The sequence below is a fragment of the Bacteroidales bacterium genome (assembly GCA_023228145.1).
Taxonomy (GTDB): Bacteria; Bacteroidota; Bacteroidia; order Bacteroidales; family CAIWKO01; genus CAIWKO01.
Window position 1 is genome coordinate 1 of sequence record JALOBU010000001.1, and the last position, 57,671, is coordinate 57,671.

Annotated in this window: 47 protein-coding genes (1 of these 47 running past the window's edge); 20 read left to right on the top strand and 27 right to left on the bottom strand. The window is 38.4% G+C overall.

Annotation, left to right across the window (positions count from 1 at the left end):
• The first annotated feature begins 256 nt into the window (after nucleotides 1-256).
• From M0R16_00005 to M0R16_00020, 4 genes are all read left to right on the top strand, one after another.
• Nucleotides 257-2,860 carry a gliding motility-associated C-terminal domain-containing protein gene (locus M0R16_00005; protein MCK9611267.1) on the top strand — a complete coding sequence of 868 codons (2,604 nt, stop codon included), beginning with the start codon at nucleotides 257-259 and terminating at the stop codon, nucleotides 2,858-2,860.
• 101 nt (nucleotides 2,861-2,961) lie between these two features.
• Nucleotides 2,962-5,034, top strand: coding sequence for an oligopeptide transporter, OPT family (locus M0R16_00010; GenBank protein ID MCK9611268.1), 2,073 nt, complete (start codon nucleotides 2,962-2,964; stop codon nucleotides 5,032-5,034).
• A 57-nt stretch (nucleotides 5,035-5,091) separates the two neighbouring features.
• The gene (locus M0R16_00015; GenBank protein ID MCK9611269.1) at nucleotides 5,092-5,994 is read left to right on the top strand and encodes a patatin-like phospholipase family protein; all 903 of its coding nucleotides are present in this window, start codon (nucleotides 5,092-5,094) and stop codon (nucleotides 5,992-5,994) included.
• Nucleotides 5,995-6,006: 12 nt separating this feature from the next.
• Nucleotides 6,007-6,378: a PqqD family protein gene (locus M0R16_00020; protein ID MCK9611270.1), complete on the top strand. Its 372-nt coding sequence runs from the start codon at nucleotides 6,007-6,009 to the stop codon at nucleotides 6,376-6,378.
• Between the two features lie 10 nt (nucleotides 6,379-6,388).
• Here the strand turns inward: M0R16_00020 and M0R16_00025 are convergent, their stop codons facing one another.
• Nucleotides 6,389-7,366, bottom strand: a complete 978-nt coding sequence (locus M0R16_00025; protein ID MCK9611271.1) for a gliding motility-associated C-terminal domain-containing protein — start codon at nucleotides 7,364-7,366, stop codon at nucleotides 6,389-6,391.
• Nucleotides 7,367-7,379: 13 nt separating this feature from the next.
• Nucleotides 7,380-7,916 carry an RNA polymerase sigma factor gene (locus M0R16_00030; protein ID MCK9611272.1) on the bottom strand — a complete coding sequence of 179 codons (537 nt, stop codon included), beginning with the start codon at nucleotides 7,914-7,916 and terminating at the stop codon, nucleotides 7,380-7,382.
• A gap of 785 nt (nucleotides 7,917-8,701) precedes the next feature.
• Here M0R16_00030 and M0R16_00035 point away from each other — a divergent pair.
• Complete coding sequence (locus M0R16_00035; GenBank protein MCK9611273.1) at nucleotides 8,702-10,171, top strand: aminoacyl-histidine dipeptidase; 1,470 nt, start codon at nucleotides 8,702-8,704, stop codon at nucleotides 10,169-10,171.
• Between the two features lie 106 nt (nucleotides 10,172-10,277).
• On the opposite strand, the gene M0R16_00040 is transcribed toward M0R16_00035, so the two are convergent.
• Together M0R16_00040 and M0R16_00045 are read right to left on the bottom strand one after the other, a co-directional pair.
• Complete coding sequence (locus M0R16_00040; GenBank protein ID MCK9611274.1) at nucleotides 10,278-11,285, bottom strand: OmpA family protein; 1,008 nt, start codon at nucleotides 11,283-11,285, stop codon at nucleotides 10,278-10,280.
• A 114-nt stretch (nucleotides 11,286-11,399) separates the two neighbouring features.
• Nucleotides 11,400-12,167 carry an exodeoxyribonuclease III gene (locus tag M0R16_00045; protein ID MCK9611275.1) on the bottom strand — a complete coding sequence of 256 codons (768 nt, stop codon included), beginning with the start codon at nucleotides 12,165-12,167 and terminating at the stop codon, nucleotides 11,400-11,402.
• An 86-nt stretch (nucleotides 12,168-12,253) separates the two neighbouring features.
• On the opposite strand from M0R16_00045, the gene M0R16_00050 reads away from it, so the two are divergent.
• From M0R16_00050 to M0R16_00070, 5 genes are all read left to right on the top strand, one after another.
• The gene (locus M0R16_00050; GenBank protein ID MCK9611276.1) at nucleotides 12,254-12,847 is read left to right on the top strand and encodes a sigma-70 family RNA polymerase sigma factor; all 594 of its coding nucleotides are present in this window, start codon (nucleotides 12,254-12,256) and stop codon (nucleotides 12,845-12,847) included.
• Nucleotides 12,844-14,067 (top strand): tetratricopeptide repeat protein, encoded by a 1,224-nt coding sequence (locus M0R16_00055; protein ID MCK9611277.1) that lies wholly within the window; start codon nucleotides 12,844-12,846, stop codon nucleotides 14,065-14,067. The genes M0R16_00050 and M0R16_00055 overlap by 4 nt, the downstream gene beginning before the upstream one ends.
• Nucleotides 14,045-15,355: a Y-family DNA polymerase gene (locus M0R16_00060; protein ID MCK9611278.1), complete on the top strand. Its 1,311-nt coding sequence runs from the start codon at nucleotides 14,045-14,047 to the stop codon at nucleotides 15,353-15,355. The genes M0R16_00055 and M0R16_00060 overlap by 23 nt, the downstream gene beginning before the upstream one ends.
• A 159-nt stretch (nucleotides 15,356-15,514) precedes the next feature.
• Nucleotides 15,515-17,956: a gliding motility-associated C-terminal domain-containing protein gene (locus M0R16_00065; GenBank protein ID MCK9611279.1), complete on the top strand. Its 2,442-nt coding sequence runs from the start codon at nucleotides 15,515-15,517 to the stop codon at nucleotides 17,954-17,956.
• Between the two features lie 24 nt (nucleotides 17,957-17,980).
• Nucleotides 17,981-18,646: an SOS response-associated peptidase gene (locus M0R16_00070; GenBank protein ID MCK9611280.1), complete on the top strand. Its 666-nt coding sequence runs from the start codon at nucleotides 17,981-17,983 to the stop codon at nucleotides 18,644-18,646.
• Between the two features lie 62 nt (nucleotides 18,647-18,708).
• Here M0R16_00070 and M0R16_00075 read toward each other — a convergent pair whose 3' ends face one another.
• A complete protein-coding gene (locus M0R16_00075) occupies nucleotides 18,709-18,933 on the bottom strand; it encodes a hypothetical protein (GenBank protein ID MCK9611281.1) in 225 nt (74 codons plus the stop codon).
• Nucleotides 18,934-18,996: 63 nt separating this feature from the next.
• Nucleotides 18,997-19,983, bottom strand: coding sequence for an acyltransferase (locus M0R16_00080; protein ID MCK9611282.1), 987 nt, complete (start codon nucleotides 19,981-19,983; stop codon nucleotides 18,997-18,999).
• 45 nt (nucleotides 19,984-20,028) lie between these two features.
• Between M0R16_00080 and M0R16_00085 the strand changes: the two genes are divergently transcribed.
• Nucleotides 20,029-20,541, top strand: a complete 513-nt coding sequence (locus M0R16_00085) for a hypothetical protein (protein ID MCK9611283.1) — start codon at nucleotides 20,029-20,031, stop codon at nucleotides 20,539-20,541.
• A gap of 2 nt (nucleotides 20,542-20,543) precedes the next feature.
• Here the strand turns inward: M0R16_00085 and umuD are convergent, their stop codons facing one another.
• The 7 genes from umuD to M0R16_00120 all read right to left on the bottom strand — a co-directional run bounded on the left by umuD (nucleotide 20,544) and on the right by M0R16_00120 (nucleotide 27,143).
• A complete protein-coding gene (gene umuD / locus M0R16_00090; protein ID MCK9611284.1) occupies nucleotides 20,544-20,987 on the bottom strand; it encodes a translesion error-prone DNA polymerase V autoproteolytic subunit in 444 nt (147 codons plus the stop codon).
• A gap of 4 nt (nucleotides 20,988-20,991) precedes the next feature.
• Entirely contained in the window at nucleotides 20,992-22,770 is a 1,779-nt protein-coding gene (locus tag M0R16_00095) for a chloride channel protein (GenBank protein MCK9611285.1), read from the bottom strand.
• A gap of 34 nt (nucleotides 22,771-22,804) precedes the next feature.
• Nucleotides 22,805-23,461, bottom strand: a complete 657-nt coding sequence (gene rnc / locus M0R16_00100; GenBank protein ID MCK9611286.1) for a ribonuclease III — start codon at nucleotides 23,459-23,461, stop codon at nucleotides 22,805-22,807.
• Nucleotides 23,462-23,536: 75 nt separating this feature from the next.
• Nucleotides 23,537-24,790 (bottom strand): beta-ketoacyl-ACP synthase II, encoded by a 1,254-nt coding sequence (gene fabF / locus M0R16_00105; protein ID MCK9611287.1) that lies wholly within the window; start codon nucleotides 24,788-24,790, stop codon nucleotides 23,537-23,539.
• Nucleotides 24,791-24,800: 10 nt separating this feature from the next.
• Entirely contained in the window at nucleotides 24,801-25,037 is a 237-nt protein-coding gene (locus tag M0R16_00110; protein MCK9611288.1) for an acyl carrier protein, read from the bottom strand.
• Nucleotides 25,038-25,233: 196 nt separating this feature from the next.
• Entirely contained in the window at nucleotides 25,234-25,668 is a 435-nt protein-coding gene (dut, locus tag M0R16_00115) for a dUTP diphosphatase (protein ID MCK9611289.1), read from the bottom strand.
• Complete coding sequence (locus M0R16_00120; GenBank protein ID MCK9611290.1) at nucleotides 25,665-27,143, bottom strand: oligosaccharide flippase family protein; 1,479 nt, start codon at nucleotides 27,141-27,143, stop codon at nucleotides 25,665-25,667. The genes dut and M0R16_00120 overlap by 4 nt, the downstream gene beginning before the upstream one ends.
• A gap of 79 nt (nucleotides 27,144-27,222) precedes the next feature.
• On the opposite strand from M0R16_00120, the gene M0R16_00125 reads away from it, so the two are divergent.
• On the top strand, nucleotides 27,223-27,705 hold the full coding sequence (locus M0R16_00125; GenBank protein ID MCK9611291.1) for a hypothetical protein: 483 nt from the start codon (nucleotides 27,223-27,225) through the stop codon (nucleotides 27,703-27,705).
• Here the strand turns inward: M0R16_00125 and M0R16_00130 are convergent.
• The 11 genes from M0R16_00130 to M0R16_00180 form a co-directional block, all read right to left on the bottom strand.
• Nucleotides 27,702-28,586, bottom strand: coding sequence for a hypothetical protein (locus M0R16_00130; GenBank protein MCK9611292.1), 885 nt, complete (start codon nucleotides 28,584-28,586; stop codon nucleotides 27,702-27,704). The two genes, M0R16_00125 and M0R16_00130, sit on opposite strands and share 4 nt — an antisense overlap.
• Nucleotides 28,587-28,697: 111 nt before the next feature.
• Nucleotides 28,698-29,978 carry a phosphoribosylamine--glycine ligase gene (gene purD / locus M0R16_00135; protein MCK9611293.1) on the bottom strand — a complete coding sequence of 427 codons (1,281 nt, stop codon included), beginning with the start codon at nucleotides 29,976-29,978 and terminating at the stop codon, nucleotides 28,698-28,700.
• Nucleotides 29,979-30,051: 73 nt separating this feature from the next.
• Entirely contained in the window at nucleotides 30,052-30,642 is a 591-nt protein-coding gene (locus M0R16_00140) for a non-canonical purine NTP diphosphatase (GenBank protein ID MCK9611294.1), read from the bottom strand.
• 19 nt (nucleotides 30,643-30,661) lie between these two features.
• Complete coding sequence (locus tag M0R16_00145; protein ID MCK9611295.1) at nucleotides 30,662-31,399, bottom strand: hypothetical protein; 738 nt, start codon at nucleotides 31,397-31,399, stop codon at nucleotides 30,662-30,664.
• 93 nt (nucleotides 31,400-31,492) lie between these two features.
• On the bottom strand, nucleotides 31,493-32,491 hold the full coding sequence (locus M0R16_00150) for a ketoacyl-ACP synthase III (protein MCK9611296.1): 999 nt from the start codon (nucleotides 32,489-32,491) through the stop codon (nucleotides 31,493-31,495).
• A 33-nt stretch (nucleotides 32,492-32,524) separates the two neighbouring features.
• Nucleotides 32,525-32,716 carry a 50S ribosomal protein L32 gene (rpmF, locus tag M0R16_00155; GenBank protein MCK9611297.1) on the bottom strand — a complete coding sequence of 64 codons (192 nt, stop codon included), beginning with the start codon at nucleotides 32,714-32,716 and terminating at the stop codon, nucleotides 32,525-32,527.
• Nucleotides 32,717-32,721: 5 nt separating this feature from the next.
• A complete protein-coding gene (locus tag M0R16_00160) occupies nucleotides 32,722-33,240 on the bottom strand; it encodes a DUF177 domain-containing protein (GenBank protein ID MCK9611298.1) in 519 nt (172 codons plus the stop codon).
• Between the two features lie 328 nt (nucleotides 33,241-33,568).
• Nucleotides 33,569-35,941 carry a gliding motility-associated C-terminal domain-containing protein gene (locus M0R16_00165; protein MCK9611299.1) on the bottom strand — a complete coding sequence of 791 codons (2,373 nt, stop codon included), beginning with the start codon at nucleotides 35,939-35,941 and terminating at the stop codon, nucleotides 33,569-33,571.
• The gene (locus M0R16_00170; GenBank protein MCK9611300.1) at nucleotides 35,941-36,321 is read right to left on the bottom strand and encodes a hypothetical protein; all 381 of its coding nucleotides are present in this window, start codon (nucleotides 36,319-36,321) and stop codon (nucleotides 35,941-35,943) included. Before M0R16_00170 ends, M0R16_00165 begins: the two co-directional genes overlap by 1 nt.
• Nucleotides 36,322-36,415: 94 nt before the next feature.
• Entirely contained in the window at nucleotides 36,416-39,253 is a 2,838-nt protein-coding gene (locus M0R16_00175; protein MCK9611301.1) for a S8 family serine peptidase, read from the bottom strand.
• A 43-nt stretch (nucleotides 39,254-39,296) separates the two neighbouring features.
• A complete protein-coding gene (locus tag M0R16_00180; protein MCK9611302.1) occupies nucleotides 39,297-39,749 on the bottom strand; it encodes a type I restriction enzyme HsdR N-terminal domain-containing protein in 453 nt (150 codons plus the stop codon).
• Nucleotides 39,750-39,799: 50 nt separating this feature from the next.
• On the opposite strand from M0R16_00180, the gene M0R16_00185 reads away from it, so the two are divergent.
• Both M0R16_00185 and holA read left to right on the top strand, forming a co-directional pair.
• Complete coding sequence (locus M0R16_00185; GenBank protein MCK9611303.1) at nucleotides 39,800-40,579, top strand: AMP nucleosidase; 780 nt, start codon at nucleotides 39,800-39,802, stop codon at nucleotides 40,577-40,579.
• A gap of 6 nt (nucleotides 40,580-40,585) precedes the next feature.
• The gene (holA, locus tag M0R16_00190) at nucleotides 40,586-41,587 is read left to right on the top strand and encodes a DNA polymerase III subunit delta (GenBank protein MCK9611304.1); all 1,002 of its coding nucleotides are present in this window, start codon (nucleotides 40,586-40,588) and stop codon (nucleotides 41,585-41,587) included.
• Between the two features lie 21 nt (nucleotides 41,588-41,608).
• On the opposite strand, the gene M0R16_00195 is transcribed toward holA, so the two are convergent.
• A complete protein-coding gene (locus M0R16_00195; protein MCK9611305.1) occupies nucleotides 41,609-42,184 on the bottom strand; it encodes a hypothetical protein in 576 nt (191 codons plus the stop codon).
• 108 nt (nucleotides 42,185-42,292) lie between these two features.
• Here M0R16_00195 and M0R16_00200 point away from each other — a divergent pair, with 108 nt between their 5' ends.
• The 3 genes from M0R16_00200 (at nucleotide 42,293) to M0R16_00210 (ending at nucleotide 47,705) form a co-directional block, all read left to right on the top strand.
• The gene (locus tag M0R16_00200; GenBank protein MCK9611306.1) at nucleotides 42,293-44,647 is read left to right on the top strand and encodes a TonB-dependent receptor; all 2,355 of its coding nucleotides are present in this window, start codon (nucleotides 42,293-42,295) and stop codon (nucleotides 44,645-44,647) included.
• Nucleotides 44,648-44,686: 39 nt separating this feature from the next.
• Nucleotides 44,687-45,811: a radical SAM family heme chaperone HemW gene (hemW, locus tag M0R16_00205; GenBank protein ID MCK9611307.1), complete on the top strand. Its 1,125-nt coding sequence runs from the start codon at nucleotides 44,687-44,689 to the stop codon at nucleotides 45,809-45,811.
• A gap of 133 nt (nucleotides 45,812-45,944) precedes the next feature.
• The gene (locus M0R16_00210) at nucleotides 45,945-47,705 is read left to right on the top strand and encodes an ABC transporter ATP-binding protein/permease (protein MCK9611308.1); all 1,761 of its coding nucleotides are present in this window, start codon (nucleotides 45,945-45,947) and stop codon (nucleotides 47,703-47,705) included.
• A 186-nt stretch (nucleotides 47,706-47,891) separates the two neighbouring features.
• On the opposite strand, the gene M0R16_00215 is transcribed toward M0R16_00210, so the two are convergent.
• Entirely contained in the window at nucleotides 47,892-49,058 is a 1,167-nt protein-coding gene (locus M0R16_00215) for an endonuclease/exonuclease/phosphatase family protein (GenBank protein MCK9611309.1), read from the bottom strand.
• 132 nt (nucleotides 49,059-49,190) lie between these two features.
• Between M0R16_00215 and M0R16_00220 the strand changes: the two genes are divergently transcribed.
• Nucleotides 49,191-54,791: an MG2 domain-containing protein gene (locus M0R16_00220; GenBank protein MCK9611310.1), complete on the top strand. Its 5,601-nt coding sequence runs from the start codon at nucleotides 49,191-49,193 to the stop codon at nucleotides 54,789-54,791.
• Between the two features lie 85 nt (nucleotides 54,792-54,876).
• Here the strand turns inward: M0R16_00220 and M0R16_00225 are convergent, their stop codons facing one another.
• Nucleotides 54,877-56,037 carry a hypothetical protein gene (locus M0R16_00225; GenBank protein ID MCK9611311.1) on the bottom strand — a complete coding sequence of 387 codons (1,161 nt, stop codon included), beginning with the start codon at nucleotides 56,035-56,037 and terminating at the stop codon, nucleotides 54,877-54,879.
• 146 nt (nucleotides 56,038-56,183) lie between these two features.
• Between M0R16_00225 and rfbA the strand changes: the two genes are divergently transcribed.
• Entirely contained in the window at nucleotides 56,184-57,041 is an 858-nt protein-coding gene (rfbA, locus tag M0R16_00230; GenBank protein ID MCK9611312.1) for a glucose-1-phosphate thymidylyltransferase RfbA, read from the top strand.
• A gap of 7 nt (nucleotides 57,042-57,048) precedes the next feature.
• Nucleotides 57,049-57,671: the 5' portion of an NAD-dependent epimerase/dehydratase family protein gene (locus tag M0R16_00235; protein MCK9611313.1), read on the top strand. It continues 325 nt past the right edge of the window; the window shows 623 of its 948 coding nt (coding positions 1-623); it begins with the start codon at nucleotides 57,049-57,051; its stop codon lies beyond the right edge, outside the window.

Below are 57,671 nucleotides of genomic sequence, written 5' to 3' on the forward strand. Positions count from 1 at the left end.
TTGAATACATCCTACAAAAATAAGGTTAGTGCGGTAATACCGCACTAATTTTTTTGCTAATTAGTTTATATTCTGATTCTTAAAAATATGAATTACACAAAAAACAGGGTAGAGTCAGAAGTCAGGATGTTAGAAAAGATCTGACATTACGAGGTACAATTTATTCTTATTAGTACGTTTTTAGAATGAGCTGTAATCAATATTAATTTACTGCTCATTCTAAAAAATCGTAATTTAGTAGTCTGAATTGTATTTCATGAAAAAGTTCCTGTTCGCTTTATTTTTAACAGTTTATGCGTTTTTTTCTGTTTATGCAACGCATCAGCGGGCAGGAGAAATAACTTATCGCTGGCTTTATGGCCTTACTTACGAAGTTACTATTATCACTTATACTTATACTCCCAGCCCTGCCGACAGGCCGGAACTTGAACTTTTCTGGGGTGATGGCACTTCTGATATCATTCAAAGAGTCGAACAAGTACATCTGCCAAACAATATCAGTTACAACAGATACACTTATGATGGTCCCGGTACAGGAGGTCAGCATACATTTCCGGCTCCCGGAACATATACTCTTTCTATGGAAGACCCTAACAGAAATGCAGGGGTAATTAATATTCCTAATTCTGTCAATATCCCAATGTATCTTGAAACAAAGCTGGTCATTAACCCCTTTTTAGGGAATAATAATTCTCCGGTACTCTTGAATGCCCCGATTGATAATGCATGTATATATCAGCCTTTTTTACACAATCCCTGGGCCTACGATCCCGATGGAGACAGCTTATCCTATTCTCTTACTGCCTGCAAAGGGCAGGGAGGGCTTGACATTCCGGGATTTTTTTATCCTCCCGCAAATAACACTTTTTCTATTAACCCTTTAACAGGAGAGTTGCTTTGGGATAGCCCCCAGCTAAATGGCGAATATAATATTTGTATTATTATTGACGAATGGCGCAATGGAATATGGATTGGTTCGGTGAGGCGCGATATGCAGATAACAGTAGTGTCTTGCATTAACCAGCCTCCGATAATACAACAAATTGCAGACACTTGTATTCTGGCAGGGACATTATTTTCATTAAATATACAGGCTACTGACCCGAACGGAGATATTATTACACTTACAGGTAATGGAGCTCCGCTCCTGATAACCCCAGGCCCGGCAACATTTCCTCAGCCTGTTCAGGGAACAGGAAGTGTAAGCTCCACATTCACGTGGCAGACGCAATGTGAGCATGTGAAGAAAGCTCCTTATCAGATGAATTTTAAAGTCATTGATGACGGATACCCTGTACAATTGGTTGACTTTATGTCTTTTTTTATTACGATTGTTGCCCCCGCTCCCGAAAACCTTTCAGCTACTCCTGACGGAAATAAAATAAATTTAAAATGGGATAAAAGCCTTTGTGCTAATGCTAAGGGTTACAGAATATTCAGGCGCAGCGGGTATTATGGCTTTTCCCCCGACCATTGCGAAACAGGAGTTCCTGCTTATACTGGCTATGTGATGATTGCACAATTGGATGATATCAACGATACCACATTTTTGGATGATAACAACGGGCAGGGATTGATTAGGGGTCATGATTATTGCTATATGGTTATTGCCTACTTCTCTGATGATGCAGAAAGTTATGCCTCAAATGAAGCTTGTGCTGAGCTCACTAGGGATGTCCCCGTTATTACTAATGTAAGTGTAAAAAATACAGATATAACTGATGGCTCTGTTATGATTGTTTGGACCAAGCCTACAGATTTTGATTCTGTTCAAATTCCCGGGCCATATAAATACCTTATTTACAGGAGAACAGGATTAAGCGGGACCAATGTAACACTGATTGACTCTCTCTCGTTACTCCAGGATACTGTTTATACGGATACTTTAATAAATACACTTAATTTTCCCTATCATTATCGTATTGATTTTTATAACGATGAACCCGGAAATCGTTTTTATGTTGGCTCTACCGAATATGCTTCCTCTGTTTTTCTTTCACTAACACCTTCCGATAACACTCTTACACTTAGCTGGCAGTTTGCTGTTCCGTGGATTCATGATTCTATGACAATATATCGCCAAAACCCTTCGACTATGCTTTTTGATTCGATAGGGGTTACTACTTCGTTAAGTTTTGCTGATACAGGGCTTGTGAACGGCATAGAATATTGTTATTATGTGAAGTCTTCAGGTCATTATTCAGCAAGCGGTTTTGCAAGCCCTTTGATTAATCTCTCACAACGAGCATACGGAAAACCCACTGACAACGAACCACCATGTCCCCCCTTATTGTCAGGCACAGTGGATTGTAAAGATATTAAAAATACATTATGGTGGTCCAACCAAAACAACGCTTGCGATGATGATATTGTTTCTTATAATCTTTATTATTCTCCTGGTGATGGTGCCGATTATTTTGTAATATTTTCTTCAAATAACATTGCAGATACGTTTTACATTCACCCAGGCTTGAACACTATTACAGGGTGTTACTATGTTACTGCCATAGATTCTTTTAATAATGAAAGCATACCAAGTAATTTAGTCTGTTTTGATATTGACCAGTGTTTACCTTATGAACTTCCTAATGTCTTTTCTCCAAACGGGGACGGTTATAATGATGTTTTTCGCCCATTCCCTTACGATTTTGTTGACCACATAAACATAGTTATTTTTAACCGCTGGGGAACCATTGTTTTTAAAACAGAAGACCCGGATATAAACTGGGACGGAAAGGACAGAAATTCGAAAAATGCTTGTAGTGTTGGCGTTTATTATTATATATGCGATGTGTTTGAAAAAAGGTTGCAGGGGCTAACAAAAAGAACCCTTCAAGGCAATATACATCTTATCAGGTAATTGTTTTTTAAAACAATTATTCATTTTTTTGCAACTTTCACTTTTTTTATATTATTTAGCGGAAATTTCTGAAAAATTAGTATTAATTAAAAAGCAATATTATGTCTGAACAAAAAAAATTTGTACCATTTGTGTCATCTGAGACCAACATGGCAGAGTTTACGCTGAAAGCCCTTTTGATAGGCCTTGTAATGGCTGTTTTATTGGGGGCCGCCAATGCATATCTTGGCCTGAAGGCCGGTATGACCATTGCAGCAACATACCCGGCAGCTGTTATCGGGATGGCCATATTAAAAATGATGAAAGGCTCCATTCTTGAAGAAAATTTTGCCCGTACCGTGGGCTCCATTGGTGAGTCTGTTGCAGCGGGAGCAATTTTTACGCTACCTGCGTTTTTTATTGCAGGGATATGGGACCCGTTTTTTACCCCGGGACATTATGTAACGTCAACTCTGATACTTATTGCCGGCGGCGTGCTTGGTATCATGTTTGTTGCATTATTGCGCCGTGTTATGGTGGATGATGCCGAACTGAAATTTCCGGAATCTATTGCTGCAGCCGAAATTCACAAAGCCGGACGCCGTGGAGGCGGAGGTTCTAAATTTTTATTCGGAGCCATGATAGGCGGTGCCCTTATCAAAGCTATGGGAGAGTTTAAATTTTTTGCAACGACATGGGAAAAATTTGTTGCTTTTGGAAAATCAACTATTGCTGGTACCGCTTTTCAGGGGCAGGGAGGCATGTTGCTCAGTTCTCCGGGAATCAGTCCGGCATACATGGGCGTTGGTTATATTATCGGGCCGAAGCTTGGCGCGTTAAACTTCAGCGGTGGCTTGATTGCATGGGGACTGCTGGCACCAATTATCTATTATTTTATTGCACCCTCCATTAACATGGATTTTTTGAACAGCTGGGCAGCGATTCTTCAAACTAAAGACCCCTCACTATCAACAGAAAATGCATTAGCCAAAGTAAGCGATTCTTCATTTCAGATAGGTCAAATCTGGCGTTTTATCGTCAGGCCTATCGCAATCGGAGGCATGTTAATGGGTGCCTGTTTCACACTTTTTAAAATGCGTAAAAGCCTTGGCGCCGGCATAAAGAGAGCGATAGGTGATGTGAAAAAAGCCGCCGGAGGCACAAACGTTACAGACCGCGTTGATAAAGATATTCCCATAACATGGGTTATCATTGGCATTTTGGCTGTTGCTATAATGACTTTTTGTATTACATTTTTTATTTTTAGTGCAGGAATACTTGTTTCGGTTGTAGCTGCTACTCTGATGATAATACTCGCATTCTTATTTGCCGCAGTATCCGGATACCTTGTGGGTATTATGGGTTCAAGCAACAATCCTATCAGCGGGTTAACATTAACGGCACTGGTTGTAACGGCTTTGATACTTTTTGCTCTTGGCGTAAGAGGCGAAGAGGGCGTTGCTTCTGTATTGGGAGTTGCTGCTATTGTATGCGTCTCGGCTGCGGTTGCCGGAGAAATGCTACAAGATCTAAAAGCAGGGCATATTCTGGGTGGTACACCTTGGAGGATGCAAATCGGGGATATTATTGGCGTTATACTTGCAGGCGTGGTAATGTTTGGTGTGTTGGTGATATTAAATGAAGGCGATATTGCTCAGGGAAAAATTCAGGGATATGAAGGCGGGTTTGGCAGCAAAAATCTTTCTGCGCCACAAGCAAGCCTAATGGCAATGCTTTCAAAAGGGATAGTGGGAGGCCAGATGGCATGGCCGTTGATTATTGTTGGGATGCTGATGGGACTTGCTTTCATATTGATGCAGGTAAAAAGCCCCATGCTTGTAAGTGTCGGGATGTATCTTCCTCTTGAAACAACGTTTGCTATTTTCCTGGGAGGTATTGTTAAAGGTATTGTTGAAATTATTCAGAAACGCAAAAATTTCTCACTCGGCCAGGCGGTGCGTACCGAAAATGTCGGTGTGCTGCTGGCTTCAGGATTCATTGCCGGAGAAGCATTGATGGGGCTCGTTTTTGCCTTGTTGTATTTCTTAAATGTTCCCACATTTTCTATATTTGAAAATCCTTCTTTCGGCGTAAGTATCATTGTTTTAGTGCTTATTGCTGTCGCTTTAATATGGCTTCCGGTTCGCAACAGGGGTGCTGCAGATGCTCCGCCTCCGCCTAGCGGAAACTTCTAAAAAATTACAAATGGGGTTTTGTTCTGCAAAACCCCATTTTTTTTATAATTTTATACTGTGAAAACGAAAGTTGCATTGGTTTTATCAAGCGGTGGATGTAGGGGGATAGCCCACATCGGTGTGATTGAAGAGTTGCTGAAAGACGGCTATGAGATTTCTGCAATTTCTGGCACATCCATAGGTTCGGTTATTGGAGGAGTTTTTGCCTCCGGAAATTTGGGGCCGTTTACGGAATGGCTTTGCCAGCTCGATGAAGTGGATGTTTATGACCTGTTAGATTTTACGTTTACCGGTCAGGGATTTATCAAGGCAGAACGTATTTTTAAACAATTTGAGAAATTTATAGGATGCAGAACTTTTGAAGAACTTAAAATACCATTTGCTGCCGTGGTAACAGATATTACCAGGCGAAGAGAAATTGTTTTTGACAAAGGCAACCTGATCATGGCCATACGTGCCTCGATAGCTATACCATCCATTGTTACTCCTGTGATATATAAAGATATGATTTTGGTTGACGGCGGTATCATTAATCCCATACCCGCAAATTGTGTAAAACGAACCGAAGGAGATATCCTTGCCGTGGTGGATGTAAATGCCAATATACCGTATAAAAAACCCGTATATATTCCCAGACCAAAGTTTAAAAAATTTTCTATTAAGCGTAAAATACTGAGTTTTGCCAAGAGGCGTTACAACTTGTTTTCAGGCGAAAAAAAACTTACAGAAGATACTCCCGGATATTTTACAGTACTCGACAAATCATTTGATATTATGCAGGATTCGATATGCCGGCTTACCATACTTAAGGAAAAACCCCAAATAGAAGTGGACATCTCACGCGATGCCGCTTCCACTTTTGAATTTTACCGTGCCGAAGAATTGATTGAAGCAGGGCGGGAAGCATATCACCTGGCGAAACAGTTAAAATCAGCAAATGAAAATAATTACAACATCTAATAAATTCCAGATATGAATTTTTTCCAAAGAAGAAAAATACTTAAAAAATTGAACTATATGGAAGCCACCCCCATAAGAAAAAGCAATTTCGAAACTAACGAAGAAGGTGTGGTAACGCTGGTTGTTCCAAAATTTAAAAATCAGAAATTCAATGAATTTATGCTTAGCCCGCGAAAAAGGTTTTTCCGGATTACCCTTGACAAGCTTGGGTCAGCCGTTTGGAGCCAGATAGATGGCACTTCCCGGGTTGCGGATATTTGCAGCCGCTGCCTCGAAATTTGCGGAGATAGTATTATGCCGGTAGAACAAAGGGTAACAAAATTCCTTAGCACTTTATACGAAGGCAGGTATATTTCATTCAGGGAAATTGAAAAGTCAGAATAATACTTGAGTTTTACCTTACCACGGAAACAATACCCTTGATAACACCATGGTTGTTCCGTTTATCTTTATAACTTAAAATGTAATAGTAAGTTCCTGCAGGCTGGTTACGGGCATCCCAGTTATTCTGGTAGTTGGAAGTTTCTAAAACGGTGTTGCCGTTACGGCTGGCTACGATTAAAGTGTTTTCGGGGTATTTATCAATGTTTTTTATCACGAAGTAATCATTATACCCGTCATTATTAGGCGTGAAAACATTTGGAATTTCAAGGGAATATACTTCAGCGTCAATTTCTTCGATAGCAAGTTCGTCCAACTCATCAAAATTTATATCGGGTATCACCTCTTCGTCGGCAGAAACGGGGTTGTGTTCAACAGGCTTGTCGGGAGAGTTGACTTTTTCAATATATTGCTGTAGTGATGTTTGGTAGTTGGTTTTATTTGTTTTGACGGTATCTGTTTTCACAGAAGTGCCAGAGGTATTATCTTTTAAAGCCGGTAAATTAGTATTATTGTTTACAAGATTTTCCTGTCTGTTGTCAATGGACGAAACAGTTGTAATCCTATTATTATCTAGTTTTTCGCTGGTATTATTCTCTATAATTTGGGGGCTTTTTTCAGTTACAATATCCATGTTTAGATTATTGCCAGGCATTGTGGTTTGAATCCCGGTTTCTTTTTGTTGAACGTCTTTTCCTTTATTAATAACATCTGTAATAATATAGGCTGAACCGAAAACAACGCCCGCGGTAAGGCAGGCTGCCGCGGCATAGCTGAGCCATATTTTAATGTGTGCACCGGCAGCTTTAAATTCAGGCCTGAAAGAGTTTTTAAATTGTCTGAATGTTACAAAATCCGCTACATTCTTTTTAAATATCTTAGTGCTTAATTTACCCCAGATATGTGAAGAAACATCCGGCTGATAATTCTCGAAAGAGGTTCTTAAAAAATCATCCAAATTTTTTTGTCCGTTACCGGGTATTCTGTTCATTTTTTTCTGTCAGTTATTGTTTAGATAACTTATCCTGTATTATTTTTCGTGCCTTCGATAACTGTGATTTTGAAGTCCCCACAGCTATGTTCAGCATTTCTGCTATTTCTTTGTGCTTATATCCTTCCACAACATAAAGGTTAAGCACCATTCTGTATCCGTCGGGCATTTCCTGCATGGCAGCCATAATCTCGTTCACTGAAAAATTGCCTGTAACATCAAAGCTTTCATCTTCATCAATGTCCGACTCGGCAATATTGTCAATTTCGGCATGAAAATAGTGTTTCAGGTTTTTACGGTAGTTATTGATAGCATGGTTCACTACTACTCTCCTTACCCACTGGTCCACATAACTTTCGCTCCTGATGGTGTGGATTTCGGATAAAACAGTCATAAAAGCCTCCATCAACACATCTTCTGCCTCATCTCTGCTTTTGCAATACCTCAAACAAACGCCCATCATAGATGACTTGTACTTCTCAAAGAGGGCTTTCTGCGCTTTTCTGTTTCCGGCAATGCAGCCCTCTATTATTTTTTTATCAAGCCCCATCTACGGTGTTTTAGACGATAAAAATATTAAAAAGGTTGTATGCATGCTGTATTTTTAAAAAATTAATTTCTCATATAAAGTACTATAATTATTAACACATTGCTCCTTCGGCTTATTAATAGTCCTTTAGGATTTTAATGTCAATAAAAAACATAAGTTTTATTTGTCTTATTTTTAACCGATGTCAAAGTAAAAGTTATTCATTGTGAATATTTTTCTTATGGTACTTTTGGCTTGACCCAAAAGTACCCAAAAAGTCAAGAAAATATATATCGAGACTTCGCACAGGCAACTTCCTGACACCGCCATATTTTCTGGCTACCGCACTTTTAAATTAAGTTTGATTGATAGTTAACTTACATTATTTATTTTGTTCTTCATTAACAAATCGTTTTAAACCCCATGACTTGCTAAGTTGATTTATATAATTCAAAGCAGTTTCTTAAGTAATTTATTTTTCCTCTTGTCTAAAGGATGTAAATTGCTGAAAACCAATTCTTCCTTTAGGACAGAGGCAAAAACGAAAACTTTAATTTACATCCTTTATTACAAGGATAACCTTCATAAATTATTGCATATATACAGAAACATGATATAAAAAAAAGGATTTATGAAGGTTTACGAGCAGGTCTGTGTTGCGGCAGTGGGAGCGAGTCTGCCTTGTCGGCAGGTAACAAAAAAATCCAAAGTTTTATAGAAGAAATTTATATCGGACACTAATGTAAATTAATAATTATTACATTTGTTGTTCTGCTTTAAGAAATATTAACTCAAAATTTATGTATATGGGAAATGTACTTAGTAATTTGAAACCTGCCGCTTTATGGAAAAACTTTGAGGATATCTGCGGCATTCCTCATCCTTCAAAACACGAAGAAAAAATTCGCGAACATGTCCTGAACTGGGCCAAAGAGCATAATCTTGCCGTTATTGTTGACGAAGTAGGAAATGTCATCGTTAGCAAACCTGCAACACCGGGTATGGAAAACCGTAAAGGAATTATTTTACAGGCGCACCTCGATATGGTGCCTCAGAAAAATTCTGATACCCAGCATGATTTTCTGACTGACCCTATCCTTCCACGAATAGTTGACGGCTGGGTACATGCCACCGGAACTACTTTAGGTGCTGATAACGGTATCGGCATGGCAGCCGCCATGGCTGTAATGGAAGCAACTGACCTGGTTCACGGACCATTGGAAATGTTGCTCACTGTAGATGAAGAAACAGGTATGACCGGAGCTTTTGGTTTGAAAGCCGGGCTTCTGAAAGGCGAAATTTTGCTGAATCTGGATACGGAAGAAGAAGGCGATTTATGTGTGGGTTGTGCCGGAGGTACCAACGCAAACATGACATTTACTTTCACCAATGAACCTGTAACAGACGATGTGGAAGCGTTTAAAATAAGCGTAAAAGGTTTGAAAGGCGGCCACTCTGGTGTGGACATCCATTTGGAAAGAGCCAATTCAAACAAACTGCTGAACCGTATTTTATGGCATGCATATTACAATCTGGGCCTGCGTTTGTCAGGTATTGACGGCGGAAGCCTGCGGAACGCCATCCCGCGTGAGTCATTTGCTGTGGTAACATTACCCAAAACCAACGTTGAAAAATTCAAGAAGTTTGTTAAGGAATTAACACAAATCGTAATTAACGAATATAAAAATGTGGAAACCGACATCACGATACTTGTTGAACCATCCGAAAAACCTGCTTCATGGATTGATAATAAAACAACCGCCAACCTGCTGAATGCCATTTATGCCACTCCTAACGGCGTCATCCGCGACAGCCAGGATATGAAAGGACTTGTGGAAACATCCACCAATCTGGCTATTGTAAAATCAGAAAATAATGAAGTAAAAATACAGTGTTTACTCAGAAGTTCTGTTGATTCTGCAAAGGACGACCTCGAAAAAATGTTTGCCGCCGTTTATAACCTGGCCGGAGCAGCATATGTTTTTGAAGGAAAATACCCGGGATGGAAACCCAATATGGATTCTCCGATACTCAAAGAAATGCTGCTGGCTTACGAAAAACAATTCGGGAACAAACCACATATCAGCGCCATACACGCCGGTCTGGAGTGTGGCCTTCTTGGAGGTGTTTATAAAAACTGGGACATGATTTCTTTTGGCCCGACAATTAATTACCCGCATTCGCCGGATGAAAAAGTCAATATTCCTTCTGTAGAAAAATTTTGGGCATTTTTAACCGAAACATTAAAAAATGCTCCGAAGAAAGACGTCGCTTAAGATTTAGTATCTGTATAGTTGGCCGATAGGTTTTAGATATAAAAAGAGGCAGTCATTATTGGCTGCCTCTTGGATTTATATAGAGTTTTAAGAATGCTTTTTTGATTTAATTACTTTCAATAATTTTAAACAGTTCGTCAAGTTTTGGAGTTAAAATAATTTCTGTGCGGCGGTTTTTGCTGCGGGCTTCAGAGGAGTTTACAGCATCCACGGGATAGTATTCGCTGCGGCCTGCAGCCGTGATGCGCACCGGTGCAATTTTGGAGCCCGAAACCAGGATACGTACTACCGTTGTGGCGCGTTTCACACTCAGGTCCCAGTTATCAAGAATTTGGTCTGTCCCCTTATAAGGTACATTGTCCGTATGCCCTTCCACCATGATATTGATATCTGTATTGGTTTCAAGAACTTTTGCAAGTTTTTTCAAAGCATCAGTACCTTTGGCAGAAACTTCATATTTTCCGGATGCAAACAAAAGCGATTCGTCCATGGACACATAAACTTTTCCGTTTTTCTGTTTAATGGTAAGGCCTTTATTTTCATAACCCAATAAGGCTTCTGATACTTTGTTCTTTAACGCATTTACGGCAGAGTCCTTTTTGTCAAGAATGGATTGTAGCTCATGAAGTTTTTGCTGTTTCTCATCAAGTGTTGCCTGCATTTCATTCAGTTTAGATAGTTTGGTGTTGAGTTCGTTTTCCAATTTCTTCAGTTCATCTTCTTTTTTTTGCAGGATTTCTTTTGTTTTTTCAAGTTCCGAAATCAGCTTTTGGGTTTCATATTTATTCCCTTTCATCAATTTCAGGTTATTGTCCAGAAGGGTATCATAAGCAGCAGATAAGTCATCGTATTTTTTTGTCAGCTCGCGTAAATTAGCGCCGGTAATTGATGAATCAGACAACAAACGCTCATTTTGTTTTTTAAGCCTGTCGTTTGCTGAAGTGAGCTCATTAATTTTTGTTGAATATTCAAGGTTTTTACTTTTCATCAGGCTGTTTTCTTCCAGGCAGTTTTTATGGTTTGATTGCAATTCCTGAAATTTTTTTGACGAAACACAGGATGTGAAAAGCAGGGCTGCAAAAAATAAAAGCAAAATGGCTTTTGATGTTTTCATAATAATTTTTTTGCAAAGGTAGTTTGAGAAACAAAAAGCCTTAATCTGCGGAGAGTTAAAATACTAACAAGTGATTGTTAAGAGAATACATCTATTTGTAAGCCGTATTAAACTTTAAAAATCCATTTCCAGTAATGTAGGGCAGTGGTCGGAATGTTTTGCCTCGGGAAGAATTACAGCCCGTTTCATAAGGTGTTTTATAGGTTCACTTACCATCTGGTAATCAATTCTCCATCCCAGATTTTTCGCCCGTGCATTTGCCCTAAAACTCCACCAGGTGTATTGATGGGGCTCTTGGTTGAATTCTCTGAAAGAGTCAATAAACCCTGAATCTATAAATTTAGAAAGCCACTCCCTTTCTTCAGGTAAAAAGCCCGAACTGGTAGCATTTCGTATGGGGTCGTGTATGTCTAAAGGTTTATGACAAATGTTATAATCGCCGCAAATAACAAGATTGGGCCTTGTTTTTTTAAGTTCGCTCACCCATTCCAGAAAGTCCTCAAGCCATATCATTTTAAATGCCTGCCTTTCATCGCCACTGGAACCTGAAGGATGATAGACACTTATAACAGAAATATCTCCAAAATCAACACGCAACATCCGCCCTTCATCATCATATTTCTGAATGTTCATGCCGTAAATAATATTGTCTGGCTTATGTTTGGTAAGAATCCCAACACCGCTGTATCCTTTTTTCTTTGCCGAAAACCAGTAATTATGGTATCCGGCAGCTTCAAATTCAAGCACAGGTATCTGGTCGGGCTGTGCCTTGGTTTCCTGAAAACATACAATATCTGGGTTTACATTATGTATCCACTCCAACAATCCTTTTGACAAAGCAGCACGAATCCCGTTCACATTATAGGTAACAATTTTTCTCATTTTTTCGAAATTTTTATGCTAAACTAATCATTTTATAAATGTTCCGTTTTAAAAATTAAATTTGCATAACAAATCAGGTTATTTTGGTGCTTTTTTTCAAAAAATCAAAAAGTGAAAAAACTGAACTGCTGCCGGATCAGGAACTGATTGAATTATACCGGAAAACCAACGATACGGTTTATATCGGTGAGTTATTCGACCGTTATGTTCATCTAGTGTATGGCATTGCATACAAATATTTTGAAAGGGAAGACGACCGCCGTGAAGCCGTGATGCAGGTTTTCGACAGGTTGTATGAAGCGCTGAAAGAGCATGAGATAACAAATTTCAAAGCCTGGCTTTACAGTGTTGCAAAAAATCATTGCCTGATGATATTGCGAAAGGATAATACCGTAACATTTAATGACCAGATTCAATTGAAAAATTTTCAGCAGGATTTTATGGATTTTGAAGGAGAAATGACTCTAAACCATATTAACGATGAAATATTAGATAAAAAACTACCGGAAGCCATAAAAAAATTAAGCGATGAACAAAGAATTTGTATTGAATTGTTTTATCTTCATGAGAAATCCTATCAGGAAGTTGTCGAAACAACAAATTTTTCATTAAACCAGGTTAAAAGTTATATACAAAACGGAAAAAGAAATTTAAAAATCATGCTCGAAAACAACAGATGAAAACTCTTGATAAACATAATGATATTTTTAACTCCTCTGGCTGTATCACTCAGGAAGCTTTTGTTAAGTACCTGAATAACGGACTGCCTGAACCGGAAAAATATCTTTTTGAGCAGCATCTTGCTGTATGCTTGTTGTGCAGCGAAGCTTTGGAGGGTTTTGAAAAAGCCCCGGATAAAACAGCTGTTTATAATGAAATCAGTGAAGCCATGCTTGAATTAAATAAGAAGTTGTTTTTGAAGCAAACATTAAATGTTAAAAAAAGCGGACTTAAGAGAACATTAATTGCAACATCAGCTATTGCAGCCAGTATTTTGCTAATTACCGGATTGTATTTTCTTTTTAACATACAGACCAAAGACATAAAGCAGGAAATGGCTATTGTTCAGGAAAAAGAAATGAGCAAAAGCCCGGCTTCAGAAAAATATAATGAAGAAATTTTATCTGATATTGCTTCTGAACAAAAAAACAGGCAGGAAACACAGGAATCATTAAAATACGAAACGTATCAAAGGTCTGTCACAAAGATACTAACTGATATTGATTATGATAATAACAATGATATAGAAAATTCCGGGGAGAAGGTTGAAGAGAAAAGTACAGGTATATATGCCGGGTTGTTGGATGACGGTGTGGTTTTTGGCGCTAATGATGTTGACAAGGTTCAGGTAGATACTTCAACAAATCTTGTTCCGGGCCAGGCAGTTGCAGTAGTTACCGAAGAGGAAATTGCAGGAGATGTTGCTATAGGAAAAGCATTGACCAAAAAGACAAGCCAGGAAAAAAGTATTGTATTGTCGAAAGCCGAAACATCAAAAAACGATGATGTAACGACTGATGAAACAGTTTCCCGCACAGAAGACCAGTCGGGAATAACTCCGGCATTATCTTTATATGATAATTACAGATATAAGGAAGCTATACCAAAGTTTAAAGAGGTGATAAGGGGAAATAAAATTGATTATCAGGCAATATATTTTCTTGGCATGTCATATTATTATGAAGGCAAGAAAGACTCGGCATTAATTTATTTTGACCAATTGCTTAAAAAGAAAATCCACACATACTACGAACAGGCATTATGGCAAAAAGCTATAATTCTTGAGGAAAAGAATGAAAAAGAACAGGCAAAGGAATTATTCAATGAAATTATTAAACGGGGAGGTTCATTAAAAATTGATGCCAAATTAAAGATGGATGAACTCAACAAAACCAAATAAAACCTATCCCGAATCAGCCATAAATAAAGTTTTTGCACTTGTTGATTGCAATAATTTTTATGCTTCCTGTGAGCGCGTTTTCAATCCGAAGCTTGAAAAAAAACCTGTTATTGTTTTATCCAATAATGATGGCTGTGTTATTGCGCGTTCTAACGAAGCCAAACTTCTGGGAATAAAAATGGGTGCACCTGCGTTTGAGTTTAAATCTCTTATAGAAAAAAACAAGGTGCATGTTTTTTCTTCAAATTTTGCTCTTTACGGTGATATCTCAAACCGGGTGATGAATATACTTTATGACATGGCTCCTGATGTGGAAATATATTCCGTGGATGAAGCTTTTCTTGACCTCTCAAGCCTGAAAAATGAAAATATTTCAGCATTTGCAAAAAAGATACGGATAACTATCAAACAATGGGCAGGAATTCCTGTTTCGGTGGGGGTTGCCCCAACAAAAACCCTGGCAAAAATTGCAAATCATCTTGCAAAAAAGAATTCCTCTTATGCAAACGTGATGAACTTCTGGGAACATGATGATACAGATAATTTGTTGAAACATATCCCTGTTACAGAAATATGGGGTGTAGGGCGGGCCTACGGGAAGTTCCTTCAGAATAAGGGCATAACGACCGTGTTTGATTTTAAACAGGCAGATGAACCATGGGTTCGCAAGCATATGGGTGTTACGGGGGCACGGACATGGATGGAACTACGGGGAGTTTCATGCCTTCCGCTTAATATGGTAATTCCCGACAAACAAAGTATTTGCACATCACGTTCTTTTGGAAAAACATTAGAAAATTATGAAGATATAGAACAGGCAACAGCTACCTTTGTTTCCCGTGCTGCCGAAAAATTAAGACAACAATATTCCTGTGCTCGTTCCGTAAATGTTTTTGTGATGACCAACCGTTTTTCAGACACGCCGAAATATGTGAATTCTATCATGGTTCAGCTGCCTGTGGCAAGCAACATTACTTCGGAACTGGTTCATTATTCATTAAAAGGGTTGAAAAAAATATTTTGTAAAGGTTATAAATACAAAAAATCCGGCATAATTCTCAGCGACCTGATACCTGAGAATCAATTGCAATATAGCTTGTGGGATGATACAAACCGCCGGAAAATGACAGAATTAATGAGAATAGTTGATAATATTAACAAAGAAGTAGGTCAGGACGCTGTGAAGCTAGCTGTACAAGGCACACGGCGCAAGTGGAAAATGCATCAGGAAAGATTATCTCCTCAATATACAAGCAGGTGGTCGGATATTTTAACAATAAAGATTTAAACAAAATATACCGTTTTAGTTATAAAACTTATTGTATATTTGCAAGGTATTGCAACCTTTAGGGTGATTTTTTCGTCTAAAAACCTGCAAATAAACATGAATACCAAATAAAAAAAATAAAAAATACGTTTTTTAGGAAGTAACTGATAATTATTCCCCATGAGAGTCAAAATAAAAAATTTTCTTGTTTTATTAATAATAAGCTTTTCTGTCACGCAAGTTTTTAGCCAGCCGGGATGCGTTGGGGTTACTATTACAACCAACGGTGGTAACGATATTACACTACCTTGTAATGAACCATGTATTACATTGGAAGCAACAACTGTACAAACCAGCGGGGCAACAACTACTTATGAAGTTACTTCAATTCCATATAATCCGCCTTATCCATATACAGGAGGAACGCTTATCCCCGTTTATTATGATGACGATTGGAGTCCTGTAATTAATATTCCGAATTTTCATTTTTGTTTTTTCAGTCAGCCTTATGATAATCTTATCATTGGCGATAATGGTGTAATTTCTTTTAATACTGCAGCTGCCGGAGGTTTCTGCCCTTGGACTATAGATTATGGAATCCCCTGTAACTATGGGTCCCCAATGCACATTTTCGGAGCCTTTCATGACACATATTTACCCGCCGGTGGAAACATGTATTGGTCAGTTGAAGGTACAACACCTTGTCGAGCCTTTGTTTTTAAATTCAATCAGGTTGCACATTATTCATGCAACAGTATTAAAACTACACAACAAATTGTGTTGTATGAAACAACAAATATGATTGATGTATATATTCAGTCAAAACCAGTATGTTGGGATTGGAATGACGGATATGCAGTAGTTGGTATTCAAGATCAGAGTCAGTCAATTGCTTATACTGCCCCAGGGCGGAATGCGACAGCATGGACAGCTACTAATGAAGCATGGCGTTTTACTCCTGTAGGGTCATCTTATGTTGAAACATACTGGTATGAAGGAACAAACCTGATAGGCACAGGAACAACCGTTAATGTGTGCCCCACAGGGACCACTACTTATACTGCAAGGGCAAATTATAATACTTGTTGGGGTGCGGTAATCCCTGTTGAAGACAATATAACTGTTACCATGGCAGGAGGCTCGGTTAGCCTCTCTCCAACAGATCCTACGATTTGCAACGGTGAGTCAATACAAATAACAGCATCAGGTTCTGATAGTTATGTGTGGGCTCCGGCTACAGGCTTAAATCAAACTACCGGTTCAACAGTTACCGCGTCACCAACCACGACTACTACATATACCGTTACAGGCTCAACACCATTATGTACTGCTTCAAATACGATTACAGTTACAGTAAACCCTTTACCTAATATTTTGATAAGTCCTCCGGGTGGCTATATTTGTATTGGAGATTCATTAACCATGACTGCTTCAGGGGCTGATACTTATGTTTGGTCGCCTGACAATAGCCTGACGACAACCTTCGGCCCCACAGTTACTGCATATCCACAAACACCGGTCACATACACTATTACAGGGACTGATACAAACCAGTGTGTCAATACAACTACTGCCACGGTTGTGGCTTCCAATGGACCTACCATTATGATAATGGCTTCCCCTGAAGATATTTGCCCGGGAGATACAAGTACTCTTACAGTATATAGTGCTGCACAAATTTATACCTGGCAACCTGGAATTTCATTGTCAAGTAGTACCGGGCCTATTGTAGAAGCTTTCCCATTAACAACTACAACTTATACCGTAACTGCCGACAATAACGGATGTACTTCAACAGAAACATATACATTGGAAGTTAAACCTTTACCTTTGGTTGATTTTACTGCTGATGTCAGAGAAGGTTGTGCTGGTTTTTTTGTTCATTTTACGGATTTAACGATTCCTGATGCCATTAGTTGGGCATGGAATTTTGGTGACATTATTCCTTACGGAAATACTTCTATATTACAAAACCCGGCTCATTATTATGCTGATGCCGGTTCATTCGGAGTAGGCCTTACAGCAACTTCTTCCAACGGTTGTAAAATGCGCATGTACTATCCTGATTTTATTACTGTTTATCCGAAACCTATTGCAAATTTTGCAGCTAACCCACAACCGGTTAATGAACTGGAACCTTTGGTATGGTTTGCCGACCAATCAATAGGAGCTACTATATGGAACTGGTATTTTGGTGATTATACAACTCTGGATAATAATTCCAATGCACAAAATTCCACACACGTATATTCAGATACAGGGACGTTCTATCCTGTTCTTATTGTTTTCAATAGTTATGGTTGCTCCGATACTATAATTGGAGAGGTTACTGTTGTTCCTAATATAACATTTTACGTCCCCAACGCTTTTACTCCAAATAATGATGCTAAAAATCAGGTTTTTAAACCTCAGGGAGAAGGTATTGATTTGTCATCATTTGAAATGCGGATTTACGACAGATGGGGCCGACAGGTTTTTCACACCAGAGACATGGAAAATGGCTGGGACGGAAAAACCAGCGGAAATGTGCAGGCCGAAGGAGTCTATTCGTGGATTATAAGTTATTATGATATCCGGTATAAGTTTCATATACATAAAGGCCACGTTACTTTGATATATTAAAAAACTTCTCTTTTCCTTTTAGTAATGTGCGGAAGATTTTCTTTTGCAGTTAACGAAAAAATTATTGAAGAACACTATGGGTTTTTACCACAGGAGTATAAACCAAGATATAACTGTGCCCCGGGGCAAACCCTTGCTGTGATTACAAATATAGGGAACCCTGCTTTCAATTATTATCGTTGGGGATTAATTCCTTTCTGGGCACAAAATGCATCTCTCGGACAAAAACTGATAAATGCCAAAGCAGAAACTCTCACTGAAAAACCTGCCTTCAAATATTCTTTTTCTTACCAACGCTGCCTGATTCCTGCTGACTCATTTTACGAATGGTCACAAGACAAAATGAAAACACCTTACAGAATTTTTATAAAAAACTTCCCTGTTTTTTCAATGGCAGGTATCTGGAGTGAGTGGAAAAATGAAAATAACATGATTTACTCTTTTGCTGTCATAACCACTGAAGCCAATGAATTCATTAAACCAATTCATAACAGAACGCCTTTAATTTTTGCAACTAAAGATGAGGAATTAAAATGGCTCTCAGGTGAAGTCCAGGATGCCTTGTTTCTACTTATTAATAACAGCCCAATACATTTGGAATCTTATCCTGTTTCAAAATTGATTAATGTTGCGGGAAATGATTCGGAAGCATTACATAAGCAAGTAAGTGAAGACGGAAAGCTTTTTTAAATAATACAAAAGGCTGTCTCGAAATTGAGATAGCCTTTTCACATAAAAAACAATTCCTTAAATTACTCTGTTTCGCAAGAAGACTCAACTCCATGCCTATTTGCATCTGCTTTAACCATGTCTTTATATTCTTTTATTTTTTTACTTGAGCCGCATTCCTGCGGGTAAGCAACGGTTTGAGTTTGTCCAAGGTATTCGTATTCATAACTACAGGTAACACATTTTTTGCATGATGCGAATACAAAAGCTATAAAAACTGTGGCAGAGATTAAAATTATTTTTTTCATGGATGGATGATTTTCTTTTTTTATGCAAATATAAATTATTTTTTTTATGCCTTTATAAAAATTTTAATATGACTGTAATAAGTTACATCCCCTTGTGTCGCTATGGTCAAATCTGCCTGAAATGGTAAAACTTCCGTTATGATGTACTACTCCTAAATCTCCGGTAGCAATAAATGAACATGTGTATATATTGGAAAGATCAATAATATTAACGCCACCGGTTTTTTCTGCCTGTAAAATAGTAAGGGGGTCATGTGCGTCTCGTATAAAAATTTTCATCCATGGAGGTGGCACAAAAATGCCTTCTCCTGATGAATATGCCTGAGATAATAGCTCACACATGCTATATTCAGAATGTGTTTTTTTGATGAAAAATTTATTTTTCAAACACTCATGGACTTCTTCCCGGGTCATTTCTTTTCTTTTTCCTTTCATGCCGCCGGTTTCAAGGATAATAACGTTTTCAAGTGGTAAAGAATATAATTCGGCAAAATCCATCAACGCGTATGTTATTCCAAACACTATTACAGTTTTTTTTCTTTTTTTGTTAAGTAGTTTTACCAGAGAGGGTATGTTATTTAGATAGAAGCCGCTTTCGGAGGTTTTTGTTTGTTTAATCAGAAAATCAAGCATAAATGACAGGGATGATTCGGGGAGGGAAATGTAATCGGGGCATAAAGCTGCAATAATATAATTTTCGGGGGAACCATAAAAATGATTGAAGCATTTCAGGATAGTTTGCTGATAAAGAGAAATTGAAAAAATCAAATGCCTGCTTCTGTTCCCCGTAGTTGTTCCACTGCTTAAAAATATATGTTCCGGCTTATCACGAACACTTGCAACAGATTGTGTTTTGTAAAATTCAATGGGCAAAAAAGGAATGTTTTGATATGAACTAATTTTATGAGTTTCAACTCCAAGAAGATTAACAAATTCATGATACACGCCATTATTAGCATATTGAAATTTAAAAACTTCAATAGCGGCATCATTGAAATCAGAATCAGAAAGGATATTGAATATTTTTAATTTTGCAGGGAGATTCGTCATTAAAAAATTTTTATTAATTTTATAATCAAATTAACAGAATACTTAATGAGATTATACTATTGTTTTGTTATTTTATTATTGCTTGCTGGATTGTTTTTCTTATCTGGTTGTATAAAAGAAGAAGAGTTCCCTCCCGAACCTTATATTGAATTTATCGGCCTGGCAAAAATACAAAACGCAAACAACATAGACGACAAAGGTATTTTAAAAATATCATTTACGGATGGTGATGGAGATATGGGCTTGGCCGATAACGACACCATGCAACCATTTGACAAATCAAGTATTTATTATTATAATTTTTTTATCAAGTATTTTGAAAAACAGCATGGACAATTTGTGGAAGTGCCACCGGCCGTTACTTTTAATTCCAGAATTCCAGAACTTAAATCTAACAACATAAACGGAGCGATAAAAGGTGAAATAGAAATTGAATTATTTATTAATAATCCTTTTTCGCCTTACGATACTGTCCGGTTTGAGGCATATATTGTTGACCGTGCGTTGCATCACAGCAACACTATTACAACCAATGAGTTAATTGTTAAAAAACACTGATTTTATCGTGTTTTATGTATGGTGTAAGTTACAACACCCCATACGGAAACATCCATACTTTCATTTATCTCCAAGGGCTTGAAGTCGGGGTTTTCCGGCATTAAATAGAGTTTGTTATTTTCTTTAGTCAGGCGTTTTACGGTAAATTCTCCATTCACAACACCTATCACAATTTTATTGTCAGAAGGTTCAATAGAACGATCAACAACAAGAATATCCCCGTCAAAAATGCCGGCATTTTTCATAGAATGTCCGCTGACTTTAATAAAAAATGTTGCTGATGGGTTTTTTATCAGGTACTCATTCAGGTCAAGTTTTTTTTCGATAAAATCTTCTGCGGGAGATGGAAATCCGGCAGAAATTTTTGTGCTAAAAAAAGGAAGCTCGGTTTTATTTCCCTGAGCAGGCTTAAAGATTTCAAGCTTGATTGGCTGCTCTTTTTTCATTTCATTATTCCTCTGAAAACTGTTTTAATAATTTTCTGTATTCCGAAAAAACATTTGCTCTTGATACGAAACCAACATATTTGCCATCGTTTACCACTGGTATATTATAGTTGTCTGTTTTTTCAAATTTTTTTGCAATTTCTTCCATGGATTCGTCCGGGCTGACAGTAGGTGAGGGCATAAACATTAAATCCCGAACTATAAGCTTTCCATATAATTCTTGCTTGAAGACAACATTTCTGATATCGTTAAGGAAAACAATGCCTAAAAGATTATTTTCATTGTCAACAACAGGAAAAATATTACGTTCCGAACGGGCAATCACTTTTACCAGTTCTCCGAGGTAATTATCCGGGGAAACAGTAAGGAAATTAGTTTCAATTAGTTTGTCAATTTTCATCAGTGTCAGCACTGCTTTGTCTTTGTCGTGTGTAATGAGTTCGCCTTTTTCGGCAAGTTGTATAGCGTCAACAGAGTATGGGAAAAAGTATTTAACAGTAATATACGAGATGGAGGCAGTAATTATCAAAGGGACCATCATATTATACCCATTAGTGATTTCTGCTATAAGGAAAATTCCTGTCAGAGGTGCGTGCATAACACCTGCCAGTAAACCGGTCATGCCTGCCAGGGAAAAATTTATTTGTGGAAGATTGGAAATATTAAAATAAGTTATGATGCTTGTAAATAAATACCCACTTACTGCCCCAAGAAAAAGTACAGGACCAAAAATACCCCCCACACCTCCCACACTGAAGGTAATAGATGTTGCCACAGCTTTAAAAAGGATTATTCCAAAAAGTAATATAATTATGATGATAATATTATGTTGGTATCCAGAGAAGAAACTGTTATTGAATATAAAATCCTGTTTTCCGTTCAGGCAGGAGTTAATGTGATGATAACCTTCTCCGTATAGTGATGGAAAGATTAATATAAGTCCTCCCAGTATAGTGCCTCCTGCAATTAGCTTCCAATAGGAATTTTTTATTTTAATAAAAAACTTATCAGACAGTAATAGAATCCTGGATAAATAGACCGATACCAATCCGCAAAAAATGCCCAGTAGTGCAAAAAAGGGCAGGTCGGCAAATTTAAAATTTTCAATATGTTCAACAAGATAAATTACGTTTGTCCCAAGAAAAAAATAAGATGTCAATGTTCCTGTAACTGAAGCAATCAACAATGGGAGTAAAGATGCCATGGAAAGGTCTATCATTAAAATTTCAAGTGAAAAAAGCACACCGGCTATGGGAGCTTTGAACAATCCAGCTATTGCACCTGATGCACCACATGCAATCAGCAGTATGATGTGTTTGTATTTGAGCCCCATCCATCTTCCGGTATTTGAGCCTATGGCTGCCCCGTTGTTCACGGCAGGCCCCTCCATTCCTACCGAACCTCCAAAGCCTAAGGTGATAGAGCTTAGTATGGCGGGCGCGAAAAGGTTTTTAAACGAAATAAATCCGTTTTGTTTTGATATGGCTTCAAGAATACCGGGGATACTATAACTTAGTTTCTGTTTTATTAAATATTTTTTTATTAAAATAACTATTAATATACCAAACAAAGGAAAAAAGACATATAAATAATTGGGGCCATCTTTGTTGGGGTTTAACGTGATTATATTTTCAATAAAATAAATCATGTTTTTTATAAAAACTGCGACGAGGCCGGATATAAAACCGCAAACGATGCTGAGAAAAATCACAAACTGCCGGTCGCTGATATGTTTAAGCCGCCAAATAAGAAGTTTGTAAAAAAGTCGTTTGCCGGAAATCATGAAATTTTAGTTTAACAGGCAAAAATACATTTTTTCAACAAGAATATGATGTGGAAGTTGGTTCTGAAGGGTTTAATTGTTTGTAAGCAATCTCTGCAGCATTTTGCTCGGCTTCCTTTATTGAAAATCCATATGCTTTTGAGATTTTTTGATTGTCATAAAATACTTCGACAGTGTATTGTTTTTGATAGCCCTTGCCTGATTCTTCTACGACAACGAATTCTAAAGGTTTTTTTTCTTTTTGTGCGAGTTCCAGTAATGTACTTTTATAACTAAATTCAAATTTCTCAAGTGCTTCAATATCAATATGACATTTGATGATTCTGGAGGTAATAATTTTTTTTGTAAACAGATATCCTTTATCTAAGTATATGGCTCCAATAACTGCTTCAAAAGTATCGCCATGAATAGAGCGATATACATTGCCATTTTCTTGGTTTGCAAGAATTAATTTATTAAATCCAAGTTTTTGAGAGAGTTTATTGAGTTGTGAACGGCTTACAATTTTTGATCGCATTTCGGTAAGGAACCCCTCGTCTTTAAGCGGATATTTGTGGAAAAGAAAATCTGCAATGACCGAACTTAAGACAGCATCTCCAAGATATTCTAATCGTTCATTGGAACTTCTAAACCCATTTATGATTTCGGGGGCAGCAGAACGGTGTAAAAAAGCAAGACGGTATAAACTAATATTTCCTGGATTAAAACCAAGAATATTTTTTAATGCCCGAGATAATTCTTTATCGGTAAGCGTGGCAGAAAGAGGTTATGAAATGTATTTTTTAAATATAATTGTCGCATTATGCCCGCCAAATCCAAAAGTGTTGCACATACCGGTCCTAATTATTTTGTGTTGCTTCTGATGGAAGGTAAAATTAAGGCGGTTGTCAATCTCCGGGTCATCAGTGAAGTGGTTAATGGTAGGACTTACAACATCATTTTTAATTGACATAACCGTAGCAATGGATTCTATTGCACCGGCAGCCCCAAGCAGATGGCCGGTCATGGATTTACTGGAGCTGAGATTTAACTTATAAGCATGTTCGCCGAAAGCTCTTATAATTGCTTTACATTCTGAAATATCTCCAAGAGGAGTTGATGTTCCATGAGTATTAATATAATCAATTTCTTCGGGAGTCATTCCCGCATCTTCCAGGGCATTTTTCATTACTTTTTCTGCCCCAAATCCTTCAGGATGAGGCTGAGTAATGTGATAAGCATCGGCTGACAATCCTGCACCGGCTAATTCACAATATATTTGGGCACCTCTGTTTAACGCATGTTCAAGTTCTTCAAGAACAAGAGCAGCACCACCTTCTCCCAGAACAAAACCATCGCGGTCTTTATCGAAGGGCCGAGAAGCAGTGGCGGGGTCATCATTACGGGTTGAAATCGCATGCATAGCATTAAAACCTCCAATGCCGCAGACTCCAATGGCTGCTTCTGAGCCGCCGGATATCATAATACTGGCTTTTCCCAGCCGAATGTAATTGTATGCATCAATAATTGCATTGCTGGAGGATGCACAGGCAGAAGTAGTGGTGAAGTTGGGCCCCCTGAAGCCATATTGAATTGAAATACGGCCACCGGCAATATCAGATATCATTTTAGGGATGAAAAAAGGACTGAAACGGGGCGTGCCATCACCATGTAAAAATCCTGTCATTTCTTCCATAAAAGTATCAAGACCCCCGATTCCCGATGACCATATAACTCCTGCTTTATCCAAATCAATTAAAGAGGTATCAATTTTTGAATCAGCCATAGCTTCTTGTGCCGAAACCAAAGCATATTGAGTAAATAAGTCTATCTTTCGTGTTTCTTTACGGTCAAAAAAATTATTTGGATCGTAATTTTTTACTTCGCAAGCAAATTTTGTTTTAAATTTTGAAGTATCAAAACGAGTAATTGGTGCTGAACCACTTACGCCATTAAGCAAGGACTCCCAAAAATTGCGAAGGTTGTTGCCAATAGGGGTAATAGCACCCAGTCCGGTAACTACAACCCGTTTTAAGTCCATGTACTGAAAATTACTTTGTATTGTTTTCAATATATTTTATGGCATCGCCAACTGTACTGATTTTTTCAGCCTCTTCATCAGGAATTGCTAAATTGAATTCTTTTTCAAATTCCATAATTAATTCCACAGTATCAAGAGAGTCTGCACCCAAGTCATTGGTAAAACTTGCTTCGGGTACAACTTGATTTTCGTCAACACCTAATTTGTCAACTATAATAGCTTTTACTCTCGTTGTAATGTCTGACATAACTATAATTTTTATATTAAACAAAGCCGCAAAGAAATATATTTATTCAGACATGGCAAAGTTATTTTCTTGTGTTTTTTATAAACAAACACATAAGTTAAAGATAATCAGCAACATAGCAAAGGAGTTGAAAGACTTTTTTAACAAAATTTAAGAAATTATTATGGTATAATGAGATTATTTGTCTCGTTATTAGTTATTTACTTCCGGTATGGCCAAAACCTCCAATGCCTCTTTCCGATTCCTGTAATGAATCTACTTCTGACCATTCAGCTTTTTCGTGCTTAGAAAGAATCATCTGGGCTATTCTTTCCCCATCATTGATTAAAAAATCTTCTGATGAAAGGTTTACGAGAATAACCATAATTTCTCCACGGTAATCTGCATCAATAGTTCCTGGAGTATTAAGAACAGTGACCCCCTTTTTTATTGCCAACCCGCTTCGCGGTCTTACCTGTGCCTCATAACCCAAAGGTAATTCGATAAATAGTCCTGTAGGAATTAGAGTGCGCTGTAATGATTTTAATAGTATAGGAGCTACTAAATTTGCCCTCAGGTCCATGCCTGCAGAGGCATTGGTTTCATATTTGGGCAGTGCATGCTTCGATTTGTTTACAATTTTTACAATCATGAATTATTAATAAGATTGGATAATTTTGGTTTTTCAATTAACAGTACAAGAATGATGAATGAAAGCAAAAACATTGAATTAATTATAAAATGCAACCATTGAGATACTGCAGGTACGAATGTGCTGACGTAATATAAAGCAATGGGAATAGAAATATATAAAAAGATACGCTTGATATTATAGTTAACATGGTAATGTTTTTGACCGATAAAATATGATGCTATCATCATAGACAAATAGCAAGCAAATGTTGCCCAGGCAGAGCCTAAATAACCTATAAATGGTATCAATAAAAAGTTTAAAGCCAATGTTATTATGGCTCCAAAAATTGACAGGTATGCCCCATAATGTGTTTTGTCGGTCAGTTTATACCAAATAGATAAATTGTAAAAAATACCTAAAAACATATTGGCAAGCAACAAAATAGGAACAATAGTTAACCCTTCGAAATATTTTTCGCCTATGAAGTATTTTACAACATCTATGTATAACATGATTATCAGAAAAATTAAAGAACAGAGTATGACAAAATATTTCATAACATCTGCGTATAATACCTTAGCATTTGATTCTTTTGCCTGTGAAAAGAAAAAAGGCTCGGCTGCATATTTAAATGCCTGTATCACTATGGTCATCATGATGGAGATTTTGTAACAGGCAGAATAAATTCCAACCTGAGACATAGCAATATCTGAAGGTGATAGATATTTAAGCAATATGCGGTCAATGGTTTCGTTGACGATACCTGCAAGTCCAAAAATCAATAAAGGGAGGGCATATTTTATCATTTTTTTCCATATCTCTTTACTGAAATGCAACTTGCTTAACGGAACGATAATCCAAAGTAAAAATAATGTTATTCCGCTTGCAACAAGGTTTGCAATGAAAATATATCCTACTCCTATTGATGGGTTATAAATTACGGAAGTAAATCCCTGCAAGATGCCGTTTTTTACCCAGTAAGGACATAAAAGCAAAAAAAACAAATTTAAAACTACGTAAATACTGATGTTGAAAATTTTGACAAAAGCAAAAACTTTCGGGCGATTTATGGCTCTAAGTTTGGCGAATGGGATAGAGCAAATCGCATCAAAAGCAATGATGAGTGCAAACCAAATAACATATTCGCTGTTGTTAGGATACCGGATACTGTTTGCTATGGGTTTTGCCAGAAATATAGCAGCAAGGATAAAAATGGTAGAAGTGATAATCAGAGAAAGTAAAGTTGTATTATAAACCTTTTCTCTATCTGAATTATTTTTTTCATAATACCTGAAAAAAGCCGTTTCCATGCCATAAGTAAGGAGAACTATCAACAGGGAAACATAAGCATACATTTCACCGACTATGCCGTAATCGGGTGGTGAAAAAATTCGTGTGTGGATTGGAACCATTAAATAATTCATCAGGCGCGCCATAATGGTGCTGACACCATATATTGCAGTTTGCCCGGCTAAACGTTTTATTGGATTCAATTGTTTTTCTGCAAAAATAATAAAACGCAACTTACATCATAAAATTATTTCCGCATCGTTAATATTGTAATATAAATCGATGATGAAAATTAAACTGATTATAACGGTATTGCTTCCGTTTGTTTTTGTATCGGTAAGTAGCGCTCAGATTCCTGAAGTTAACAAATCAATAATCAAATACGTGAACAGTGTTATCGGATTTAAAGTGAACAGGGGCGAATGCTGGGACCTGGCTAAGGAAGCTCTGGAACAAAACAACTGTGATTGGGATGGAGGTTATAAATTCGGGAAGAAAATTAATCCCAAAACCGATAGTATTTTTCCGGGAGATATTATACAGTTTTCAGGCGTTAAATTAAAGTTTATAAAAGATGGATTGTTGTATAATGAAAATTATAATCATCATACAGCAATAATTTATTGTGTGAAAGGAAAAAATATTTTTAAAATTGCTCACCAGAACAATGCTTTTTCAGGGAAAAAAGTAGGAATAAGTGAAATAAACCTTGATAATAAGAAAAGCGGAACTATTGATTTTTTTAGGCCCGTTGTAAAAAACTAAACTATAAATATTTTTTGTAAAACAACGGAAATAATCATACCCCATAGTAAAATTTCACCAAACAACACTTTTTTAGTGTTTTGATATTTATATGAAGTAATGATGGAAAGCGGCATTAAAACATAGGAAAAGTCAAATACTATGGTTTCGGCTATGAAAAAACTACTAATGAATGTAAGGATATAAAGCCAAAGAATTGAATACGTCATTTTGCGGGGATATATTAATTTTTGGCCGGCAGAAAAAATGATTTTGAATATGGCCAATAATGAAAATATTGTGAGGGCGATTGATGTAACGTATTGATAAACAGATAATTTCGGAAGGCTTAGCAATAAGTTGTGGTTTTCAAACCATATTTTATATTCTAAAACAACATCGTTTATTTGTTCTGTTAAAAAATAATAAGTAAAAAGATACAAATAAACCGTGATAAATCCCAAAATACTGACAACCCATTCGCGCCAGGAGTATATCTGGAAAATTATCAGGTATATCCAAACAAAAAGCAGTAGCCCGCAGGATTTAATAAAAAATAATGAAGAGATTCCAATGAGCATTCCGGCAATAAAAATTTCTTTGATACCCGAATTTTTAGATTTCAGTCCGAATAACATGTGCAATATCAGAATTATCAGGCCATTTATAATTAAGACCGGGTGTAAGGTTAAGGCTGCAGGCGTACTGCTCATGAATAAAATGTACAGAAATGCTGTTAAATAAGAGTTTTTTAATAAAACATTATTTTCAGAAAATAAGTTATTGATTAAAATGGATTCACTAAGCAATATTAGAAATGCAATAATCGTGTAAAGCAATGGTAACCCATGAAGCAAATAAAATAATTTATATCCCGGTTCAACATTTGTTGGTTCGGGCATTTGCTGTGGGTTTATAAATGCCGGCAACCATAGCAATAAAGCAATTAGTACAACTATTATAAGCTGAATATTTTCATTGTATTTAAAAATTCGGCTTAACAAAGTTTTGGTTTAAAGGTTTAACAAATCGCTACCAATATCTTTGCGGAAATATTTCCCTTCAAAATCAATTAAATCGGCGCTTTGGTATGAATTATTTAAAGCTTCCATTAATGTATTTCCATAAGAAGTAATCCCCAAAACTCTTCCGCCATTAGTCATGCATTGATTTTTTTCTGTTTTGGTTCCGGCATGAAAAATAATACTTTGGTTAACTTTTTCAAGCCCGGTTATTACTTTCCCTTTTTCGTAGGAGCCCGGGTAACCCCTGGAGACAAGCATTATTGTTGCGGCAAATCTTTCGTCATTTTCAATAGTGATTTTATCAAGTTGGTTGTTAGCAACGGCTGATAAAATTTCAGCAAAATCATTTTTTATGCGGGGCAGTACCGATTCTGTTTCCGGGTCGCCCATACGCACATTGTATTCAATAACGTAAGGATCACCACTAACATTCATAAGGCCGAAAAAAATAAACCCCTTATAGCAGATATTTTCATGTTGCAGTCCCCGTAAAGTGGGAATAATGATACGAGTTTCAACTTTTTCCATAAAAGTTTTATCGGCAAAAGGAACGCCCGAAACAGTGCCCATACCGCCTGTATTTGGTCCCGAATCTCCTTCTCCGATTTTTTTATAGTCTTTGGCAGAGGGCAGAATCTTATAATTTACTCCGTCGGTAATAACAAAAACCGACAATTCTATTCCTTTTAAAAACTCTTCAATCACCACCTTTTCGCTTGCTTTTCCAAATTTAGAGCCAACCAGCATTTCTTTCAGTTCTTCTTTGGTATGTTCTTTTTTATCAAGTATAACAACTCCTTTTCCGGCAGCCAATCCGTCAGCTTTTAGAACATAAGGCGGGCTTAATTGGCTGATAAAATCAAATGCATTTTCAATATTATCTTTTGTGAAAGTCCTGTATGCCGCGGTAGGGATATTGTATTTTTGCATAAATACTTTTGCAAAATCTTTACTGCCTTCCAGTATTGCACCATCTTTACAAGGCCCTATTACCGGGATATTTTTTAAATTGTTATCTACAAGAAAATAATCATGAATGCCACATACCAGAGGATCTTCAGGGCCAACCAACACCATGTTGATATTATTTGCGACAACAAAATCCCTGATTTTTTCGAAATCAAGCGGTGAAATATTTATGTTCTTGCCATGCAGTTGCGTCCCTGCATTTCCGGGGGCAATAAACATTTTATTTACCAGCGGGCTTTGTGAAAGTTTCCACGCAAAGGTATGTTCACGCCCTCCTGAACCTAATATCAGAATATTCATGAAATCAAATTTAATTTCCTCATCAAAAGTAAAACAAATTTTTGAGCAAAGTTATTGTTGGGGCTACTGCGACTTAGACCTGCTTTTTTTGTTTCATAAAAAACTCTTTTAGCGCAGCAATAGCTCTGTATCTGTGGCTGATACGGTTCTTTTCTTCAGGCAGCATTTCGGCAAATGTTTTTTCGTGGTCATCAGGAACAAAAACGGGGTCATATCCAAAACCCTGAACACCCCTACGCTCTTGCAATATGTTGCCGCAAATTTTTCCTTCAAACAGGTATTCCCTGCCATCCATAATCAATGAGACAACTGTTTTAAAACAAGCCCTTCTATTAGAGCAATCTTTCATTTCTTTCAGCAGCTTTTCAATATTATCATCGAAATTGCAGCCCTCGCCGGCATAACGTGCTGAATAAACTCCCGGTGCTCCGTTTAAACATTCTACCTCTAAGCCCGTATCATCAGCAAAACAAGTAGTTTGGAATTTTTCATAAATAAACCGTGCTTTCTGGAGTGCATTTCCTTCAAGGGTTTCTGCTGTTTCCGGAATCTCACCAGCAAAACCTATGTCCAGAAGCGAAACAATATTGATACCCGGAGTGTTTAAAATATTCTGTATTTCATCAAGTTTATGCCTGTTATTTGTGGCAAAAACCAATTTCATAACACCCGATTGCTGTTTTTTATTCTGACCATAAATCATAGCCATACCAAGTTCCGGTAGCATAATCGCCATCATCAGCCACGAAAATAAGGCCGTTGGCAAAAGACAAAGAAAAGCCGTAATTGCCATTGCTGATTTCGACAGTTTTTATTTTTTTACCTTTCAGGTCATAAACAAATATCATTTTATAGTCGGTGTTCCAGGTGTAAATGTGTTTTTTATCAACTGCAACACAACTGCTGCCTGAAATAAATTCCTTGCCTGAGTCAAGCCCGGTGATTGTTTTATAAAGTTTGCCATCCGGGAATTTAAAAATCTGTAAAGTGCCTTTATCAAAACAATAAATATATTTTCCGTCGGCGCTCATGGCCAGATTAGCCTGTTCATTTTCATACATTTTGCTTTTTACCATTTCATATCTGCCTTGTTGCATATCTGTTATCCGGTATATATCACGTTCGTATGTGCATATATAAAATTTCCCTTCTTTGCTGTTATACATAATGGAACGCATATCAAGGAGAAAATCATAGCTGTCGATGAGTTTGCCATCAAATGAAAATTTATTTATCTGTCCTTTGTTTGCGCGACCGCCGTTCACGGTATAGTAAAATTTTCCATCAGAGGCAATGTGTGCGTTATGAGTCTGAGGGTCTTCCTGAAAAGTAATTTTTGGTTTGATTACTTGTGATACAGCAAGTGGTTTAAATGAAAAATAACTGATCATCAAACAAGATAATAGAATGAATTTTTTCATAATACTAAAATTTAAATAATTACGAAAAACAATTTATTATTTTATAAATTTAAAAAAATAAAGTAACAATTAAGTGTTTACTTGTATGTTTTATTATTTTCCGTCATAAAACCATTTGATAAGGGATGCACCCCATGTAAATCCTGCTCCAAAGGCTGTTATAATAAGGTTGTCGCCTTTTTTTAATTTTGGCTCCCATTCCCAAAGGCAAAGCGGTATTGTTGCAGCGGTTGTGTTGCCATATTTGTGAATGTTTATCATAACTTTTTCTTTGGAAATTCCAAGGCGGCGGCCGGTGGCTTCAATGATACGCAGGTTTGCCTGATGGGGAACAAGCCATGTAAGTGTTTCGGGCGTAAGGTTGTTTCTTTTAAGTATTAACTCTGAAGCGTCGGCCATTTTAACAACAGCAACTTTGAAAACAGGTTGACCTTCCTGATAAATATAATGTTCGCGGGCATCAATAGTTTTGTGGGTAGGCGGCTTTAAAGAGCCTCCGGCTTTCTGATGCAAGTGCACCCATCCTTTTCCATCGGTTTCAAGGTAGGAGTCCATTAATCCCAAATCCTCATGCGTAGGTTCAAGAAGTACGGCTCCGGCGCCATCTCCAAATATGACACAAGTGGAGCGGTCAGTATAATCAACGATGGACGACATTTTTTCGGCACCAACCACTATAACCTTTTTGCACATGCCCGCTTCTATAAATTGCGATGCAGTTACCAGGGAATATAGAAATCCGGAACATCCTGCATTTATGTCATAACCGAAAGCTTTTCTGATATTGGTTTTGTGGCAGATGATGTTTGCGGTTGCAGGAAATTGCATATCGGGTGTTACGGTGGCGCAGATTAACAAATCAATATCTTCAGGGCGGTTGTTTGTCTTTTTGAGTAAAAGATTCACGGCTTCTGCGCCCAGGTCAGAGGTTGCTTTTTCTTTTTCCCTTAAAATTCTTCTTTCCCGTATGCCTGTTCTTGTAAATATCCACTCGTCGGTGGTGTCAACAATTTTTTCAAAATCAGCATTTGTAAGAATATCTTCGGGGACATATCCGCTGACACCGGTGATTGCTGCTCTGATTTTTGACATTAGCAATTGTGTTATTTTGTTGATGAAGGAAAATTATTTTTTAGCAGTTACTGTTTTTTCGATAGCGGGTTTTCCTTTGTAATAACCACACTCGGGACAAACTCTGTGATACAATACAGGAGCCCCACAATTTGAACATACTGTTATTGTATCAGCTTCTGCTTTGTAATGTGTTCTTCTTTTCAGTGTTCTGGTTTTCGAGAACTTTCTTGTTGGATTTGGCATAATATTTATTTTTTAATGTATTGTTTTAGTGATTCCCATCGGGGGTCTGAATTATTATGGGTGCTTAATTTATTTAGTTGTTCGATAAATAATGGCTTACAGTTGCTCTTGCCATGTTCATCTTCGGGATGAATTTTCCTGTATGGAAGCAAAAGAATGATGCTATCATAGATAAATTTGCTGATATTAATTTGATGGTCTGCAGGCGATAAAATGATTACTTCGTCGTTTTCTTCAGTCGGATTTTCTCCAAATTTAACCAGCAGACGTTCCTTTCCTGAAATATGTTGTTTGTAATCTTCAAGGCACCTGTCACATTCAAAGGTCATATATCCGCTAAAAGAAAAATCCAATATCATCATATTTTGTTGTTTATGCAGTTCGAGATTTACCTCAATGTTGCTATCTTTTGAATCTTTATAATCAAAAACATCAAAAAAAACATTGTCCAAAACATAGTCAAAGGAATTTTTTCCTTCGGCAAGGCCCGAAAACTGTATAATATAAGTATCCGTTATATTCACAATGAAATTTCAAAAAGTCTGCAAAGTTATTATTTTTTTAATAAACACACAATACGACATCCTGCTTTCACGGGTAAGGTAATAAATTTGATAATCAGGCTAATGTGCCAGGCCTCTTTTTACGTCATCATTATGAAAACGCATACAGTTATTTTTCCTGCTGCAGGAAACAAATATAAAGGTTAAACAAACCAGAATAAACATTACCAAAATGGTAAGTTTTGCTTTCATAATGGTACTCTTTTAATATAGAACGTTTGTGACTGAAAAATATTTAACCGTTAATAAAAAACAACCGTCATCGCATAACAAAAAGCCAAAAGAGGTTTTATCTCATAATAGTCACAGTCCCGTGAAAATAATTTTCACCCCCCATGGTAATCAGATAATAGTAAACACCATCTGCATAGTTTTTTCCATCCCAGCTATTCTGGTAATTATCTTCATCAAATATCTTTTTTCCCCAGCGGTTGAAAATTTTTATGTTTGTGTTTTTGAGCCGTTCGATATTTTTGATTTCAAATATATCATTATAACCATCTCCGTTTGGAGTAAAAATGTTAGGGATTTGGATGTCAATAATTTCAATTTGTATTGATGTGGTGTCAATACATCCGCCGTTATTTTGAATCATCAGGAAAACAGTGTAGAATCCTTCTGAAGGATAGGAATGGCTTGCGGTGTTTACAGTAAAAGTTTCCAGAGTCCCGCCCGGGTAATTAAAATCCCACGTCCAGCTGTTCACATCATAACCGCTGGTTCCGGTAAATGTAATAGGTTCGTTCAAATATGCCACTGTCGGGTCGGCAGTGATTGTTGCCACAGGATTAGGATAAACCGTAACGGCGTTATTAATAAGCAATGTTGCCGAGCATCCGTCTTCATTTATTACCTCCAGACTGGCCCAATACACTTCCGTTTGGGATGAGGCAGTGAAGGTATGGGAAAGCTGGCTCACACCGTCAAACTCTGTATCGTCACCAAATTCCCAATGCCAGTCAACAATATTGTCGTTAGTAATATCCTCAAAATATGCCGTAACAGGTGTGCACCCCGTTCCAGGACTAATACTAAAGTTAACAGGTGGGCTTGGCAAACTGCCCACAGGGATATTGGTTATTGCCCCACAACTGCCATTATCGGTAATAGTCACCGTATAATTTCCGGGAGGTATTCCGCTTATGTCTTCTGTTGTAGCATTATTGCTCCAGTGGAAGCTGTATGGTGGTGAACCCGAAACAATAGTAAGGTCTATGGAGCCGTTGCTTCCATTTATGCATGAGCTTTCTGTAGTGTAAGAATATGTCGGTGCATTAGGCCCAAGTATTGTAACAGAGCAGCTGGTTGGTGCAACCAGGTCGTTGGCATCAGAAACTGTTACTGAATAAGTCCCTGCACAAAGATTATTTCGTGTTCCGCTGGTATTTCCATCGTTCCATGAGTATATAAATGGCAGGCTGGAGCCTGAAACAACCACGGTAGCGATTCCGTCACAAGTATAATCTGGTGGGACAGGGCATTGTGTAGCATCAGTTTTGTCAATAGTGCAAGTGATGGGAATAAGGCAGGCAGGGTCGTTGGGAGCCAGGACGGTAACCGTGGAAACAAGAGTGGTATCCATAGAACAAAATCCGGTACTGTTCTGAACATGAACAGAATACGTTGTTGAAGAAGCAGGGCTTACGGTAATGGTAGTGTTGTTCTCCTGACCAGCTAACCCGGGGTCAGGTGGGTTTGAAATCCATGTGATTGGAATACTGGCATCAACATTTATCTGTATGGTGGCAGATTCGCCTTGGCATATTGTCTGGTTTGGTGTTATGGAAGCCCCAAGTTGTATGCCCGACAGGCCATTAATTATATATTGGCAGTCATCGCCGGCATTTCCATCAATCATGATATAATATAGCTGCCCCGGAATAAGGCCGGTTGCAACAATTGTAGAAACAGAGCCCGGTGTAATGGGAGCATCAACATCTGTCCATTCAACAGGTGTCATCAGAGTAAAGTTATTACAATTAGTACCTGAATATACTCCAAACTGTATTCCGATATTATTGCTGCACGTTAATAATGTTATTGTAAAAACGACAGTATCATTGTTTGCTACAAATTGTAACCACGAATTATTTTCAAGTGTCCCTTCGAATAAACCGCAAGATTCACACATATTTCCAGGTTCATCAGCCGTGTAACTGCTGCTGGTATTTCCAAAATAACCGTCCAGATTGCAAATTGTTGGGGCATTTGCACACGCATCTGCTGCAACCACCGGAGGAGTTACTATTCCACATGCAAAATATGCTGACCAATTTCCATTAGGAGCAAACAAACTTCCGCTTGCATCACTTGTAAACCAGAATGTTAAACATGTGCCAGTGGAATAAATAGTCAGAGAACCGGGATTGGTGTTTGACAAATCATACAACACAGGTGATGAAGTATTTGGCCCGTCAAGTGATGAAAAAGCAAATGTCATAGGTTCGTTTGAACCAGAACAAAAAGTCATGATAAAACTTTCGTTGTTTCCATAAGTACTAGGGTTTATTAATAGGTCGGTTCCGGCATCCGAATCTGTAAAAATTCCTTCGCATACACCAGTAATTGGCTGGTCGCTCATCTGATAGGTAGGTATTTGTGCCTGTGTAATAATAACGGAATATAAGAATAAGGCAGTGAAAATAAAAAAATACTTTTTCATTAATTTTTTGATTTAGGAGTATTTAAAATACTATTAATTTTTGCCTCAACTTCATCTCTGGATAGAAACTCTATTACAAAACCAGGATATTTTTCATGTCTGTAAAAGGTTCTTTCTGATTTCTTTCTTTGCGGTTTTAGTAAAACGATATCAATGTCTCCATTTTCTTTAATCCATTTTTTATAGACGGAAGTGGTTGTGTCAGCAATGAAAGAAGAAGTAAACAAAAAATTTACGGCTTTTATTTCATTATTGGACATCTTTTCTACCTGTTCGACTGAAAAGTATTTTTGGGCAACAGGATTTATTGCGATATGGGTTTGTGATTGCCCTGACAAAACAGCAAAAAACAGAAATAACAAAAAAGCAGTTGTTTTCATAAGAATATTAAAATACATAGATAAAAATGTAATAAATAATTTGCAAATGTATAAAAAAAATTTTGAATTTAATGAATAAGAACTCAAAAAAGCTCTACTTACTTACACACATGTATTTTTTTATACAAAAATTTTGTCCTTTGAGTGTGTAAACATAGATGCCCGAATTTAAATGATCAGAGATGATAAAATTATAAACTCCCGACTGAAGAGTCCCCGAGAAGATTGTTTTATTCATGGCGCCTTTAACATCGCAATAAGAAAGCTCGACATTTTGCCGTTTGTTTAAAGTTACTTGTATTTCTGTTTTATCGGTGAACGGATTTGGAGTGTTTTGAGACAAAAGAGCATCTGCATTTATTATTAGATTTTCGTTGCTAATGTCTGCGGTATAATATTTCTGAAATGCTGATGATGCCGCATATAGTAAATCGTTAAGATGCTCTGCTGCTGTTAATGCAAAAACAAGTTTTACGGAATCGAATGGCTGAATGTTAAAAGGACCAGAACTTATCATTTCGGAAACATCGTTGCTTGAATTGTTAAGGCCGGCATAATTACGTGTTGTTTTTAATGCTGTATATTTTTCCTGACCGGAAAATCCGTCAGAAATTTTTATGCTTCCGTTTGTTCCGTCATTGTCAAATGCATAGTGATAAATATTCCCGGGTGTGAGCAACGAAATCCCTGTGTAGATGCCGCCTTCAGAAGAAAAGCAATAACCTGTCCGGGTACCCTCATGATATTCAATACGATTTTTTACAGAGTTTTTAATATCCCAGTCAGCATATAATCCGGCATAAACGCCTGTTAGGGTTGTTGTTCCCAAATTATGCAGTGTGTATTCTATAATAATGTATTTATCATCAGGAGTATTTGTCCAGGCATAGGCATGCTGAGAAATTGACAGATTCATCAGGTACGAACCTGCCGCAGAATCATTAAACACTCCATAGGCTTCATAATCTGCAAATGAAGAAGGTATTTTGCATATATTCTTTTCTATTTTAAAATCTTTATCAAAAGCTTCTGTGGTGCCATAGAGGGCATCAGAAACCTGCGCGGAAGACCTCCCCGCAATAAATCCTCCGGTGTAGATAAGAGTTTCACTGTGCTGATAACGAAACCCCAAACCCTGAAGGCTGTTTCCGTCATTATAACCAAGCATCCCGTCACTGGTGACAGAAACAGAAATTTTATTTGTATCAATGTCAATATAATTTTTGTTTACCACAAGGGTTATATATTGAAATGAGGTGTAATTCGTGTCGTTATAAGTAAGTTTAAAGATTAATTCTTCATTAGCCAGAACGGAAGGCTTGATAAAAAACACAAACGGATTAGCAAGGTTGTCAACAGATGCCATTTGAGGAATAGCTCCCAAAGTGATTAATGAATCTATGAGTTGTACGTTATCAGATAAACATTCAATAGCAACATTCAGCGCCGGTGAAGAAGGTGTAAGGTAATTGATAAAACTTCCGGTTATGGACACAGTGTCTCCGGCAACTAAAACATGAGTTCCCTCTGTATCCGTAAATGCAGAATTGTACATATTTATTGATGGAGAAAGTGTGTCGTTAACGGCGTTGAACAAATTAATTCTCCCACTGCCAAGCAAGCCTAGGTAAGGTTCATTTTCCTGTAGCGTATCTATAATATCTGACGTAGCTTTTAAAATCTCGCCTATTTGAACGCCTGTAAGCGTAGGGTATTTGCTTTTTACTATAGCGGCGCATCCCGATACAAGGGCTGCTGAAAATGATGTCCCGCCTGATGCCCCGTAAGCGCCCCCCATAAGAGTAGCATATATGGCCTCTCCCGGAGCTGTGATATCAACAAAATACCCGAAACTGGAGAAACCGGCTTTGATATCACTGGCATTACTTGATGCAACGCTTAATACATAGTTATATGAAGCAGGGAAAAAAGGAACAATATTATTATCATTGCCGCAGGCGACAACCACTAAAGCGTTTTTATTGACAGAAGCATAATCAATCACGTCCTGTCCGTATGGGCCCGAATAAAAAGTACTTCCCCATGAACAATTAATAATACTGCATCCATGCTCAACAGCATAAACGATGCTTTCATAAGTCATCGTTCCCTGATAATTGGTATCGCTGACTTTAACAGGAATAAACTTACACGAAAAACCGCAACCTGACCCCCCCAAACTGTTATCAGTAGTTGCGGATGCAATGCCTGCCGTAAGAGTTCCGTGAGAAGAAAATCCGATTGGGTTGTTATCGTTGTCGGCTATATCCCAGCCATGGTAATTATCAGTATAGCCGTCATTGTCGTTGTCAATACCGTCAATAGGGTCAAAGTAATTATATTTTATATTTCCTGCCAGGTCAGGATGGGTATAATCTGTGCCCCAGTCGGTTATTGCAATAACGATATTCGTGTCACCTTTGTATGTTTCCCATGCGGCAAAAGCTTTGATGGTGTTCAGATAATACTGGTTAATAATTAAGGGGTCGTTTGGCACGTAATCCAGAGGCTTGGAAATGTAATGTGGCTGGGCATATTCAATACAACCCGTCAGCAGAATTTCATTAATTACGGTTTCAATATCAGCGGAAGCCATGTATTTATATTCATAAATCCTTGACAAATCAGCGTATTTCTGCCCATAAGCATTGTATTCTTTTTCAGGGGCGCTGATACGGGGAAATTTTTTTAACAGAGATTTTGTTTTATACCTGTTTAATACGGTGTTTAATTTGTTAATTTCGATATTATCATTTTTACAATAAGAAGCATAATCTTTATTAACTTTAAAAATCAGTGTGTTTTGCAGATAATCGTTTTCGTTAACATTTGAGGGGAGGCGAAAACAATTATTTTGCTGACTAAAAACGGTTCCGCAAAGCGAAGCGAACAGTATGATTAAAAAAATTTTTTTTCTAGTTACAGGCATCATTGTGATTTTATGTTTATAAAATTACAAAAAAAGTTATCATATTCTAGGGTTTCAGTAAATTATATTCAGGGATGTCGTCCATAAATTCATAAGAATTATTTTTTGCATCAATTTTACAGCAAAAATATTTCAATCCGTTGGTTATTATCAAATATTTCACCTGAAGTGTTGCATTATATCTGGCAATCTGGTCGAAAACATTTTGCGTCAAAGCAATCTGTGGTGCTTTAAATTCGAGTATCATCAGTGGGTTGGCCTTGTTGTCATACACTACGGCGTCACAGCGTTTTGACATTTTTCCCATTCTCAGGCTTTTTTCAAGGTAAATTAATGTTGGAGGGTATTTTTTTCCCTGAACAAGAAATTTTAAAAAATTTTGCCTTACCCATTCTTCCGGTGTCAATGCAACATATTTTTTTCTTATAAAATCAAAAATCTTGGGGGTAGGATTATTGTTGATACAGAAATCGTATTTAGGCGTTTTAAATTCGGGCATGGGATTATTTAGTATTTTTGCTTTAAAAATACACATAATTCCTCTTTCATATGAAAACCAAGAGAGAAATTGTTGAAAACTGGCTGCCGCGATATACGGGTACTGAGCTTAAAGATTTCGGCAAGTTTATTCTCCTGACCAACTTCAGTATTTATCTGGAGATGTTTGCCCGGATACACAATGTGAAGATTATGGGTGAGGGCAAGGCAATGCCAAGTGCAACAGCTAAAAACATCACCATTATTAATTTTGGCATGGGCAGTGCCAACGCAGCTACCATTATGGATTTACTCAGCGCCATTGCACCACGGGCATGTCTTTTCCTTGGTAAATGCGGTGGCCTGAAACGTAAAAACAAACTCGGAGACCTGATACTTCCCATTGCTGCTGTGCGCGGGGAAGGGACATCTAACGACTATTTTCCTCCCGAAGTACCGGCTTTACCGGCTTTTAACCTTCAGAAAGCTGTTTCCACCACCATACGTGACCGAGGACACGATTACTGGACAGGCACGGTTTACACAACAAACAGAAGGGTTTGGGAGCATGATGATGAATTTAAAAAATACCTTCGCAAAATCAGAGTGATGGCCATAGATATGGAAACTGCGACCTTGTTTTCAGCAGGGTTCGCCAATCATATTCCTACAGGAGCTTTGCTTTTAATTTCCGACCAACCTATGATATCTTCTGGTGTTAAAACGGACAAATCAGACAAAAAAGTTACCGGGATATATGCTGAAACTCATCTTAAGATAGGTATTGACTCCCTCAATCAACTTATTAACAATGGACTTACCGTGAAACATCTTTATTTTGATTATAACTGATAAACGATGAAAAGCGCCACAGAAATAATTCAGGATATCAAGCGCAAAATTTACCATCCGGTATATTTTTTATCAGGTGAAGAGCCTTATTATGTGGACCAGATAAGTGATTTTATTGAGGATAATCTTTTATCCCCCGAAGAAAGAGATTTTAACCAAACTGTTGTTTACGGAAGGGATATTGATGTGCAGGGAATTATTGATTATTGCAAGCGCTTCCCAATGATGTCCGATTATCAGGTGGTTATAGTTAAGGAAGCTCAAGTCATTAAAAACATCGAAGAACTGTCTGCCTATGTGGAAAACCCGCTGAGCACCACGATACTTGTCATTTGTTATAAATATGCAAAAATTGACAAACGAAAAAGTTTTGCCAAACTCATAGAGAAAAAAACCGTGTTTTATGAATCACCCAAAATATGGGAAAACCAGATGCCGGCATGGATTACAAATTTTTTTAAAGGACGCGGATATCCGATACAACAAAAAGCAGCCTATTTGATGGCGGAATTTTTAGGCACTGAACTCGGCAAAATTGTGAATGAAGCGGAAAAGTTGATGATTAACGTAAAAGCCGGAACAGAAATCACCGTAGAGCACGTTGAACGAAATATCGGCATTAGCAAAGATTATAATGTTTTTGAACTGCAGAAAGCCCTGGGCGCGAAAAATGTTTTCAGGGCAAACCAGATTATAAAATATTTTGCAGATAACGAAAAGGAAAACCCCATGGTAAAAGTGCTGCCCCTGTTGTATTCTTATTTTTCCAAAGTATTGTTGTATCATAATATCATGGATAAATCCCCGAACAACCTTGCCTCATCATTGTCGGTCAGCAGGATATTTGTTGACGATTATGCTATGGCTGCCCGCAACTATCCTGTGAGGAAACTCCGAAATGTTTTTAGTTTTTTGCATGATTACGACCTAAAAGCCAAGGGGATAGACAGCCCCGCTGTTGAAGACGGTGAGCTGATGAAGGAGATGATTTTTAAAATTCTGAACTGACAGAAGTTTCTTATACTGTTTCTAGTTATTAAACGTATAGCCTAGGCCGATGCTGGCCATATGCAGAAAACGGTGTTTGCTTATAGGTTCCAGTTCCTGATAGGTATTCATTATTGAACAATGCGGATTATATCCGGCGCGGAAAAACAAACCGTTAATTTTTTCATAGCGCACACCTATCCTGCCCATGGCCGACAGGTAAGAAACATTGCTACTGAACTGTCCTTGCAAGGCGGAATAGTTTTTATAAAAATACAGATAATCAAGTCCCAGCCCGCATTCAAACATCCATGCCCCGCGGCCTATCATGAAATCAATTTCAAGCGGAATGCCTGCGGAATATATCTTCGGGAAAGAGAAATAATTAATGCCTGTTCTCAAGCTCAGTATATTTGAGCGGTTGCAAAGCAGAACAATATCCAGATTCACAGAATTAATGCCCAATCCGGCAAAATTGTATGAAGTTTCATGAAATAAAGCAATTTTGGGGCAGAAATCGCTTTTGGTTTTGCAATTACCAGCTCTGTAAGAGAGATTCTGACCAAAAGTAATGAAACACAAAACACACATTTGAGACAGCAGTATTATTTTTTTCATGTTTAGGTTTTTTCTATACAATACAAAAGTAAAATTACAGTTATATATCAAGTATTTCAAATAATATCTCTACTTTTGGCAAATTTATCAGTTTTTTGATTCCCGTTTATGTTGTGCAGAAAATTACTCGCTCTTGTTGTTTCAATTTTATTTCTACAGTGTAGCACTGCCTTAGCCCAGAAGGGAACAATAAAAGGCTTTGTGTACGACAAGGAAACCGGCGAACCGTCGATATTTACCAGCGTTTATTTGTATAAAACCACCCTGGGCGTTACTACCGATGTCAACGGTTTTTTTGCCATCACGCAGATCCCCCCCGGAGATTATATTCTGATTGCCACATTTTTAGGGTACGATACCGTGAAAATGCCCGTCACTGTTGGTAAAGGGGAAATTTTAAATAAAAAGCTGTATATACAAAAATCTGCTTACGAGATAAAAGGCATAAATATTTCAGCGGAAACACAGGAAAACAAAACAGAAACAAAAGTTTCGGAAATTACGGTAACCCCCAAAAAAATTGAGCAGATTCCTACCATAGGTGGTGTGCCCGACCTTGCCCAGTACCTTCAGGTACTGCCCGGTGTTATTTTTACCGGCGACCAGGGAGGTCAACTTTATATAAGAGGAGGTTCGCCTATACAAAACAAAGTACTGCTTGATGGCATGATAGTGTATAACCCTTTTCATTCCATAGGTTTGTTCTCGGTGTTTGATACCGACATTTTGAAAAATGCTGAAGTATATACCGGTGGTTTTGGCGCCGAATACGGTGGCAGAATATCTTCGGTGATGGACATCACTACCCGCGACGGAAACAAAAAACGTTTCGGAGGGAAAGTGGACGTGAGTACTTTTGGTGCAAAGGTCCTGCTGGAAGGGCCTATAGTAAAACAAAAAGAAAATGATAAAGGCAGCGCCTCCTATATTATTTCTATTAAAAATTCTTATCTTAAACAGTCCTCAAGAATTTTTTATAAATATATGAATTCGCCTTCTGGACTTTCTTTTGGAGAATATATCAAATATAAAGATACTGTTGGGTTGCCTTTCAATTATACCGATATTTACGGAAAAGTTTCCATCAATGCCGCCAACGGGAGCAAGGTAAATCTTTTCGGTTACAGTTTTAATGATGCCGCCGACTACCGTGAAATAGCCACTTTTAAATGGAATTCTTACGGCGGGGGAGCCAATTTTGTGATTATTCCCGGGAAAGCATCCATGCTCATTGACGGTACGCTGGCCTATTCTTCTTACAAAATAGCTTTGGACGACCAGACCGACAAAGCAAAATCAAGTACCATCAATGGCTTTAATCTTGGGTTAAACTTTACTTCTTTCTTAGGGAAAAGCGAATTGCGTTATGGATTGGAAGTGCTTGGTTTTGGTACTAATTTCGAGTTTTATAATACGGCCAACAGGAGGATATACCAGAAAGAATCCACCACGGAATTTGCAGTATTCATTAAATACAAATGGGTAAAAGGCAAATTTTTGATAGAACCAAGCTTCCGGGCGCATGAATACGCCTCCCTTTCAAAATTTTCACCGGAACCGCGTCTTGCCATTAAATACAATGCCACAAAATTTTTGCGTATAAAACTTGCGGGCGGCATGTATTCTCAAAACCTTATCAGTGCCAGCTCCGACAAGGATGTAGTGAACCTGTTTTACGGATTTCTTTCCGGCCCCGACAATTTACCCAAAGAATTTGACGGTAAAGAAGTTACTCACGCCCTGCAAAAAGCTGACCATGTAATTCTGGGCATTGAGATTGATTTGCATAAATATGTTACCCTGAATATTGAGGGCTACTACAAGTGGTTTACACAACTCACCAATATCAATCGCAACAAAGTGTATGACGATATCCCCGATTATGCAAATAAGCCGGACATACTGAAAAAAGATTTTATAATTGAAAAAGGCGATGCAGAAGGTTTGGATGTTACCGTGAAATTCGAATACAACCAGATTTATTTATGGGCGGTTTATTCTTTGGGTTTTGTACACCGTTATGATGGCATTGACACGTACTTTCCGCATTACGACCGCCGGCACAATGTGAACCTCGTAGGCTCTTACAATTTTGGTAAAACTCTTACATGGAGCATTAATGTGCGGTGGAATATGGGCTCGGGATTTCCGTTCTCGCAAACACAAGGCTATTATGAATTGCTGGATTTCACCGATGGCATAAATACGGATTATACAACTGATAACGGTGACATAGGCATCGTCTATGCCGATTATGATAGCGGACGCCTGCCTTACTATCATCGTTTGGATATCTCAGGTAGCAAGACTTTTTATTTTGCTAAAAACATGTCACTTGAAATCAACCTGGGCGTTACCAATGTGTATAACCGCAAAAATATTTTCTATTTTGACCGTATTACTTACAAACGCATTGACCAGTTGCCCATTATGCCCAGTCTTGGCATCAGTTTTAAGTTTTAAAAAAATCCTCTTTTAATTCATGGTTTCATATAGAACCTGATGGCGGGAATTTACATACATATCCCTTTTTGCAGGCAAAAATGCCACTATTGTAATTTTTATTCCGTCCCATCACTAAAACATTATGTCGAGGTGATACAGGCAATACAAAGGGAATTGCTTTTGCAGAAAAACTATCTCAGTGAAAAAATAAACACCATTTATTTTGGCGGAGGCACACCTTCGATAATGAAAACTGACGACATACAATCCATACTGGAAACCATTTATAAAAATTTTGATGGCAGCTCTGTTTCTGAAATCACCCTGGAAGCTAATCCCGATGATATGGACAGGAAAAAAATACAGGAGCTGAAATATACCGTCGTGAATCGCATCAGCCTGGGGGTGCAGTCTTTTTTTGATGAAGACCTGAAATATCTTAACCGCAGCCACCATGCTGCACAGGCTGATTATGCCGTAAAAGCTCTTCAGGACGGTGGTTTTACAAATATAAGCATTGACCTGATATATGGCATCCCGACACTTGGGTTGAACCGGTGGAAGCAAAACCTTGCAACGGCAGTCCAACTCGGCATTCCCCACATCTCTGCCTATGCGTTGACGGTGGAGCCCAAAACCAATCTGGAGTTTTTTATAAGAAAAGAAAAATTACAGGAGGTGTCTGAAGAAGACGTTGCGGAACAATATAGCTATGCCATGAAATTTTTAAAAGAACGGGAATATGCACATTATGAAATATCCAACTTTGCTATGCCCGGCATGGAATCAAAGCATAACTGTTTGTACTGGGAAGGCGCAAAATATCTGGGCGCAGGGCCTTCGGCACATTCTTATGACGGCAGCTCCAGGCAGTGGAATTGCTGCAACACTGAAAAATATATTGAAGGCATAAAAAACAGAAACATTCCTTGCGAGAAAGAAACACTGACGAAAAATCAAAAATACAATGAATATATCATGACTTCCTTACGTATTGCAAAAGGAGTTGATATGTTTTTTTTGCAACAGAATTTTGGCGATGATTTTCTTAAGAGTTTTACCGGGCTTATGCAGCCGCATCTTGACAAAGGGTTTGCCTTGAAGAGCGGGCATAATGTAGTTTTAACCAATGAGGGCAAATTATTTGCCGACAGGATTGCTGCGGATTTTTTTATTATATAAAATCAGGATAGAAAACATATATAAAATTGTAAATCAATACTTTGAAAGGTGAAAATCGTATGGTCGCAATTTTTAGAAAAGACACTAGTTTTTATTTGAATATCTGGTGTAAGTTTTTTGATACGGCAGCATCATGAAAATACTATGGAAATACATGAAGCCACAGCGATGGCTGATTTTTATCGCTCTTCTTTTGGCAGGCATCAGCCAGTTGTTGAGTTTAGTTGACCCGCTTATATTTGGAAAAATAATAGATGATTATGCAACCCATCCCGGCTTACGTAGCGAAGAGGAATTAGTTCAAGGAGTATTGTTTTGGCTGGGAATTGCTATTGCTATTGCCCTTTTGTCCCGAGCTACGAAATCCATACAGGAATATTTTACCCGTCTTGCCGTTCAGAAATTCGGAATGCAGATTTTTAACGACGGGCTAAAACAGACGCTTCGCCTGTCTTTTCAGGAGTTTGAAGAACAGCGCAGCGGAGAAACCCTATCAGTATTGCAAAAAGTTCGTACCGACACCCAACAGTTCACCAATTCCTTCATTAACATTTTGTTTTCATCGCTTGTGGGCATAGGTTTTCTGGTCTGGTATTCTGTTACCAAAAACTGGATGCTCATACCTGTATTTTTGATAGGCATACTGTTTTTAGGCTCCCTGACCGGACTGCTAAGCAAAAAGATAAAATCCACCCAGCGTTCCATCAATCGTGAAACCAATAAAATGTCGGGTGTTATCACTGAATCCCTACGCAACATCGAACTGGTAAAAAGCCTGGGCCTTACTTTTCCGGAAATAAAACGTTTAAAAGAGCATACGCGGAAAATATTTGACCTGGAGATGGAAAAAGTAAAAAAGGTTCGCACCTTAACATTTTTTCAAGGCTCCATGCTCAGCATATTGAAGCAATCCATTTTGTTTATTTTGCTATGGTTGATATTCAGGAAAGTTTTAACCACCGGGGAACTTATCACTATGCAATTTATTTCAACATCCATATTCGGCCCTTTGCAAGATTTGGGGAATATCATCCTTAGTTACCGGGAAGTGGAAACTTCTGTAAGTCATTTTGACCAATTGATGCAAAAACCGATTGATAAAAGGCCCGAAAACCCTGTGGAAATTGGCAACTTATTATCTGTCTGTTTTCAGAATGTTGTTTTTCGGCACAAAACAGCCACAACCAATGCCATTGATGATATATCATTCAGGGTGCAGACCGGTGAAACCATTGCTTTTGTGGGGCCTTCAGGCTCAGGAAAGTCCACCCTAGTGAAGTTATTAGTTGGATTATACAAACCGATAAAAGGCACGATCAATTTTAATGAATGTTCTTCAACACAAATAAGGTATAATGAGTTACGAAGACAAATAGGGTTTGTAACTCAGGACACACAGTTGTTTGCCGGCACCATAAAGGAAAATTTATTATTTGTGAAACCCGATGCTTCGGATGATGAGATTACAGATGCGCTGAACATGGCTGCCTGTGAGAAGTTGATAAGGAATTCAGCAAAAGGAATAAATACTGTGCTGGGAGAAGGAGGCATGAAATTGTCGGGAGGGGAAAAGCAACGTATTTCTATTGCTAGGGCTATATTACGACAGCCGCGTTTGTTGATATTTGATGAAGCGACCTCGTCACTGGATTCACTGACTGAAGAAGAAATATCTAATACTGTCCGCAGGTTTTCCGGCAGCAGTGAGCGTATCACCATATTAATCGCACACCGTTTATCCACCATAATGCATGCAGATTTAATTTATGTTCTGGAGAAAGGGAAAATAATTGAAAAGGGTTCCCATGACGTACTGATGCTACAGAAAGGTTTATATTATGCTATGTGGCGTCAGCAGATAGGCGAAAGAAAAAATATCGTACTTACTGAATAATCTCAGATTATTATGCGCTTCCTTCAATCGTTGCAACAGGCTTTGTTTTATTTTTATTTTACATGGAGCATTGAACCGCTTTTAGCGAAATGAATAATAAAATAAAGTGCATAAATAGTGAATAAATTTGCCTAAGAAAACTAATGTAAATAATGAAAGAATCACAATTGTTTCACACGCAAAGACTTATTTTTTTCTCTCGTTTTGTTCTTTGTAAAACACAATTGAATCATTCAGAGAATAAATATAATCCAAAGTTTTCTTGCTGCAACCTGCCAGGGGGTCATCATTCAGGCGGATTCGTAAATATACCGGCTGGTGGTCGGAAAATTCAAATCCGTAATCCAGTGTTTTGATTGTTTCAACAATGATATTGGGCGAGACCACAAAAAAATCATAGATGGTGGTCGGCGTGCTGCCATGTTTATATGCGCTTCTCAGGTCGCGGTTGGTGGGGCATGTGCTGTCGCAAGCCCATTGCCAGCCATCGGGCATAAAATTAAAAGGTATTTTGGGCAAGCCTGATTTTTTTACGTAACCCGAAGCAAAACGGAAAGAGTTGTAATTATAAGGATTTTGGTTCCAGTCGCCGCCGGCTATAACAAAATTTCCTTTGGCGTATTCGTTCAGAATAAATCCGCGCAACATCCACATCTCATATTGCCTGAGCCTGTCGGCATCGTCAAAAGCCGAATTGTGCGTGTTGATGACAATCAGTTCTTTGTGATTGCTCAGCAGAAAGCGCTGGATCATAAAGCAACGGTCGAGCATGAATATTTTAAGTGGCCAGGAATAGTTTACAGGGTATGAAAACCTCTCCGAGCTTAAAGGATAATATCGTGAAAATGTAGAAATGCCGGAGACTACTTTTCCCAAAGGTTTAAGCATCGGGGCGGGGACATGTTTCACATTATAATTGACAGCAAAGCTAAAGGTGTAATCCGGTAAAGCTTTTGAAAATAATGCGGCCTGATTCATATAATAGCTTCTTTTTGATGCGGTATCCACTTCCTGCAAAAGAAAAAAGTCCATGCTGTCGTTTTTTGAAAGAAAATCAAAAACTCCGTTCAGATTATTTTGAAATGTTGCTTTATCCGGGCGTACCATTTTCCCTCCGTCGTAAAAAAAATCCATGCTTTCATCCAGCCCGCAGTAGCCCACATTCCATGTGATAAATGTAATATCCCTGCTGTCAATCACAGCATCAGGAGAATTATTCATCACAGCGATATGTTCGGAGGGAACGGGCTGAAAATCGGTAAGTGTAAAATAAACAAACAGTGCCACCAGTCCGGCTATGACAATACAAAAAATTATAAGCAGAATTTTAAGTGATTTTTTTAATGCCCTCATAGATTTTTTTAATAAAAATACAAAATAAAAATTTGACTTATAAAATTTGTTTTAATAAAACTTGTTAGCGCCTGATAATTTTTATATTTTTACATGAATTATCCTTATCTCCTTAACATAAAAATTACCGGTATGGACAAGAAAAAAATCATCCTCATTGGCATTATTACCTTTTTAATTGCTTTTACCATTTATCTTATCAGCAGAGCAAGTACGCAGTCTATAATAAAGGTGAACCCTGCCTTTAAAGAATATGTTGCTGCCTTTACTTCTGGAATTATTTCCACCGAATCAAGCATAAAAGTACGCATGAATTTTGATGTTGCCGATTCTTCCATGTTTGAGAAACCTACAGAGGAGGAATTGTTTGATTTTTCTCCATCCATAAAAGGAAAATCATACTGGATTGATACCCGCACAGTAGAGTTTCGCCCGGATAGCAAGCTGGAGGCCGACAAACTATATACGGCAAAATTCTACCTGTCGAAAGTCATCCATGTGCCCGACAGCATGCGTACCTTTATTTTTCAGTTTCGTACAACAAAACAAGCTTTTGAAGTAAAAGTGGACAATCACAAGGCATACAGCAACAGCAACCTGAAATGGGAAAAGATTAGCGGGACAATTATTACAGCCGATGTGGCCAGTGCAGATGATGTCGCTAAATTATTCGATGTAACACAGGGGAGTAAAAAGCTTAAAGTTACTGTCATGACGGGAAGCGACAAAAAGACTTTCACCTTTGTCATTGACAGCGTGAACCGCGATACCAAAGCCTCCGTAGTGAAAATAAAATGGGACGGCAAGCCCATACTGGCAGATAATAAAGGTTCTTATGATGTTGAAATTCCTTCTATCAATGATTTCAATCTATTTTCCATTGTGGCATCACAAAACCCCGAGCCGGTGGTCAGTTTATTTTTTTCCGACCCCCTGCTTGAGGAACAGGATTTAAACGGCCTGATAACTTTGGGAAATATCAACGACCTGAAATTTGACATTGAAGATAACCAGATAAAAATTTATCCTCCGGGGGAAGTGGGCGGAACACAAGTTATTACAGTATATCAGGCCGTGAAAAACATTAACAGTAAAGAGCTGGGTGAAAAATATGTTGACTCGGTAACATTTGAAGATATAAAGCCCAACATCCGGCTGGTTGGAAACGGGACCATACTGCCCAGCACAAACGGCCTGATATTTCCTTTTGAAGCCGTTAATGTCAACGCTGTGGATGTGAAAATATTCAAAATTTATGAAAACAACATTTCTCAATTTCTGCAGGTAAATGACCTTGATGGCGAAAGAGAAATGTCTCGTGTGGGGAAACTCATACTGAAGAAAAAAATTCAACTGCAGTCGGCAGGGGCACCCGTATTGAATTACGGCAACTGGTCCCGCTATTATATTGACCTTTCCGAACTTATTCAAGCCGAACAGGGGGCTATATACCAGGTTACACTGGGTATTAAAAAAGCCTATTCCACTTATGGCAATTGCACGGAAGTGGATGAGGGAGAAACAGATGAAAATCTTAACTCTTCTTGGGACGAAAGCGTTGAAGACGAGCCCGAAAACTGGTATTATTATGATTATTACGGCTATTATTATGATTATGATGACGACTATTATTATTACGATTGGTATGAGAGAGACGACCCTTGCGAAGACTCCTATTTCAGGAACAAAGTTGTAAGCCGCAATGTACTGGCCACAGACATAGGCATCATAGCCAAAGTGGGCAGCACCGGTGAGCTTCACATATTTACCACCGACCTAGTTGCCGGCAAACCTATGCCTTCGGTATCCATCACGGTGCTGGATTATCAGAGCCAGGAACTCAACAAGGCTCAGACCAATTCCGATGGAGCAGCAGTGATACAGCTGAAAAAAGTACCATACCTGATTGTTGCTGCAAAAGACAATCAGCGTGCTTATTTGAAAATGACGGGTGGCTCGGCCTTGTCGTTAAGCATGTTCGAGGTTGGCGGGGAAGCCGTTCGTAAGGGAATTAAAGGTTTTATATACACAGAACGGGGGGTTTGGCGGCCTGGGGACTCCATTTTCCTGGTTTTTATCCTTGAAGACAAACTGCACAAACTATCGCCAGAAACTCCTGTGGTATTTGACCTTACCAACCCGCGCGGACAAAAGGTACAGCATATCGTGAAAACAAAATCTGTGAACGGCTTTTATGATTTCCGCACCGCCACAGACCCCAATGCGCTTACAGGTTACTGGACAGTGGGCATTCGTGTGGGAGGCTCTTATTTCAGCAAATCCTTGAAAATAGAAACCATAAAACCCAACCGCCTGAAGATAAAACTGGATTTTGGCTCGGATATGATAACCCAGTCTTCCAATGGTACGCTGGAGGCCAAATGGCTCCATGGAGCTGTTGCCCGCAACCTGAAAGCCGATGTAACCGTGGTGCTGAATAAGACCAATACCGTATTTAAAAAATATTCAAGCTTTATTTTTGACGACCCTGCAAAAAGATTTTATTCGGAAACCTATAAGGTTTTTAGCGACAAATTGAACGAGGAAGGTAAGGCTGAGATAATCCCGGACATTGCTGTTTCGAGTTCTGCGCCGGGGGTACTGCGTGCCGGTTTTGAAACCAGGGTGTTTGAACAGGGCGGCGAATTCAGCGTGGACAGGTTTTCATTATTGTATTATCCCTTTGAAACGTATGTGGGAATAAAAACCCCCGAGGGAGAACGCTATTCTTCCATGCTGAATACGGAAAAGAATTATTCCATAGAATTTGTCAATGTGAATACCAAGGGCAGCCCTGTGAAATCGGGCAAGGTACAGGTGGATATCTATAAAGTGAATTGGCGTTGGTGGTGGGACAACTCGGGCTATGATGTAGCAGATTTTGTTCGCAGCCAGTATAATGAACCTTACAAAACATTTGAGCAGGGTTTTGTGAGTGGCAAAGGGCAGTTTAATATTACCATCCCCGATGCTGACTGGGGCCGTTACTTTATCAGAATCACCGACCTTGTCAGCGGGCACAGTACAGGAAAAATTGTGTATTTCGATTGGGCTGACTGGGCAAGCCGTTCCCGTGAAGGCAAAGAAGGCGCCGCCATGCTGATGTTCTCCGCAGATAAAGAAAAATACCAGGTGGGCGATGAAGTAAAACTGACCATACCTTCAAGCGATGGAGCCCGCGCATTAGTTACCATAGAAACAGGAAGCAAAGTGCTGCAGTCACACTGGCTGAACACTGAAAAGGAACAAACAACTTTTAAGTTTACTGTTACAGAAGAAATGGCTCCTAATGTTTATGCCGCAGTTACTATGATACAACCTCACGGCCAGACTGCAAACGATTTGCCCATCAGGCTTTATGGTGTTATTCCAATCATAGTCGAAGACCCCAATACACATCTGCGGCCTGTAATCACCATGAACGATGTACTGCGCCCGGAAGAAAATGCCAGCATAACGATTAAAGAAGAAACAGGAAAAGCCATGACCTATACGGTGGCTATTGTGGATGAAGGATTGCTGGACCTTACAAAATTCACAACACCTGAGCCATGGAATTATTTTTATGCCAAAGAAGCCTTAGGAATAAAAACCTGGGATTTGTATGACTATGTTATGGGAGCTTATGGTGGGCAGCTGGAACGCATTCTAAGCATAGGAGGTGGTGACGACGGTGGCGATGGCCCCTCAAAACGCACCAATCGCTTCAAACCCATGGTGAAGTTCTTTGGGCCTTTTGCCCTGAAGAAAGGCGCTTCCAACACCTATACGTTCAAGATGCCCCAGTATATAGGCTCGGTGCGTGTGATGGTCATTGCCGGACAAGATGGCGCATATGGCAATGCCGAAAAAACTGTGGCGGTCCGCAAGCCGCTGATGCTGCTCGGGACACTGCCGCGCGTGGTAGGACCCGGAGAAACAGTGAGCCTGCCGGTAAGCGTGTTTGCTATGGAGAAATTTGTAAAAAATGTAAACGTTAAACTGACAACCAATGATATGTTTACCATAGAAGACAATCATGTGAAATCCTTGACATTTAAGGAAATTGGCGATGACCTTGTTACATTTAAGTTGAAGGTAAAAGAAGCTTCAGGAATTGGTAAGGTTAAAATAAATGCCAGCAGCGGAAAGGAAACAGCCGTCTATGAGATAGAAATTGATGTGCGCAATCCCAACCCGGAAATAACAGAGGTAATTGCCGATGTCATAAAAAGCGGCAAATCATGGAGCGCCGATTATATACCTGTCGGCATTGCCGGAACAAATAAGGGCGTTATAGAGGTGTCGTCCATACCGCCTATTAACCTTGAAAAAAGACTTAAGTACCTTATTTCATATCCCTATGGCTGCATAGAACAAACTACTTCAGCAGCTTTTCCACAGTTGTTTCTTGCCAACCTGATGGAGCTTGACGATAGTAAGAAAAAAAGTATAGAACGCAACATCAAGGCTGCTATAAACCGCATCAGCTCATTTCAGACTCCTTCCGGAGGGTTTTCTTACTGGCCGGGCTACAGCGAAGCAGACCAATGGTCCAGCTGCTATGCAGGGCATTTTCTGCTCGAAGCGAAGGATTTAGGTTATAATGTTTCTCCAACAATATTGAAAAGATGGGAAAAATATCAAAAAAATATTGCCAAACAATGGACTCCTGCGTTTTCGAAATATTATGAATATTCCGACGTAGTGCAGGCTTACCGTCTTTATACCCTGGCACTGGCTAAAGTCCCGGATTTAGGCTCAATGAACCTGCTGAAAGAACAAAAAAACCTCAGCATACAGGCACGCTGGCGGTTGGCAGCAGCATACCAGTTGGCAGGCCATAGCAACATAGCAAAACAAATGGTGGCGAATGCATCCACCATAATTAAACCTTATAAAGAACTTAGTTTTAGCTATGGTTGTGACGAACGTGACCGTGCCATGATTGTGGAAGCCTTGTCGTTACTTGATATGAGAAGTAAAGCGGCGCCCATTGTGAATATCATCTCATCGCGCCTTAGCAAAGACCAATGGATGAGTACCCAGACAACAGCTTACTGCCTGCTGGCTATTTCCAAATACGTGGGCAGCGCCGGAATGAGCCCTCTGGACTTCACCTATACCCTGAATAATGGCACTGCGGTGAATAAAAAATCTGCCAAGCCTGTGGCAACTATTGAGCTGGATATGAAAAAATCAACGCAAAAAGGCAAGCTGAAAATAAAAAATAACGGCAAGGTTATGTTGTATGCCAGGCTCATACTCACCGGTATTCCTGCGGCAGGAGAAGAAAAAGCCGGCGAAAGCAACCTGAAAATTGAAGTAGAATATAAGAGCCTAAATGGTGAAAAGATAGATGTAAGCAAACTGGAACAGGGGACTGATTTTATGGCTGAAGTAAGCATAACCAACCCCGGGTTGATGGGATATTATTATAATATGGCTTTGTCACACATCTTCCCGTCGGGATGGGAGATACACAACACACGCATGGATGAATCATACGGGCGTGTAACGATGTCATCGTATGACTATCAGGATTTCCGCGACGACAGGGTTTATACCTTTTTCAGCATAAAGAGCAATGATAAGAAGATTTACAAGGTGCTGCTCAACGCCAGTTACCTTGGGCGTTTTTATATGCCGACAGTAAGTTGCGCCGCCATGTATGACGATGCCATTTACGCACGTACCAAAGGACAATGGGTGGAGGTGGTGCCTTATAATGATAAGGCGACGGCAGAAAAATGAAGAAATTATGAATAATAAACAAGGAATATCGAATGATGGAATGACAAAAAACTTCGAACCTTGACCCTTTGTTCAATATTCGATATTATTTTATCAGGTAAGATTTGTTTCTTATCACATTTTTCACTGCTTTCTGCAGGTATTCATTGGCCATCATTATCATATCAAAATCAGAAGGAAAAGGTAGCGGACCGTTACCTAAGCGTTTTTTAGTCTCGGCGGATAAGGCTCTCAGATCGCCGTTGGCAATAAGATAGCCATTGCTGAAAACCGAATTGGCAGTGATATTTTCAGAGTTCATGAGTTGTTTGGTGATGTTGTTGTAATGCTCCACTTTACCTGATAACACAGCTTCTTTGTTTTGCTGTATTTCTTTTAGCATGCAGCTCACTTTAATATAACGAGGAATTTTGATGTCGTTGCCGGCGCTGTCGTGCATCACATTGCCGTGGTTGTCAAGCTGGTAAGTCCAGCCGTCCTGTATTTCTTTTGATTCTATCCAGTTTTTTTCCCTGATTCTTTCGGGAGAAACATCTATAACTTTAAGATTAAGCAGTATGGTATAATCGTAATTTATACCTTCCACTTCTTTTGAATCATACCTTACCCAGCGGGTTTCCGCATCCGAGAGGGTAATTTTCATGAATTCATATTCAAAATCCTGAGGTAATAATGCATAGCTGCTGTTCTTAATATAAAAAATTACATTGGTCGTGCCCAGAGCAATAGCTTTGTTTATTTGTGCATCCAGGTCCCTGTAATCTTTATAGTGTTTTTTTATTTTCATGAATTCGTCATATGCCTGCCGGGCGGAAAATTTGTCATTTTGAGACAATAATTTTAGTCCCAAGGCATAATAGTAATCACATGCTTTTTTTTCGGCTTCTATAAGGTCGGTGTCGTAGTTAACAATCTCAAAACCTACAGATGCCAGTATTTGTCCGGGCAGGTTTTTCACCAAATCCTGGCGGGTTTTCAGCTGAAAATAATTCTGATAAATTTCTTCCCATATCTCGGGCTTACCTGTTTTGCGCAGAAATTCAATTCTGTCGGTATTCTGTATATTTGCCTTTTTAAAAGCCTGTGAAAGCACCCAGATTTCTTTCGCATTGTCGGGCTTTTTCATCAGTTTACTAACGGCTTTTTTAGTTGCCATGCTGAAATCGCCTCTTTCGAGGTACTTCTTCGAAGAAGTACATCCTGCAGCCAGAAACAGGGTAAGCAGTATAATTATTTTTGTTTTCATGGCCTTGGTTATTTATGGTTAACAATTATGTAACAATAAAAACAAAATTTAAGCCAAAAAGCATTTTTTTCAAAGATAGCTTTATTTGTAACTTTTTTTTGCTTTTATCGTAACTTTGCTAAAATATATTATATATTGCATTGCATATGAAAGGAATAATTCTGGCAGGCGGCTCCGGGACTCGCTTATATCCACTTACCATTGCCATGAGTAAGCAGATGATGCCGATATACGACAAACCCATGATTTATTACCCATTGTCGGTGCTGATGATGGCAGGTATTTCAGAGATTCTTATTATTTCCACCCCGTACGACCTTCCGAATTTTGAAAAGTTGTTAGGAGACGGACGTGAATTGGGATGCAATTTTACTTATGCGGTTCAGGAAGTCCCGAACGGGCTGGCACAGGCATTTATCATCGGCGAAGAATTTATCGGGAAAGAAAAGGTTGCCATGATACTGGGTGATAATATTTTTTACGGTGCAGGCTTGCAGAAGTTATTACAGGAGAACAACAACCCCGAAGGAGGTGTTGTGTTTGCCTATCATGTTACCGATCCTCAACGTTACGGTGTCGTGGAATTTGATAAAAAACTCAAAGCCATTTCCATAGAGGAAAAACCTAAAAACCCCAAATCAAACTTTGCCGTTCCGGGATTATATTTTTATGATAACCATGTTATCGAAATTGCAAAAAAAATAAAACCCAGCAAGAGGGGGGAATATGAGATAACCGATATTAATAAATATTATCTTGAACAAAACAATCTTAAAGTTGCCATATTAACTAGGGGTACTGCCTGGCTTGATACCGGTACTTTTGCTTCATTACTGCAGGCTTCACAATTTGTTCAGGTTATTGAAGACAGGCAGGGGCTGAAGATAGGGTGTATAGAAGAAGTGGCATATCGTTTGGGGTTTATCAATGTTTCACAACTCAAGGTTTTGGCTGAGAAATATATCAAATCGGGTTATGGCGAATACCTAATGTCTATAATATAATTCAGATATGAGAACAATATTAATTACTGGCGGTGCAGGATTTATAGGAAGCTGCCTAGCGGAAAAGCTTATCGGTGATCCCGAAAATTACGTAGTGCTGATTGACAACCTATCCACAGGCGAGTTGTCCAAACTGCCAAAGATGCCTCAGAAAAACTGGCGTTTCATCAAATGCGATGTTAATGACTATGAAGACATTTCCGCAGTGATGCTTGCTTTTCCTTTTGAATATATTTTTCATTATGCTGCTGTCGTAGGTGTGCAACGCACTCAGCTGAACCCAGTAAATGTCCTTAACGACATCAAGGGTATTCATCATATCCTGACTTTAAGCAAAAATACCTCTGTGAAACGTGTTTATTTTTCGTCTTCATCCGAAGTATATGGCGAACCTGTTGACCTACCGCAGAATGAATATACAACTCCGCTTAATTCACGTGTGCCTTATGCTGTTGTTAAAAATGTCGGAGAAGCATATCTGAAATCCTATAAAAAAGAATTCGGGCTTGATTACACTATTTTCCGCTTCTTTAATACTTACGGACCCAAACAAAGCAAGGATTTTGTCATGTCGCGCTTTATTGGCCTGGCGTTAAAAAATCAAAATATTTCCATTTACGGCGATGGCAG

Bases quoted from the DNA above. Each gene is read 5' to 3' on its own strand.
- M0R16_00005 (MCK9611267.1), top strand. From the start codon at position 257: ATGAAAAAGTTCCTGTTCGCTTTATTTTTAACAGTTTATGCGTTTTTT.
- M0R16_00010 (MCK9611268.1), top strand. From the start codon at position 2,962: ATGTCTGAACAAAAAAAATTTGTACCATTTGTGTCATCTGAGACCAAC.
- M0R16_00020 (MCK9611270.1), top strand. From the start codon at position 6,007: ATGAATTTTTTCCAAAGAAGAAAAATACTTAAAAAATTGAACTATATG.
- M0R16_00025 (MCK9611271.1), bottom strand. From the start codon at position 7,366: ATGAACAGAATACCCGGTAACGGACAAAAAAATTTGGATGATTTTTTA.
- M0R16_00030 (MCK9611272.1), bottom strand. From the start codon at position 7,916: ATGGGGCTTGATAAAAAAATAATAGAGGGCTGCATTGCCGGAAACAGA.
- M0R16_00035 (MCK9611273.1), top strand. From the start codon at position 8,702: ATGGGAAATGTACTTAGTAATTTGAAACCTGCCGCTTTATGGAAAAAC.
- M0R16_00040 (MCK9611274.1), bottom strand. From the start codon at position 11,285: ATGAAAACATCAAAAGCCATTTTGCTTTTATTTTTTGCAGCCCTGCTT.
- M0R16_00045 (MCK9611275.1), bottom strand. From the start codon at position 12,167: ATGAGAAAAATTGTTACCTATAATGTGAACGGGATTCGTGCTGCTTTG.
- M0R16_00055 (MCK9611277.1), top strand. From the start codon at position 12,844: ATGAAAACTCTTGATAAACATAATGATATTTTTAACTCCTCTGGCTGT.
- M0R16_00060 (MCK9611278.1), top strand. From the start codon at position 14,045: ATGAACTCAACAAAACCAAATAAAACCTATCCCGAATCAGCCATAAAT.
- M0R16_00065 (MCK9611279.1), top strand. From the start codon at position 15,515: ATGAGAGTCAAAATAAAAAATTTTCTTGTTTTATTAATAATAAGCTTT.
- M0R16_00070 (MCK9611280.1), top strand. From the start codon at position 17,981: ATGTGCGGAAGATTTTCTTTTGCAGTTAACGAAAAAATTATTGAAGAA.
- M0R16_00075 (MCK9611281.1), bottom strand. From the start codon at position 18,933: ATGAAAAAAATAATTTTAATCTCTGCCACAGTTTTTATAGCTTTTGTA.
- M0R16_00080 (MCK9611282.1), bottom strand. From the start codon at position 19,983: ATGACGAATCTCCCTGCAAAATTAAAAATATTCAATATCCTTTCTGAT.
- M0R16_00085 (MCK9611283.1), top strand. From the start codon at position 20,029: ATGAGATTATACTATTGTTTTGTTATTTTATTATTGCTTGCTGGATTG.
- umuD (MCK9611284.1), bottom strand. From the start codon at position 20,987: ATGAAAAAAGAGCAGCCAATCAAGCTTGAAATCTTTAAGCCTGCTCAG.
- M0R16_00095 (MCK9611285.1), bottom strand. From the start codon at position 22,770: ATGATTTCCGGCAAACGACTTTTTTACAAACTTCTTATTTGGCGGCTT.
- fabF (MCK9611287.1), bottom strand. From the start codon at position 24,790: ATGGACTTAAAACGGGTTGTAGTTACCGGACTGGGTGCTATTACCCCT.
- M0R16_00110 (MCK9611288.1), bottom strand. From the start codon at position 25,037: ATGTCAGACATTACAACGAGAGTAAAAGCTATTATAGTTGACAAATTA.
- dut (MCK9611289.1), bottom strand. From the start codon at position 25,668: ATGATTGTAAAAATTGTAAACAAATCGAAGCATGCACTGCCCAAATAT.
- M0R16_00125 (MCK9611291.1), top strand. From the start codon at position 27,223: ATGATGAAAATTAAACTGATTATAACGGTATTGCTTCCGTTTGTTTTT.
- M0R16_00130 (MCK9611292.1), bottom strand. From the start codon at position 28,586: ATGCCCGAACCAACAAATGTTGAACCGGGATATAAATTATTTTATTTG.
- purD (MCK9611293.1), bottom strand. From the start codon at position 29,978: ATGAATATTCTGATATTAGGTTCAGGAGGGCGTGAACATACCTTTGCG.
- M0R16_00140 (MCK9611294.1), bottom strand. From the start codon at position 30,642: ATGAAATTGGTTTTTGCCACAAATAACAGGCATAAACTTGATGAAATA.
- M0R16_00145 (MCK9611295.1), bottom strand. From the start codon at position 31,399: ATGAAAAAATTCATTCTATTATCTTGTTTGATGATCAGTTATTTTTCA.
- M0R16_00150 (MCK9611296.1), bottom strand. From the start codon at position 32,491: ATGTCAAAAATCAGAGCAGCAATCACCGGTGTCAGCGGATATGTCCCC.
- rpmF (MCK9611297.1), bottom strand. From the start codon at position 32,716: ATGCCAAATCCAACAAGAAAGTTCTCGAAAACCAGAACACTGAAAAGA.
- M0R16_00165 (MCK9611299.1), bottom strand. From the start codon at position 35,941: ATGAAAAAGTATTTTTTTATTTTCACTGCCTTATTCTTATATTCCGTT.
- M0R16_00170 (MCK9611300.1), bottom strand. From the start codon at position 36,321: ATGAAAACAACTGCTTTTTTGTTATTTCTGTTTTTTGCTGTTTTGTCA.
- M0R16_00175 (MCK9611301.1), bottom strand. From the start codon at position 39,253: ATGATGCCTGTAACTAGAAAAAAAATTTTTTTAATCATACTGTTCGCT.
- M0R16_00180 (MCK9611302.1), bottom strand. From the start codon at position 39,749: ATGCCCGAATTTAAAACGCCTAAATACGATTTCTGTATCAACAATAAT.
- M0R16_00185 (MCK9611303.1), top strand. From the start codon at position 39,800: ATGAAAACCAAGAGAGAAATTGTTGAAAACTGGCTGCCGCGATATACG.
- holA (MCK9611304.1), top strand. From the start codon at position 40,586: ATGAAAAGCGCCACAGAAATAATTCAGGATATCAAGCGCAAAATTTAC.
- M0R16_00195 (MCK9611305.1), bottom strand. From the start codon at position 42,184: ATGAAAAAAATAATACTGCTGTCTCAAATGTGTGTTTTGTGTTTCATT.
- M0R16_00200 (MCK9611306.1), top strand. From the start codon at position 42,293: ATGTTGTGCAGAAAATTACTCGCTCTTGTTGTTTCAATTTTATTTCTA.
- hemW (MCK9611307.1), top strand. From the start codon at position 44,687: ATGGCGGGAATTTACATACATATCCCTTTTTGCAGGCAAAAATGCCAC.
- M0R16_00210 (MCK9611308.1), top strand. From the start codon at position 45,945: ATGAAAATACTATGGAAATACATGAAGCCACAGCGATGGCTGATTTTT.
- M0R16_00215 (MCK9611309.1), bottom strand. From the start codon at position 49,058: ATGAGGGCATTAAAAAAATCACTTAAAATTCTGCTTATAATTTTTTGT.
- M0R16_00220 (MCK9611310.1), top strand. From the start codon at position 49,191: ATGGACAAGAAAAAAATCATCCTCATTGGCATTATTACCTTTTTAATT.
- M0R16_00225 (MCK9611311.1), bottom strand. From the start codon at position 56,037: ATGAAAACAAAAATAATTATACTGCTTACCCTGTTTCTGGCTGCAGGA.
- rfbA (MCK9611312.1), top strand. From the start codon at position 56,184: ATGAAAGGAATAATTCTGGCAGGCGGCTCCGGGACTCGCTTATATCCA.